The following is a 53,524-nucleotide window of genomic DNA, read 5'->3' as shown; positions in this document are numbered from 1 at the left end:
GCGAACCAGGTGAAGTTCATCCAGGCCCACCAGATCGCGAAGAAGACCATCGCGTAGTGGGTGACGCCGTCGGCGGCGTGGTGCTCGGCGACGGCGTGCACGAGCTCGGCGCCTGCCTGGGCGACCGCGACGACGAAGCAGAGGTCGAAGAACAGCTCGAGCGGGGTGGCGGCACGGTGCGCCTCGTCGCGCGAGCGCGCGGTGAGGGGCAGGAGCGGTTGCGTCATGCGCTCCAGCACACCAGAGCGGGGGGCGCGGAACGGTTCGGCGCCCTCGGGCGCCCCGGGTTTCACCCGTGGGCGGGTGAGCGGGACCCGGCCGCGGGGGCGCGTTCGACGCCTGCGGGGGCGCGGGGGCGCGGGGGCGCCCGGTCGACCGGCTCGACCCGGCCGCCTCTGGCAACGGCGTCGGCGCGGAGGGGCACGTGCGACGCCCCCGGGGGCGCCCGGCCGACCGGCTCGACCCGGCCCGCCTCCCGCAACGGCCCCCGGTGCGTCTGGGGCTTCGCGCACCCACGCTCAGGCGTCCTCGCGCACCCACGCGTCCGGGCCTTCACGCATCCACGCGCGCCGGGCATCTCCCCGCTCCCCGTCACGCCCTCGCCGAGCCCGGAGCGGAGCGCGATGATCCGTGCGGTCCTCCGCTCCTGCGGCCTGAACGCCATCCGAGCGACACGCTCACCCACCCGCCCCTCAAAACGGGCTCAGGGGGTACATACCGCCCTACCGTGACCGGGTGACCGAGCCACCGCTGGCCCCCGCGCCCGTCGTCCAGACCCCCTCGGCCGTGCGCCGCCGGGCCTCGCTGGCGGGGGCCGCCGTCTCCGTCCTGCTGATCGTCGCGATCGTCCTCGGCAGCCGGTTCCTGCGGGACTTCGACTCGGCGCTCCTGCCGTACGCCGTCGCCACCGTCTTCCTCGCCTTCGGCGTCGCCTACCGGTACACGGTCTGGGTCTCCGCGCCCGGCGCCCGCCGGCTGTTCAAGCAGGGGTGGCGCTCCTTCTTCTCGGCCGCCAACTTCCGCCGGGCCCCCACCGCCCTGCCCAAGATGATCGCCACCTACCTCGGCCTCCAGAAGTTCCTCGGCGCCCGCTCGCACGCCCGCTGGGCCGCCCACCAGCTGATCTTCTGGGGGTGCGTGCTGGCCGCCCTGATCACCTTCCCGCTGACCTGGGGCTGGTTCACGTTCACCTCGGGCAGCGGCACGGGGCCGGGCTACGAGATGCGGATCTGGGGCTTCAAGATCCTCGGCTTCGACTCGCTGAACATCGTCGGCTGGCTGATGTTCCACGGCCTGGACATCGCCGCCGTCCTCGTCATCCCGGGCGCCTCGTACTTCCTGTGGCGCCGGATGAAGGACCGCGGCGCGATCACCGGCCAGCGCTTCGCCTACGACCTGGTCCCGCTGATCGCCCTGATCGTCATCTCCGTGACCGGACTCCTCCTCACCTTCTCGTCGATCTTCCTGCACGGCGGCGGCTACGAGTTCCTCGCGATCCTGCACATGGTCTCGGTGGTCTTCACCCTCGTCTACATCCCGTTCGGCAAGTTCTTCCACATCGTCCAGAGGCCCGCCGCCGTCGGCATGCAGCTGTTCAAGTACACCTCCCGCGGCAAGGACGAAGCGGTCCTCGCCTGCCGTCGCTGCGAGGAACCCATCGACACCGCCCCGTACGTCGAGAACCTCCGGGGCACCATGCGCGACCTCGACCTCGGCTTCGACGCATGGGCCGAGTACTGCCCCCGCTGCAAACGCGTCCTGCGCGGCAACGCCTACCTCACCCACGTCAAGAAGGGTTACAAGTGACGCAGCAGCACGCGGGCAGCCGGCGCCCTCCGCTCGATCCCACCATCGCCCCGCCCGGCACCCGCGCCTTCCGCGACGCCGGCGGCATCCCCGCGGACCGCTGGCGCGCCGACCAGGACGGCGAGACGCTCGTCCCCACCCACTGCTGCTTCTGCGGCGTCCAGTGCGGGATGTACCTGCGTGTCGACCGCGCGGGCAAGGTCTTCGGCGTCGAACCCCGCAACCACGACATCAACCGGATGCGGCTGTGCCCCAAGGGCATCAACGCCTACCAGCAGGTCAACCACCCCGACCGGCTCACCGCCCCCCTCATGCGCCGCAGCCGCGACGAGCCGTTCCGCGAGGCGAGCTGGGAGGAGGCGCTCGACTTCACCGTCGCCGAGATCCGCCGCATCCAGAACGAGTACGGCAACGACGCCTTCGGCCTCCTCGGCGGGGCCAGCCTCTTCTCCGAGAAGACGTATCTCGTCGGCAAGTTCGCCCGCGTCGCCCTGAAGACCAAGCACGTCGACTACAACGGACGCCTGTGCATGGTCTCCGCCGCCGGAGCCAACAAGCTCGCCTTCGGCATCGACCGGGCCGGCAACCCCTTCTCCGACATCCTCCTCACCGACTGCCTCCTCATCGCCGGCTCCAACGTCGGCGAATGCTTCCCCGTGATGACGCAGTACCTGTGGGGCGCCCGCGACCGGGGGGCCACCCTGATCGTCGTCGACCCCCGGGAGACGGCGATCGCCCGCACCGCCGACCTCCACGTCGCCCTCAAGCCGGGCACCGACTCCGCCTTCTTCAACGCCGTCCTGCACGTCATCGTCCAGGAGGGCCTGGCGGACGAGGCCTACCTCGCCGCCCACGCCACCGGCTGGGAGGAGGTCAAGGAGACCGTCGCCGACTATCCGCCGTCCCGTTCCGCCGAGATCTGCGGAATCCCGCGGGAGCAGATCGAGCGGACCGCCCGGATGTTCGCCGGAGCCGGCCGCGCCATGGCCTGGCACGCCCGCGGCGTCGAACACCACTCCCAGGGCGTCGAGAACTGCCTCACGATCATCAACCTCTGCGCCGCCACCGGGAACATCGGCAAGCCCGGGGCCGGCTACGGCACCATCACCGGCCAGGGCAACGGACAGGGCGGCCGCGAACACGGCCAGAAGTCCGACCTCCTCCCCGGCGGCCGCTCGATCATGAACCCCGAGCACCGCCGCCAGATCTGCGAGATCTGGGGGATCGAGGAGTCCGAACTCCCGGCCGCCGGCACCTCCATGATGGAGATGGTCTGGCAGATGCAGCGCCGGGAGATCCGCGGCCTGATCGGCATCTGCAACAACCCCTTCGTCTCCCTCCCGAACTACGCGACCGTGAAACAGGGCTACGACGCCACCGAGTTCCACGCCCAGTTCGACTTCTTCCTCTCCGAGACCGCCGCCAACGCCCACGTCGTCTTCCCCGTCACCGTGTGGGCCGAGGACGAAGGGGTCATGGCCAACGCCGAGGCCCGGGTCGTCAAGCACAACAAGGCCCAGGAGCCTCCCGCCGGGGTCCGCACCGACACCTGGGTCATCTGCGAACTCGCCAGACGCCTCGGGGCCGGCGACAAGTTCGCCTTCCCCGACTCCCGCTCCGTCTTCGAGGAGCTGCGCGTCGCCTCCGCCGGCACGGTCAACGACTACTACGGCATCACCTACGAACGCCTGGAGGAGACCGGCGGCATCGCCTGGCCCTGCCCCACCACCGAGCACCCGGGCACCCCACGCCTCTTCGAGGACGGGAGGACCTACCACCCGGACGGGAAGGTCCACCTCCAGGTCGTCGAGTGGCACCCGCCCATGGACCCGTACAGCGAGGAGTACCCCCTCTCGCTCACGACCGGCCGCACCGTCGCCCACTTCCTCTCCGGCAACCAGACCCGCCGTCTGGGCGCCCTCGTCGAACAGACCCCCCGCCCCTGGGTCGAGGTCCACCCCTCCCACGGCTTCCGCTCCGGCGACCCCGTCCGCGTGGTCACCCGCCGGGGCAGCGAGGTCTTCCCCGCCCTCGTCACCGAGGCGATCCGCCCCGACACCGTCTTCGTGCCCTACCACTGGCCCGTCCCCACCGCGGCCAACGCGCTCACCATCGACGCCCTCGACCCCCGCTCCAAGATCCCCGAGTACAAGGTCTGCGCCGCCCGGATCGAGGCCGCCGAACGGATCGACGAGGTCCCCGCGCCGCCCACCGCCCCCGGGCACCTCGCCTACCCGGGGACCCAAATCTCCCGCACCGACCCCCTGCCCCCCACGTCCCCCCAGGGCCGTGGCACCTCGGAGAGGAGCTGACGGACGCTCATGATGGGCCGCACGATCTTCATCGACCCGGGGCGCTGCATCGGCTGCCAGGCGTGTGTCTCCGCCTGCCGTGAATGCGACTCGCACCGCGGCAAGTCGATGATCCATCTCGACTACCCCGACGAGGGCCACTCCGTCGCCTCCCTCCCCACCGTCTGCATGCACTGCGAGGACCCCGTCGCCCCGTGCGCCGAGGTGTGCCCCGCCGACGCGATCCTGGTCACCGCCGACGGCGTGGTGCAGCAGGCCGACACCACCCGCTGCATCGGCTGCGCCAACTGCGTCAACGCCTGCCCCTTCGGGGTCCCGAAGATCGACCTCCAGGCGAAGCTCCAGATGAAGTGCAACCTCTGCTACGACCGCACCGCCTACGGCCTCGCCCCGATGTGCGCCACCGTCTGCCCCACCGGCGCCCTCTTCTACGGAACCCTGGAGGAGCTCCAGGCGGAACGCCCCGGCGTCCAGGTCGCCGACTCCTTCACCTTCGGCACCACCACCGTCACCACCGGCGTGGCGATGGTCGTCCCGGCCGACAAGGTGCGGTGGCCGGTCCCCGGAGGGCTTCCCGTCGTCGAGATCAACGGAGTGGACGTGCGCGGAACGAACACGGGCGGGGACGGCGGCTCCCATCGGATGGACGTCCGATGAGCGTCACCACACCGCCCTCCGCCGAGGGCCCCGGGGCGACCGACGCCGCCCAGGAGGCGCTCCACGACCGCATCGCGGCCGACGCCCTCACCACCCGCCGCGACTACCTGCGGATCGTCGCCACGGTCTCCGGCGGCCTGGCCGTCGGTGGCGTCGGCGTCGCCTCCGGCATCCTGCACCGCCACGGCGACAGCGACGGCACACCTGAGCCGAAGAAGATCGCCGACCGGCTGCCGCCGGGCGAGGCGATCGCTTTCCGCTACCCCGAACAGGAGGACCGGGCGGTCGCGATCCGCCTGGAGGACGGCACCCTCGCCGGCTACTCGGCCGTCTGCACCCACCTCGCCTGCGCCGTGCTGTGGCGCAAGGACCGGGGCGGCGAGGGCGAGCTGTACTGCCCGTGCCACGAGGGAGTCTTCGACGCCCGAACGGGAGAGGTGACCGCGGGCCCGCCACCCCGGGCACTGCCGAAGGTGATCCTCGTGGAGGAGACCGACGGCAGCGTCTGGGCGGTGGGCACCACCCGGTCCGGCGAGAGTGTCGAGGAAGGGCTCTGCCGCGGTCTGGTCAAGGACCGGCCGGACCTCGCCGAGCGCTTCGGCTGCCCGGGAGCCTCGGCCGGCGGGGCACCGGAGAGGACGGCACGGACGTGAGCGACACCCCCTTCCCCCAGGACCCGGGCGGCCCCGGCGCGGCCGACGTGCCGTCCGGGCCGGCCTACACCCCGGGCAGCAGCAAGCCGCGGCTGAACCGTCCGGTCCACGAGCGCTATCCCCAAATCCGGCCCACCAGCGGCTACGGCGACCCGCGGATCCGGCACACCGGCCCGGGCCCGGGCGCCGGTACGGAACAGGAGCCGGAGCGCTCCTCCAAGCTCACGGCGCGCCTGGTGCTGGCCCTGACCGTGGTCGTCGGCCAGCTCTGGGGGCTGACGGTCGTGGTCGACGAGTGGATGTCCGGCGACACCGGCACCGCCTGGTGGGGCGCGGGCTTCCTGGTCCTGTCGTTCCTCGTCGTGCTCGGGCTGTGGGCGCTCGACCCGAAGGACCGCTGATCATCCGGGTACACGGCCGGATTACCGGCGTACCCTGGTTCCATGAGTACCGCCCCCGCCCACGGCCCGCGAGCAGCGAAGCAGTCCGACGACGATCCTCGTACGCGACCGGCGCCGGCCCTGGTCTTCGACGATCCGCTGGACCAGCAGTCCGCGGACGATACGGACCGCGGGTGGGGCGAGCGGCCTCCCGGCGGTGGTGACAGTGCCGCCGATCTCGCGCGCTTCCTCGACGAGAAGCCGCCGCACCACCTCTGAGACCGGCGCGAGCCGTCGGTCAGGGGGTGGGGTGCGTCCCCGTGCCCGTCCCCGCTCCGCCCCCGGAGCCGGAGCCGGAGCCGAAGCCGGGGCCTGAGCCGGCACCCGGACCGGCGTCGGAGCCGGGCGCGGAACCCGGACCGCGCTGGGCCACCAGCGCGTCCCTGATCTCCTTCAGGACCTCCAGCTCGCTGACCTCCAGGGTCTCCTGGACGCCTTCCTTCGCCTTGTCGTGCGCGGCCCGCCTGGCCAGGATTTTGGCCATCGGCAGGACCATCAGGAAGTACACGACCGCCGCGGTGATCAGGAAGCTCAGGATCGCGCTGAGGACCAGACCCCACTGGATCTCGATGCCCTGCATCTCCCCGTCGACCACCCTGCACGGATCCTTGAGGCAGGACTTGTAGCTCTCCAGGTCCTTGGTGCCGAAGGCGCCGACCAGCGGGTTGATGACGCCCTTCACCACCGAGTTCACGATGTTGGTGAAGGCGGCACCGATGACGACCGCCACCGCCAGGTCGATCACGTTCCCGCGCATGAGGAAGGCCTTGAAGCCCGCCAGCACGCTCTCCTTCTTCGGAGTCACCCGGATACCTTTCGTCGCATGTGCCATTGGTGAACCCATTACGCCGTGATCGGCGTGAGGGCGTCCAATCCGCAGACACGCACCGGTTACTTGACAGGCTGTCAGTACGATTCAGCACCAGGTCACCGCCAGGGGTGAGGTGATCGCCGCCCCGGCCAGTGCCGTCGCCGTCGGCCGCGGCACGGACAGGACGACCAGTGCCCCACCGTCCGGACGCGTCTCGTCGGCGGTCGGCACCTCGGCCACTCGGGCGCCCGCGGCGACCACCCGAGGCCGCCCGCCGCCGCCCGTGGGGGAGTCGGGCGCGGCGATCACGTCGACCCGGTCACCGGGGCGCAGCAGACGCACGGCCGCCGCGTCCGCGATCCGCACCGGAGCGGACACCAGCCGCACCGCGGGCGGGTGTTGTCGTTCGCGCGCCTCCCGGGGCGGCGGGTCGGCCGACACCTCCCCGGCCCCCGCCACCGCCAGCGCCGCCGCGGTCAGCGCGAGGACCGCGGCCGGGGTGCGATGCCTCCGCCGCAGTGCCCGCCGCAGCCGCTGAGGGCCGCCGCGAGGCCGCAGCGGCTCGAAGCGCGGAACCTCGCACGTCTCGGGAACGGGCGAGAAGGAGCGCGCGGGCAGTGAAGCGGCGGAGAAGGACGAAGGAGGGGAGGGGAAGGAGGAAGGAAGAGAAGGGGAGGAGGAAGGAGGAGAGGGGACGGAGGGGAGAGGAGAACCCGTCATGGTGCACACCACCGGTCACAAGCCGTTCCCCGGACCGTCCGGAGAACCGCTTCCACCCTCCCGGCTCCACCCGCCCGCCGCTCCCGCCTGTGGATCGCCCGATCCCTGTGGACAACCCGCTCACCCCTCCGGGTGACCCACCGGCGCTCCCCCCGCCCCCCGGAAGCCCGGCACCCCCGCCAGCCCCGCGGCTCAGGGCAGCGGGATCCCCAGGTCCCATCCGTCGTGCGCGTGGGTGCACAGGCAGTCCCGATCCGCCGTGTCCGGCAGTGCGCCCACCGCGTCGAACAGCACCTCCCGGAGCCGTCCCACGTTCTCGCCGAAGACGCGCAGCACCTCGGTGTGGGAGACGCCCTCGCCCGTCTCGGCGCCCGCGTCCAGGTCCGTGACCAGCGCGAGTGAGGTGTAGCAGAGGCCCAGTTCCCGGGCGAGGACCGCCTCCGGGTGCCCCGTCATGCCGACCACCGACCAGCCCGCCGCCGCGTGGTCGCGCGATTCCGCCCGGGTCGAGAACCTGGGTCCCTCGACCACGACCATCGTGCCGCCGTCCACGGCCTCCCAGCCCCGCCCGCGGGCCGCCTTGAGGGCCACCCGCCGCCCGTCGGGGCAGTACGGGTCGGCGAAGGTGGTGTGCACGACGTTCGGTACGGCGCCGCCCCAGGCGTCCGGCAGCGGCTCCCCGTCGAAGTACGTCTGCGCCCTCGTCCGCGTCCGGTCGACCAGCTGGTCCGGCACGAGGAGGGTGCCTGGCCCGTACTCCTCCCGCAGACCGCCCACCGCGCACGGCCCGAGTACCTGGCGCACGCCCACGGAGCGCAGGGCCCACAGGTTGGCGCGGTAGTTGATGCGGTGCGGCGGCACGGTGTGGCCGCGGCCGTGCCGGGGCAGGAACGCCACCCGCCGCCCGGCGACCTCGCCGAGGAAGAGGAGGTCGCTGGGGCTGCCGTACGGGGTGTCCACGGACACCTCCGTCACGTCCTCCAGGAAGGAGTAGAAACCCGATCCGCCGATCACGCCGATGTCCGCGTACGCCTTGGTCGCCATGACGATCACACTAAAGGGGGCGTCGGGTCCGCCACGGCGGAATCCGCCGAGCGACGGCGAAAGCCCCACCGCGCTCGGCGATGGGGCTTCCGTGAAAACCGTGGGGTCGTGAGAACCCGGTCAGGCGGCCGAGCTGGAGCTGCTGCCGGAGGAGCTCGTGGAACCCGAGGAGCTCGACGCGCTCGACGTGCTGGAGCTCGCGCTCGACGAGGCGGCCGGCTTGGCGTCCGAGGACGACGAACCGGAGGAGGCGGCGGCAGGCTTCGACGCCGGCGAGCTGCTGGACGACGAGCCGCGGCTGTCGTTGCGGTAGAACCCGGAGCCCTTGAACACGATGCCGACCGCCGAGAACACCTTCTTCAGGCGTCCCTTGCAGCTCGGGCATTCGGTCAGCGCGTCATCGGTGAACTTCTGCACCGCCTCGAGGCCCTCGCCGCACTCGGTGCACTGGTACTGGTAGGTCGGCACTTGTCTTCCTCCTGGCACTCACACTCATCGAGTGCTAACGACGATCCATAGTGACGTATTCCGCGGGATCAGTCCACCGTCACCGGCGCTCGGTGACCGATACCACGTGCGGCGAGTCGCCCCGACGCCCGGGGTGCCAGCCGCGAGCGCAGCGCGAGCAGGGTGGCCAGCGCGAGGGCCGTGCCGACCAGCGGCACCAGGAATCCGGTGCTCGCGCCGTGCTCGTCGGCCAGGCGTCCGGCGACGGTGACGGCGGCGGCCTGGCCGAGCGCGACCGCGCCGGTGAGCCAGGTGAACGCCTCGGTGCGGGCGGTGGCAGGGACCAGGGTCTCGACGATGGTGTAGCCGGTGATCAGGGCCGGGGCGATGCACAGGCCGACCACGAGGCCCAGGGCGGCGAGCAGCGCCACGGAGTGCACGGACCAGAGCAGCGAGGCCGCCAGGGTGAGGCCGGCGTAGCCCAGGATCAGGCGCTTGCGCGGGCCGATCTTCCAGGCGACGGCGCCGCACGCGATGCCCGCGAGCATGTTGCCGGCCGCGAAGACGCCGTACAGCAGGCCGTTGGCGCCGGGGTTGCCGATCTCCTCGGAGAACGCCGTCAGGGAGACCTGCATGCCGCCGAAGACGGAACCGATGCCCAGGAAGGCGACGGCCAGGACCCGGACGCCGGGGATCGAGAGCGCCGAGACGCGCGGTCCGGCGGCGGCTGCGGCGGCCAGTCCGTGGGCGGGCTGGGTACGGCGCTGGGCGGCGAAGAACAGGCCGCCGAAGAGGGTCAGCGAGGCTTCGGCGATCAGGCCGGCGGCGGGGTGGACGCCGGTGCAGAGCGCGGTCGCCAGGACCGGGCCGACGACGAACGTGAACTCGTCGGTGACCGACTCGAAGGCCGCTGCCGTCGGCATCAGGGGCGAGCCCTCCAGCTTCGCCGCCCACCGGGCACGGACCATCGGGCCGACCTGCGGCACGGAGGCACCGGCCGGCACGGCGGCCAGGAACAGCGCCCACAGGGGAGCGCCGGCGAGGGCCAGCACGGTCAGGGTGACGACGGAGGCGGCGTGGATCAGGACGCCGGGGAGCAGCACGGCGCGCTGGCCGAAGCGGTCGGCGAGCTTGCCGCTCTGCGGGGCGAACAGGGCCATCGAGACGCCGGTGACGGCGGCGACGGCGCCGGCGCTGCCGTACGAGCCGGTGGTGTGCTGGACGAGCAGGACGATGCCGATCGTCAGCATCGCGAACGGCTGCCGGGCGGCGAAGCCGGGCAGCAGGAAGGAGAGCGCGCCCGGGGTGCGCAGCAGCTGTCCGTAGCCGGCACGCTTGCCGGCCTTGGAGCTTCCCCCGGTCTCGGAGGTCTTCCCGGCCTCACCGGTCGTCGCGACCCGGGAGTGCTTCGCGGCCTTGTCGGCCCGTCCGGCCCGGCGGGTGTCGCCCGCCTCGGCCGCCGTACCGGCCTTGCCCGGGCCCGGGTGGTTCTCGGACGGCGCGGACGTCACCGACGTCTCAAGCGTGTCAGAAGTGACCGTGGACACCACGGTCCTTGCCTTTCTGCCGCCTGGTAGCGCGCCCCGTGCACGGTGGTGCGGGTGTCGCCGAGAGCTGTCCTCATGCGCGGAACTGCGGTAGATGCCGAGCCCCACTGCGAGGGGGTGTCTCGACCGCCATACGGTCGCGCCAGCTCTGCGTCAGGCAGAGTTGGTTCGATCTAAGTGTGCCTTCATGGTACAGGGAGTAGGCGTCTTCCCGCCTGGGAAAACGCCTACTCCCCGCAATTGATGCCTGTGATTAACCGGACGTTCGCTTGCGGATGGGCCGATGGGGGCGGTCCTCACCGTGGCCGCCGTGGCCCTCGCCCATGCCGTGGCCGAGCCGCGCCCCCGGACCGAGCCGCCGATGCGCGCTGACCGCCGTGGATCCGCCCGTGCCCAGCCATCCGGCCAGCTTGCCGCCCTGTCCCACGGCCCGCAGCCGTCGCTCGGCGGCGTCCCGTACCGGGTCGGTGGCGACGACGAGGAGTTCGTCCCCGCGCCGCAGGACCGTGGCCGGGCCCGGGACGAAGCTCTTGTCGTCCCGTACGACCAGGGTGACCGCGGCTCCGGCCGGCAGGCGCAGCTCCGCCACCTCCACGCCGTGCATCTTCGAGCCCTTCGGGATGGCGACCGACAGCAGGTGCCCGCGCAGGCGCTCCAGCGGGGCCGACTCGACCCCCAGGTCGGCGGCCTCCGCCGAGTCGCCGAGCTTCAGCGCCCGCGCCAGCCAGGGCAGGGTCGGCCCCTGCACCAGGGTGTAGACCACGACGAGGACGAAGACGATGTTGAAGACCCGCTCGCTGCCCTCGATCCCGGAGACCATCGGGATCGTGGCCAGGATGATGGGGACGGCTCCGCGCAGGCCGGCCCAGGACATCAGGGCCTGCTCCTGCCAGGGGATGCGGAACGGCAGCAGGCTGAGCAGGACCTCCATGGGCCGGGCCACCATCGTCAGGACCAGACCGATGATCACCGCGGGCCAGAAGTCGTCGATCAGCTGGGACGGGGTCACCAGCAGGCCGAGCAGGACGAACATGCCGATCTGGGCGATCCAGCCCAGCCCCTCGGCGAAGCCGCGGTTGGCCGGCGCGTGCGGCAGCTTGGCGTTGCCGAGCACCATCGAGGCCAGATAGACGGCGAGGAAGCCGGAGCCGTGGGCCATCGCGCCGGCCGCGTACGCCACGACCGCGATGGCCATGACGGCGATCGGGTAGAGACCGGAGGCGGGCAGGGCCACGTGCCGCAGTCCGAAGGAGCCGAGGAAGCCGACGGCCAGGCCGATGGCCGCGCCGATGGCCAGCTCCAGGGCGATCTCGCCGACCAGGACGTACCAGCTGTCGACCGGTCCGACCGTCGAGAAGGCGACGACGAGGATGACGACGGGGGCGTCGTTGAAGCCGGACTCGGCCTCCAGGACACCGGTGACCCGGGAGGGCAGCGGCACCTTGCGCAGGACGGAGAAGACGGCGGCCGCGTCCGTCGAGGAGACGACGGCGCCGATGATCATCGCCTGCCGCCATTCCAGGCCGACCAGGTAGTGCGCGGCGGCGGCCGTGATGCCCACGCTCACCGCGACGCCGACGGTCGACAGCACGACGGCCGCGGGCAGCGCGGGTTTGATCTCCTTCCACTTCGTGCCCAGGCCACCCTCGGCCAGGATCACGACCAGGGCGGCATAGCCGATCACCTGGGTGAGTTCGGCGTTGTCGAAGGCGACGTTGCCGATGCCGTCCTGCCCGATGGCGATCCCGATCCCGAGGTACAACAGCAGGCTGGGAAGCCCGCTCCGGGACGAGATCCGCACCGCCGCCACGGCGATGAGCAGCACGAGCGAGCAGATGAGCAGGAGTTCATTGAGCTGGTGGACAGTCAGTGGCCGATCCTTCCCCTCACATGCAGCCGGATCGTTCCTCCAGCAGCCGACACTTCGTTACCTTACCTAATCTTTAACGTTTTCTTGACGCCTTCCTGATGTCCTCTCGATCGTCAGTCCGGTAAGGGAGAGGTCTTCGGCGGGGTCGTCACGAGCGGCGGCGGGCCTCCGGAGGCCGCTCTCACGGACACCGCGTCCGGGCCGCCGCGCCCCTGCGCCTAAGGTTGCTCCCGTACTCCAGGACCACCCTGCCCCTCGAAGGACAGCGATGCCCTCCAACACGACCGCGCCCCCCGCGAAGAAGAAGAAGGGGCGACGCGCCCGCCTGATCGTGCTCGTCCTGGTCCTCGCGCTGGTCGCGGGCATCGGGTACGGCGGGTACTGGGGCGTCAGCACCGTCCGGGGCTCGTTCCCGCAGACGACGGGCACCATCCGGCTCGACGCGCTCTCCGGCCAGGTCGAGGTCAAGCGGGACGCGTACGGCGTCCCGCAGATCTACGCCGACACCGAGGCCGACCTCTTCCGCGCCCAGGGCTTCGTCCAGGCCCAGGACCGCTTCTACGAGATGGACGTCCGGCGCCACATGACGTCGGGCCGGCTCTCCGAGATGTTCGGCAAGGGCCAGGTCGACACCGACGCCTTCCTGCGCACCCTCGGCTGGCACCGGGTCGCGCAGCAGGAGTACGACAAGGTCCTGTCGCCGGAGACGAAGAAGAACCTCCAGGCGTACGCGGAGGGCGTCAACGCCTACCTCAAGGACCGCGACCCGTCCGACGTCTCCGTCGAATACGCGGCGCTCGCGTTCTCCCACGACTACGCGATCGAGCCCTGGACGCCGGTCGACTCGGTGGCCTGGCTCAAGGCGATGGCCTGGGACCTGCGCGGCAACATGCAGGACGAGATCGACCGCTCGCTGATGACGAGCCGGCTGAGCCCGGCGCAGATCAAGCAGCTGTACCCGCAGTACCCGTACGAGCTCCACCAGCCGATCGTCGACAAGGGCGCGATCAACGAGGACAAGGGCGAGTTCGAGCCGGGCGCCGAGGCGAACGGCTCGGGCGACGGCAGCGGTACCGGCGGCTCGGGCACCTCCCTCAACGGCTCCACCGACGGCTCCGCCGAGGGGTCGGCCGACGACGCCCTCCAGGGCATGCGGTCGCAGCTCGGCGAGCTGTCCGAGTCCCTCGACGGCATCCCCGCCCTGCTCGGCCCGAACGGCAACGGCATCGGCTCGAACTCCTGGGTCGTCTCCGGCCGGTACACGACCTCCGGCAAGCCGCTGCTCGCCAACGACCCGCACCTCGCGCCGCAGATGCCCTCCCTCTGGTACCAGATGGGCCTGCACTGCCGGTCGGTCTCCGCGACCTGCCGTTACGACGTCGCCGGATACACCTTCTCCGGCCTGCCGGGTGTGATCATCGGCCACAACGACTCCATCGCCTGGGGCTTCACCAACCTCGGCGCCGACGTCACCGACCTGTACCTGGAGAAGGTCAGCGGCGAGGGATACCTCGTCGACGGACGCACCAAGCCGTTCACCACCCGCGAGGAGACGATCAAGATCGCGGGCGGTGGCAGCCGGCTGATCACGGTCCGCGCCACCGAACACGGCCCACTCGTCTCCGACCGCTCCTCCGAGCTGGAGAAGGTCGGCCAGAAGGCCCCCGTCGGCAACGCCGCACCCGACCGCGGCAGCGGCTACGCCGTCTCCCTGCAGTGGACCGCCCTGCAGCCCGGGACCTCCATGGACGCCGTCTTCGAACTCAACCGCGCCAAGGACTTCAAGCAGTTCCGCGCCGCCGCGAAGAAGTTCGAGGTCCCGTCCCAGAACCTGATCTACGCCGACACCGAGGGCACCATCGGCTACCAGGCGCCCGGCAGGATCCCGGAGCGCGCGAAGGGCGACGGCACGCTTCCGGCGCCCGGCTGGGACTCCGCGTACAAGTGGAAGGGCTACCTCCCCTACGAGGAGCTGCCCTACGAGGAGAACCCCGACCGCGGCTACATCGTCACCGCGAACCAGGCCGTCGTCGACGGCTCCTACCCCCACCTGCTGACCCGGGACTGGGGCTACGGCTCGCGCAGCCAGCGGATCAACGACCTCATCGAGTCGAAGATCAAGGACGGCGGAAAGATCTCGCCGGACGACATGCGGACCATGCAGATCGACAACCGCAGCGAGATCGCGACCCTGCTCAACCCGCTCCTGCTGAAGATCGACATCTCCGACCCGTACGTCCGCGAGGCGCAGAAGCTCCTGGAGGGCTGGGACTACACCCAGGAGCCGGACTCGGCCGCCGCCGCGTACTTCAACGCGGTCTGGCGCAACGTCCTCAAGCTCGCCTTCGGCGACAAGCTGCCCAAGGAGCTGCGGGCCGAGGGCGACTGCATCAACGTCCGCCCGGCCGACTCCACCGGACCGGTCGACGAGCAGAACAGGCTGGTGCGGGAGTGCGGCCAGCGCGACGCCGAATCGGCGCAGCCGGACGGCGGCGACCGCTGGTACGAGGTGGTCCGCCCGCTCCTGAAGGACGTGGACAACGCGTGGTGGAAGACCGAGGCCAACCGCACGGACCAGGCCACCGAGAACCGTGACCAGCTGCTCGCCCGCGCCATGGAGGACGCCCGCTGGGAGCTGACCGCCAAGCTCGGCAAGGACGTCTCGACCTGGAGCTGGGGCCGGCTGCACCAGCTGACGCTGAAGAACCAGACCCTCGGCACCGCCGGTCCGGGCTTCGTCCAGGCGATGCTCAACCGCGGCCCGTGGAACCTGGGCGGCGGCGAGGCAGCCGTCAACGCGACCGGCTGGAACGCGGCCGGCGGCTACGAGGTCGTCTGGGTGCCGTCGATGCGGATGGTCGTCAACGTCGGCGACTGGGACAGGTCCCGCTGGATCAACCTGACCGGCGCCTCGGGGCACGCCTACCACTCGCACTACGCCGACCAGACCGACAAATGGGCCGAGGGCGAGCTGCTCGACTGGTCCTACGGCAAGGCGGCGGTCGAGGCCTCGACGCAGGACACGCTGGTCCTCAGGCCCTGACGGCCCGGGGGGCTACGGCGTGAAGCGCCGGGCCCCCTCCGGGGTCACCACCGCGTGCACGGGGTGGTCGTGCGGTTCCTCCGGGACCCGGGCGACCACCTCGTTCGCGTAGAGGAGCACCACGAGCGCCGGATCCGCCCCCGCCCGCGCGAGGCGGGCGAGGACCCGGTCGTACGAGCCGCCGCCCCGGCCGAGCCGCATCCCGCGCTCGTCGGCCGCGAGGCCCGGCAGCAGCACCACGTCGGCCGCGCACACGGCCTCCGGGCCGAGCCGCGGCCCCGTCGGCTCCAGCAGGCCCCGGCCGGCCTTCGCCAGACCGTCCGGACCTTCGTACTCGGCCCAGTCCAGGTCGTTGTCGGGCAGCAGCACCGGCAGCAGGACCCGTACCCCCCGGGCTCGCAGGACGTCGAGCAACGCGCGCGTGCCCGGTTCGCGGCCCACGGACACATAGGCGGCGACGGTCGACGCCCGCGCCATCGCGGGCAGTTCGAGGGCGCCACGGGCCAGCCGCTCGGCGGCGGCCTCGACAGCGGGGCCGTCAAGCAGCGCGCGGGCGGCGAGCAACCGGCGGCGCAGATCGATCTTTCCGGACATCTCGGCCTTCGCTGTGGACTCTCGCGGCTGCACGCGCTCTCACGAACCTCTCGTACCGGGTCCTATGCACAGGAACTCGATGGGAGCGATGGGAGTCCCATCTTCCTCTCATACCGAACGGCTATGGTGCTCGGCATGACTCAGTCGCTCCCCAGGATCAGCAAGGCTGTCATCCCCGCCGCGGGTCTCGGTACCCGGTTCCTTCCGGCCACGAAGGCGACGCCGAAGGAGATGCTGCCGGTCGTGGACAAGCCGGCGATCCAGTACGTGGTGGAGGAGGCCGTGAAGGCCGGCCTCGGTGACGTGCTGATGATCACCGGCCGCAACAAGCGGCCGCTGGAGGACCACTTCGACCGGAACTACGAGCTGGAGGAGGCGCTGACCCGCAAGGGGGACGAGGAGCGGCTCTCCAAGGTCCGTGAGTCGAACGATCTGGCGACGATGCACTACGTCCGGCAGGGGGACCCGCGGGGCCTGGGGCACGCGGTGCTGTGCGCGGCTCCGCACGTGGGGGAGCAGCCGTTCGCGGTGCTCCTGGGGGACGACCTGATCGATCCGCGGGACGCGCTGCTGTCGCGGATGGTGGAGGTGCGGGAGCGTGAGGGCGGCAGCGTGGTGGCGTTGATGGAGGTCGAGCCGTCGCAGATCGGGCTGTACGGATGCGCGGCGGTGGAGGCGACGGTCGACGCGGACGTGGTGAAGGTGCGGGACCTGGTGGAGAAGCCGGATCCGGGTGAGGCGCCGAGCAACTACGCGGTGATCGGGCGCTATGTGCTGGATCCGGCGGTCTTCGGGATACTGCGGGAGACCGAGCCGGGCCGTGGCGGCGAGATCCAGCTGACGGACGCGTTGCAGAAGCTGGCGCAGGACGAGCGGGTCGGCGGGCCGGTGCACGGGGTGGTGTTCAAGGGGCGCCGTTATGACACCGGTGACCGTGGTGACTATCTGCGTGCCATTGTCAGACTCGCGTGCGAACGTGAAGACCTGGGACCGGACTTCCGGACCTGGCTCCGCAGTTATGTCAGCGAGGAGATGTAGCACCTTGAGCAGCAGTACGGCACCGGCGCCCGGCGATCCGTCCGACGGCCCCTCGGGCGGCCTGTCCCACGGCGTCTCCCACGGTCCGGCCGGCGACCCCTGCGACGGCCCGTCGCCGGGCCTCTGGTCCGTGGACGCGCACCTGGCCGACATCCTCGCGGCGGTCTCCCCGCTCGAACCCATCGAGCTGCAACTGCCCGACGCCCAGGGCTGTGTCCTCGTCGAGGACGTCACGGTGCCGGTCGCGCTGCCCCCGTTCGACAACAGCTCCATGGACGGGTACGCGGTCCGGGTCGCCGACGTCGCCGGGGCCACCGAGGAGTTCCCCGCGGTACTGACCGTCATCGGCGACGTGGCCGCCGGCGCCGGCGGCCTGCCCGTCGTCGGCCCCGGACAGGCCGCGCGGATCATGACCGGCGCCCCGCTGCCGCCCGGCGCCGAGGCCGTCGTCCCGGTCGAGTGGACCGACGGCGGCACGGGCGGGGGAGCGGCGAGCGGCATGCGCGCCGCGAGCGCCGCGCCGGAGGGCGCGGGCGGCGAGGTCCGCGTGCACCGCGCCGCCGAGGCGCGGGCGCATGTGCGCGCGCGGGGCAGCGACGTCCAGGCAGGGGACCTGGCCCTGGAGGCCGGCACGGTCCTCGGGCCCCCGCAGATCGGACTGCTGGCCGCCATCGGCCGCGGCACCGTGCGGGTGCGCCCTCGCCCGCGGGTGGTCGTGATCTCCACCGGCAGCGAACTGGTCCAGCCCGGCGAGGAGTTGGGCGAGGGCCAGATCTACGACTCCAACAGCTTCGCGCTCGCGGCCGCCGCCCGCGACGCCGGGGCCATCGCCTACCGCGTCGGCGCCGTCACGGACGACGCGGACACGCTCCGGGCCGCCATCGAGGACCAGCTGATCCGGGCCGACCTCCTGGTCACCACGGGCGGGGTGAGCGTCGGGGCCTACGACGTCGTCAAGGAGGCGCTGACGGCCGACGGCGAGGTCGACTTCCGGAAGCTGGCCATGCAGCCGGGCAAGCCCCAGGGCTTCGGCACGATCGGCCCCGAGCACATCCCGCTGCTCGCCCTGCCGGGGAACCCCGTCTCCTCGTACGTCTCCTTCGAGCTGTTCGTCCGGCCGGCGATCCGGGCGCTGATGGGCCTCGGCGATCTGCACCGCCCGCGGGTGCGCGCCGTCCTCAAGGCGGACCGGGCGCTGACCTCGCCGTCGGGCCGCCGCCAGTTCCTGCGGGGGACGTACGACGCCGAGTCCGGCACCGTCACTCCCGTGGGCGGCGCCGGCTCCCACCTGATCGCCGCGCTCGCGCACGCCGACGCCCTGCTCGTCGTACCGGAGGAGCGGGAATCGGTGGAGCCGGGCAGCGAGCTGGAAGTGGTCCTGCTCGGCTGACGGGGGCACTCTGGCGGTAGCGTGTCGTTCCACACAGCGACCGGGAGCGTCACAGCCATGAGCACGCAGCAAGGACTCACCCACATCGACGAGGCGGGTGCGGCCCGCATGGTCGACGTCTCCGCGAAGGACGTGACGGCGCGGACCGCGCGCGCCAGTGGCCGCGTCCTCGTCTCGCCGCGCGTGATCGAACTGCTGCGGGGCGAGGGAGTCCCCAAGGGGGACGCCCTCGCCACCGCCCGCATCGCGGGGATCATGGGCGCCAAGAAGACCCCGGACCTCATCCCGCTCTGCCACCCCCTCGCCGTCTCGGGCGTGACGCTGGACCTGACGGTCGCGGACGACGCGGTCGAGATCCTGGCGACCGTGAAGACCACGGACCGCACGGGCGTCGAGATGGAGGCCCTGACGGCGGTCTCGGTGGCCGCCCTGACGGTCGTCGACATGATCAAGGCGGTCGACAAGGGCGCGGTCATCTCCGACGTACGGGTGGAGGAGAAGACCGGCGGCAAGTCGGGGACGTGGACCCGGACGGAGCCGGGAGCATGACGGCCGGGACGGACGCCTCCGGCGGTCCGGCGCTCCGGCCGTCCGCCGTGCCGCACGCGCGGGCGGGGCGGGTGTCCGAGGCCCACGGGCCATCGGACGGGGAGCGCGCGGGCCAGGCCCACGCGGCCGGCGAGCATGCAGGCTCCGCTCCGGCGCTCGATGCCTTCGAGCCGGGCGGCGCCCTCTCGGCCCCGTACTCCGCGCTGGTCGTGACGGCCTCCAACCGGGCCGCCGCCGGCGTGTACGAGGACAAGGGCGGACCGCTGCTCGCCGAGGGCCTGCGGCGCATGGGCTTCGCCGTCGACGGACCGCGGGTCGTCCCGGACGGCGAGCCCGTCGGGGCGGCGCTGCGGGCCGGGGTCGAGGCGGGCTACGACGTCATCCTCACCACCGGCGGCACCGGCATCTCGCCGACCGACGCGACCCCCGAGGTCACCCGCCGGATCCTCGACCACGAGATCCCCGGCATCCCGGAGGCGATCCGCGCGTACGGGCGGGAGAAGGTGCCGACCGCCGCCCTCTCGCGCGGCCTCGCGGGAGTCGCGGGCGCCACGGTGATCGTGAACCTGCCCGGTTCGACGGGCGGGGTACGCGACGGCCTCGCCGTACTCGAACCGCTGCTCGTCCACGCCGTCGACCAGCTCCGGGGCGGTGACCACCCGAGACCGGGGTCGGATCCAGGCCGGGCGTCGTGATCTCGACCTGGCCCGTGGTCCTGGCGGACGGCGACGTGGTCCTCCGTCCGATAAAGCTGCGCGACCAGCGGGAATGGCGCGAGGTGAACCGGCGCAACCGTGACTGGCTGCGCCCCTGGGAGGCCACCGTCCCCCCGGTGGGGCCCGGCGGCCCGGTCGCGCAGCGCCCCACGTACCGGCAGATGGTCCGGCACCTGCGCGCCGAGGCCAACGCGGGCCGCATGCTGCCGTTCGTGATCGAGTACCGCGGGCAGCTGGTCGGGCAGCTCACCGTCGCCGGGATCACCTGGGGTTCGATGTGCTCCGGGCACGTCGGCTACTGGGTGGACAGCGCGGTGGCGGGCCGTGGCGTCATGCCGACGGCGGTCGCTCTCGCCGTCGACCACTGCTTCCGGGTGGTCGGACTGCACCGGATGGAAGTCTGCATTCGGCCCGAGAACGGCCCTTCGCGCCGGGTCGTGGAGAAATTGGGATTCAGGGAGGAAGGGCTGCGCCCCCGATACCTCCACATCGACGGGGCGTGGCGGGACCATCTCGTCTTCGCGCTCACCGTCGAGGAAGTCCCCGAAGGGCTGCTGCGCCGCTGGCACCGGACACGGCAGCAACAGTCGGCGAACCCGGATAAATAAAAAGTATGTTCGAATTCGATCGACAGTCGACCACTGATCGAGCGTCAATCGATCCGAACAATCACAAAAAAGTTCAGTGATATCAGGCAGATCGTGCGACACACCGGGCCAATTGGCCGATGCCCTCGCGTGAACCCCTCTACCGTGTGAGGCGTGAGCAGCAGCGGCCTCATCTACGCAGTCATCGTCGGGGCCTGGGCCGCCTACCTGGTGCCGATGTGGCTCCGCCGGCAGGACGAGCTCAACGAAGCCCGTCCGACGGAACGCTTCAGCACCGCCATCCGGCTGCTGTCCGGACGGGCGGGCATGGAGCGCCGGTACGCCAAGGAGCTGAGGGACCGGGACCGTACGGCGGACGACGCGGTACCCGACGTGGACCCGGACGCGGCGACCGAGCATCTCAGCTCGGTCGACGTCCGGGCCTTCTCCGCGCCCGCGGCCAGGACGGAAGCCCGTCTCGAGCTTCCCGAACCGGCCCAGGCGGCCCGCCGGCCGTCGAAGGCGGCCGCCGAGCGCGCCCGTCGCGGCAAGGTCCTCGCCCGGCGCCGGCGGACCACGGTGGTCCTCTTCCTCGCCTTCACCCTCGGCGCGATCGTCGCCGCGGTCGGCGGCCTGGCGTTCCTGTGGGCACCCGCCGCCCCCGCGTTGCTCCTGAGCGCGTACATCGTCCATCTGCGCACGCAGGAGCGGCGGCGTTTCGTCTACGTGATGGACCGGCGCCGCGCCGAGGCGGCTGCCGCGCGGCTGCGCGAGAGCCGGCCGCAGCGCCGGCAGCCAGCGGCCGAGCCGGACGGCGACACGGCGCGGCCCGAACCGGAACCGGCCCCGGCGGTCTCCCCGCAGGAGGCCGGCCGCCGCGCGCTCGTCGAGCAGACGGACCACGCGGAGTGGGTGGACCAGCAGCGGGAGCGCGGCCCGGCCCGGGGTGACAGCTGGGACCCGGTCCCCGTGCCGCTCCCCACCTACGTCACCGCCCCGGTCGCCCCGCGCGCCACGGGTGGCGTCGACATCACGGATCCGGAGACCTGGAGCTCGGCCCGGTCCTCCACAGCGGCGGCGGAACCGCCCCCGGCCACGTCGTCCGACCCGCCGCCCCCGGCCCCCCGCCGGCGGACGGCGCCGGGGCCCCGGACCCGCGAGGGCGGCCGCACGCCGCTCTTCGACCAGTACGCGGACGAGGACCGGCCGCGCGCGGCCAACGAGTGAGGCGGATTTCCGAGTACGCCGATCGGGATGCTAATGTTTCACACGTCGCAAGGGCCTGTGGCGCAGTCTGGTAGCGCACCTCGTTCGCATCGAGGGGGTCTGGGGTTCAAATCCCCACAGGTCCACCAGCGCACAAAGGATCCCGTCCGATCGGAAACGATCGGGCGGGATCCTTTCGTTTGAGCGCGTGTCAGGAGAGGGGCTCAGGAAGCCTGGGCCCGGTCGTACAGCGCCTTCGCGTCATTGCCGAAGTACGGGCCGAACATGCGGTTGGGCAGGAAGGTGTAGCCGAAGCTGTTCACCGAGACCTGCAGGCCCGTGCCCGTGGCCTCGCTGAAGCCGGTGAACCAGGGGCCGCCGCTGGAGCCGCCGGTCATGTTGCACCCGAGGCTGTGGTCCTGGGAGAAGAGGAAGTCCTTGGAGGAGTTCCCCGAGCAGTGGATCAGCTTGCTGCCGTCGTAGGGCGAGGCGGCCGGGAAGCCGAAGGCGTACATCGGCTTGTTGTAGCCGCCGTTGAACTGGATGCCCTGGGCGCCGGTGACCGCCGTCAGCTTCCGGCCGTCGAGCGGGGCCACGACGGCCGCGCCCACGTCGTAGTTGATGTCCTCGCTCGCCTCCCACTGCGGGGTCGTGAGCGTGGTGGCCGCCGCCCACTGGCCGTACGGCGCGCTGCCGTTGTCGTACGCGGGGACGAAGACCCAGTTCGTGTGCCAGCTGCCCTGGTACTTCACGCAGTGGCCGGCCGTGATCACCGTGCTGGCGTTCTGGCTGGTGACGGCGTTGCCGGAGCAGGAGGCCGTCCTGCCCTGCAAGGTGAAGAAGACCCGTCCCGAGGTCTTCACCACCGCGCCGCCGCCGGTCCACGGGCCGCCCGCCTGCGGGAAGGCCGTGGGCGACACGGCGGCGGACGGTGAGCCGGGGGCCCCGGCGGTGGGGGCGATCGTCGTCGGGGAGGTCGCGCCGGCGACGCGCCGGAGGGCGCCCGGGGCGGCCTTCAGGTCCAGGGGGACGGCGGCGCGCATGCGGGCGGGGGTCCAGAAGGTGCCCGCCTGCCGCTGTTCCGCCGCGCCGACCGAGCGGGCGACCGGCGCCTGGGCGTCCGGGGCGGGTGCGGCCTGCGCCGTCGTCGTGGTCAGGGCGCCGGTGAGCAGGGTTCCGGCGGACAACAGGACGGCTGCGAGTGTGCGATGGCGTCTCACGCATGTCTCCTTCTGCCGAGGCAGGTGGGGAATGAGAACGGTGCGGATCGGCGTGCGTGAGGCAGCGTGCCAGAAGGCTCGTCGTTTGTCAGGACCGTGTCATGCGTCGATTCGCGCGCCCGGGGCCGTGGTGGGGCGCTTCGACGATCAGACCAGCGGCTTCGCGAAGCAGCGGCTGCTCTCGTACTCCCGGTAGTAGCCGAACTTCGCGCAGGGCTCGTAGCCGCTCGAGCGGTAGAGCGCGATCGCCTCGGGCTGCATGTCGCCGGTCTCCAGGACCATCCGCGTCCGTCCCGCCGCCCGCGCGTCCGCCTCGAGCGCGGCGAGGATTCGCCGGGCGAGGCCGAGGCCGCGTGCCTCCGGGACGACGTACATGCGCTTCAGCTCGGCGTCGCCGTCGGAGTACCCCTCCTCGTTCTCGTCCTGCGTACGCCAGCCGCCGGTGGCGACGGGGCGGCCCAGGGGGTCGTACGCGAGGAGGTAGAGGCCGGCGGGCGGGGCGAACATACGGGCGTCCAGCGGTGTGACATCGCCCTCGTCGCCGTAGCGCACGGCGTACTCCAGCTGAACGGCGTCGTTGAGTTTGACCGCGTCAGGGTGGTCATACGGAGTGGGGCGAATATCCATGCGGAGTATCGTACATGTATGCGGGCTACCCCGTCGGTATTCTCCCGGGATGCTCACTGTGACGTCGATCAACGTGTGTAAAACACGCGCGCGTGAGCTGCCCAGATAAGAGTAGCCCCGGCCGGAGGGGCCGGGGCTACGTGGCCCACTCGACCGCGATCCGCCGAGACCGCGGGCGAGTGGGTGTCTAAGGGTGGCGGAGTCGCCACTTCCGGTTTCTATCCCGAAAGTCCATGATCACACAATGTAGGGTTACCCCTACGGCTATTCGATCTTGGTCCCGTGAGCGTGGAGCACGTGCCACGCTCCACCCCGCCACCCGAGTGGGTCCTCGCCCGCCGCCGGCAGATCGGCGACCAGATCCGCGCCGCGAGGCTGCACGCGAACATGACTCAGGAGGCGGTGGCCCACGCCGTCCCGATGGACCGGGCCGGGTACGTCCGCATCGAGCAGGGCCAGGCATCAGCCACCCTCGACACCCTGCTCCTCATCGCCGACACCATCGGCGTACCGCTCGCCCAGCTCGTGAGATAGCCCCGGCCGGGGGACGATCCGGCCGGGGCTGGTCTAACGGGAGCGCTGCCACACAGGCTCCGCCTGGCGCAGATCCCGAAGCCGCTCCTCGACGTCGGCGAAGAACTTCACCGGGTCGTCGTCGAACTGGGCGAGGAGGTCCTGATAGAGCCGCCACGCGTCGGCGTGGATCTCGTACCGGCAGGCGGAGCAGCGATGCCAGTCCCCGCCGGCCGCTCGTATCGTCGCGCCGCACTGTGGGCAGCTCACGTGTCCCCTATCCCGGCTGGCTGGTCCCGCACGGGTAGCAGATGTACCAGCCGTCCTGTGTCCTTGTCATCGCGCCGCCGCACCTGCTACACGTCATGCGTGCCTCCTCCTGATGGGTGGATGGTGACACCGCTCCGGCCGGATTCCTGGCGAGGTGCTCGGCCGGAGCGGGCCATACCTGCTCGTGACCGGCCGACCCGGCCACGCGCAGGAGTCATGGGGCGATCGCGACGGCGAGCACGATGAGGACGCCGAGGACGACCACGCAGTAGAGCGCTTGCCGCTGCCACTCGGTCATGACGACTCCGGGGCGAGCGGCGGCAGACCAGGGCGGCCGACGAACGCGTCGCGGCGCGCTCGGTGGCGGTCGATCTCGGCGAGCATGTCGCGGGCGACCAGCGCAAGGTGGCGGGTGTACGACCACGGGCCGAGCGGCCCATCGGCGGGGCCGGCGTCCTTCAGCTCTTCCCACGTCCGCAGCGCGGCCGCGCCGCGTAGGGACCGTGCGGAGGCCGGGATCAGCCGGATCCCGTCGGCGGCCGTGATGCAGTGCGTGAGGAGACGGTCGGTCAGCGTCGCCAGGGCGAGCGCGTCAGGGTGGTGGCGCATCTCCAGCGCCGTTTTGATGTCCGCCTCGGCCCGCGCGGTGACGTGTTCCTCTATCGCGGTGGCGGCCTGGACGAGCGCCTGGCCGAAGTCCACCACCGTGGCGTCGGCTGGTCTGTCGTGCTCGATCTGCTCGCGCATGCCGCTCCCTACCGTCGTCGTGACCTGCGGTACTCACGACGGTAGGGGCGGTACGAAAGGTCAGAGGGTAGGAATCCACCCCCCTGTCACGCCGACAAAAGACCCACCTTCACAGCAAGTTCGGAGGCACGGCGCCGGCGGCTGGCAGCCCGGGCCTGGCTCTCCTCCAGGATGATCGCCTTGGCGTAGCCGTTGTACCGGATGGTTTCCGGCGCCGCCTCATGCGCCTTCTCCAGGGTGGCGATGGCGACGTCCGGCTGTCCGTCGAGCTGGTAGCCGCGCGCTTCCTCGATCCGATGCCGTGCCCGGCGCGGGCGGGACGGGATCGTCGTGGCGTCTGCGCGGGCGGCCTGCCGTACGGACTCGGGGCCCGCGTGCAGCTCAACCGCCACGGTCACCGCATGGGCGCCCATGATGGCCCGGGAGAAGCTGGTGACGGGGTGGAAGTAGGTCTCCGGCAGCGCCTTGGCCATCCTCCTGGCTTCCGACCAGTGCCGCCATGCGTTGCCCTTCTGGCCTCGGCGGGCTGCCGTGTACCCGGCCTCGAAGCGCAGCGCGCCTGCGACCGCCAAGACGTCGTCGTCGGCGTCCGGAAGCAGCGGCGCGAGATGGTCGAGGGCCTGCATGGTGACAGCGTCGGCCGCGTCGTAGTGGCTGGGACCGGAGTCGCGGTGCGCCTGCGCCATCAGCCAGGCCGAAACGCCGATGGCGTGCGGGTCGGCGGACTGTGCGGCGGCCACCATGCTGCGCTCGGCCACGCGCCACAGCAGCGACGGGTCCGGCTGGTACGCCACGAAGAACTGGGTGAGCGAGTAGACCTGGGCGAGCACGGACTGTGCGGCTCGCCAGTCGGGCTGGGTTTCGGCGTGCTGTACCGCCAGGTGGGCGTCGCGGATCAGGTCCGGCAGGAGGCCGCCCACGATCTCGCGGTGGTTCGGGGCCTCGTGCCGTGACGCCCAGGCGATGGCGAGCCGCGCCGCCAGGTGCTCGGCTCGGGGCGGTGCTGCGGTGGGGGCGCCGATGGGGAACGTGTCGATGGCGGCCCGTACGGCGGCCAGCCGGGGGTGGCCGGGGCCGAGGAAGAGGTCTACTGCGGGCATCTCGGTGCGTCCTGTGAGGTCGGAGAGCGTCCGGATCCGCAGCGCTTCGGCGATCCGAAGGACCATGTCCAGGCCGGGTGCCTGAATGCGGCCCGCCTCGACCTGCTTGACCCAGTCGGTCGACATACCGACAAGGCCGCCCAGGACCTCGCGGGACATCCCGCGGTGCTGACGGAGGATCTGCAACCTCTGCCCGAAAGCAACGGGGTGAGCGTATGGGTCCGGAGTAGCATCTGATGGCACGGCCTTGCCCCTCTCTGAACAGCTCGACACTGTCAGGGTATGGGGCGGGGCCGTTCTCATGTGAGCCCGAACGCACGAAAGTGCCCCCTCCCGCCCGAAGGCGAGAGGGGGCGATACCTCCGCTTGCGCGGAGAGGGGTGCGAGTACCGCGGGTCTACCAGTAGCGGCAGGCGGCTCACCTCCGCTTGCGCGGAGAATCGGCCTCCCGCCCGCTTGTGCGGGCAGGGCGGCCGGTCAACCCCGCAGCAGCGGGGAGCACGTCCAGGCAAATAGCTTGTCCGGAACATCCCCGCGGTAGCGGGGAGCAACGGGAACGACTGTAGCGTCCAGGGCGGACATCCGGCAGCAGAACGCAGAAAGCCGCCCCTGCCCGACCCGAAGGCCGGACAGGGGGCGTCCGTCAGGAGGAGCGCATGAGCCGGATCCACGACCCGTTCTTGAGGATGGTCGGGGTGCCGGATGACACGGTCTGCGCCCACCGCAGGCGGAGCGTCCCGGCGGTGCCGCTGGTGCGGAGGACGCCAGCCGGGCGGACGACGGACCCGGCGGCGACGATACCGACGCCGGACGAGGTCGCTACGTCGTACCGGCCCTGCTTCAGGCTCCCGATGTTGCCGGTGTTCCCGGCGCTGATCCCGGAGTCCGTCCACGACAGGGTCGCCCCGGCCGGGGCCGACCAGCCGAGGGTGATGTCCGCCGCGGGGTCCGCCTCCACATCGAGGTAGCTGTCCAGGGCGTAGACGGCGTTCGCGGCCACGGCGATGGCGAGGTGGTCGTCGTCCTGGAGGGTGGTCGAGGAGGTCACCGATTCGTCGGCCAGCTTGTGCGCCAGCAGGACGTCCGTCGACCGGAGTGCCGTGGTCGCCCCGGCGCCTTGCCCGCCGAGCGGCGGCTGAGGGCCGACGGGCCCGGTCGCCCCGGTCTCACCCTGCGGGCCCTGCGGCCCGGTCTCACCCGCCGGCCCCTGCGCGCCAGCCGCACCGGCAGCGCCCGTGGCTCCAGTCTCCCCCTGCGGCCCGGCGGGCCCCGTAGGCCCGGCGGGACCGGTCGCACCAGCAGGCCCGGCAGGGCCCTCCACGGGCGTATAGTCCGCCTCCGCCGGGTCCGCTGCGACCAGGTCCGTGATGTCCACCGGCGTCCCGTCGCCCAGCGGCAGAGCGAACACCCTGACGCGGTAGGGCAGGCCGTCGAGGCGCTCCTCCAGCCGCCAGTAGCGGCCCGTCGCGGGCTCCACGCCGTCCGCGTCGGTCGTTACGAGGGCCTGCGAGACCGCGCCGTCCACGAGCGTGATCGTGTCGCCGCCCGCGAGGATCTGGTCCCCCTCCGAGTCCGTCCATACGAGGGGGGTCGGGGACAGGATGACGGTCCCGGTCGCGGGCTCGCCGGTGACCGGATTGATGTACAGCCCGGTCACGGTCCGGGTCGCTGGCAGCGGCACATCGGCCTCCCTACGGGTAGATGCGGCGGGTCGGGTCGAGCGCCGCGGTCTCCGTGCGGCTCTTCAGCGGCCCCGGGTCCGCCGGGGCGGTGTCGCGCTGGCAGACGAGGACGTCCGGGTCACCCTTGTAGGGCTGGAGTGAGTAGCCGCCCGGGCAGGTCTGTCCGTTGGTGCCGTCGGCTCCGTCCCGGCCGTCGGTCCCATCGCGTCCTGCCGGTCCCGGCTCTCCCTGGGGGCCGGCGGGTCCTGCCGGGCCGGTCGGCCCGGGTTCGCCCTGTGGCCCCATGATGCCCTCGCCGTCCGTACCGGACGTGCCGGGGCTCCCCGACGGCCCGGGCGGGCCCGTAGGCCCCGGGGACCCGGGAAGGCCGTCGAGACCGGCCGGGCCCGGGGGGCCGGAAGGTCCCGGAGGGCCCTCGATGCTCTGCCCCGGCTGCCCGCGAGACCCCGGCGGGCCCGCGACGGGTTTCTCTCCGAGCTGTTCGACCTGCGTCGCCAGGGCGTCGCGGGCCTCGTTGGCCGCGCGCAAGTCGTGCGCGAGACCCTGCATCGTGACGATGACGAACGCGAACGCGGCCAGCGCGAGGCTGGCCGCGAGCCAGAACGCCAGCTCTCCGCGCCGTCGCGGGGCGGGGGTCGTGGTCTTGTGCTTCACGCGCCCGCCCCCTGTGCTTGAAGGTAGACGTTGAGCAGGAGCAGCAGGACTGGCACCACTAGGGCGCTGAGCAGGAGGCGCCGGTCGGCTGCGCGCCGTTCGATGGCGCGCTGGTCGTCCTGCCGCTTCTTCTCCTTCTCCTGCTCCCTGGCGTTCTCGACTGCGGTGACCCGTTCGGCCATCAGGCGCATGGCCTCGTCGCGGGCCAGCTGCTCCAGCTGGTACCGCTCCATCGAGACCTTGCTGTCGAGGCGCATGCCCAGCTCTCGAACGTCCTCCTTCAAGTCCTGGCGAACGTCCTCGAGGCGGCGCATCACCTCTCCGTTGGTCGGGTCACTCACGGACTACTCCGATCAGGCAGCGGGCTTGACGGGGCTGCCCTGCTCGATCGGCAGCGCGGACACCGGGGCAGTCACCTCACGGTGCAGCAGCAGCGCGACCGCGCCCTCGACGGCGCCCAGCCACAGCGCCTGCTGCTCCGCCGACATGTGCAGCCCGAAGGCCAGGAAGAGCGCCAGCACACCCTGTGCCAGGTTCACGATGGCCGCGCCGGCCGCGCCGTTGCGCAGCATGATCGCCGAGACGACCGCGACGATCAGCGAGAGGACGGCCATGATGGCGCCCTGCTGCTCGTTCGAGACGTCCAGGCCGTACGCGGCGGACAGCTTCAGCGTGATGGCGACGAAGGCCAGGATGTAGACGGGTTCGCGTCCGAAGATGCGCATGTGGTGCTCCTTCAGGGGGTGATGGTGAAGCCGCGGCGGGCGCCGAGCTTCTTGAGGGACTCGGCGCCCGGGATGCCGTTGGCGTCCGCGCCCTTGTAGCCGCACCGGCGCTGCCACGCCGCGTATGCGCGGACCGTCGCGGTGCCGAAGTGGCCGTCCGCCAGGGACGGGGCGAGGAGCCCCTCACGGACGAGGGCCTGCTCCACGGTCTTCACGCCGTAGTACGACACCGGCGTACCGCGCCGAGCAGGGTCGGACTTGGCCGCCGCGATCAGCTTCGACAGGTCCACGGTCGGCTTCGGAGCGACCGGCTGGGACGGCTTCGTCGGGGGCTTGGCCGGGGCGGGCTCGTCGACGGCCAGCCGGTCAGCGACCCGGTCCCGCATGGACGGCATCGCGACACCGCGCGGGTCGGACTTGTCGTCGGACCACTCCAGGTGCCCGATCGCCGACTTCGGGCCCCACCGGTGCAGACGGCAGATCGCGGCCGCCGCCTTCTCCATGGCCTCCAGCTGCACGGCCGGCCACGGGTCCTTGCCGTCGCCGAGGTTCTCGCACTCGAAGCCGTAGAAGTGCCGGTTGCCGTCGACGCCGTCCGTGTTGCCGACGTTCGGGCGCGGCGGGCGGACGTCGTAGTCCTCGCCGATGACTGCGGCCAGGACGTCCGCGTCGCCGCCGCCGGCGTGGTTGGTGCGGCCGTAGCCGACGACGTGGACGGTGCCGTCGCGGCGGATGACGCCGTGGCAGAGCGGGCCGGGCAGGCCCGGGTAGCCGTTGCGGCAGATCGGGACGGCGTTGATCTTGGGGCCGGTCACGGTGTGGTGGATCATCACGCCGTGTACGGGGCCCCAGGGGCGGCCGGGGCCGGTGCGGGTGTGGGTGGCCGGGCGGCCGACCTCCACCACGGTGAGGCCCTCGGCGCGCAGGGCGGTCACGAACGCGTCGTATGTGGCGGGTGTGGCCATGGCGACCTCCAGACATGAGAAAGGCCCGCGCTCAGGCGGGCGTGGGTCGGGCGGGGGAGGGTCAGGCGAGGCCCTCGATGAGGATCGTGCGGAAGTCATAGGTGGCGGTGCTAGCGGAGTTCACCCGGTGCTGGGTGGTGACCGTGAGCGTCTCGCCCGGCGACAGACCGGTGAGGATCTCCCGCAGGTCAAGGCTGACGTTGTCGGTGCCCTTCACGATCAGCGCCTCGGCGTCCGTCGGGCTGTACACCGTCCCGGACACCGAGCCGACGGCCTGCCACGAGGTGATCGAGTTGTTCGTCGTGGAGTTGCGGCCGGTGGCCCGGATCTCCACAGCCACCGACCCGGACGCCGGGACCACCACCGCAGTCGAGAAAGCACCCCCGGAGAGATTCGTGTACGTCGTCGAGGTCGTCGTACGCCCGGCGGTCGTGTCCTTGACCTGCGAGTGCGCGACGCCCAGCCGGGCGGCAGTGATCCGCATCCCGGCGAGCCAGTGAGACAAGGGGGCCTCCTACAGGGCGAGGTAGGTCGGGGTAGCCAGCTGCACGGCAGTGCCCGCGTCGTGGCTCTTGCTGACGCCGTTGACGGACCGGACGACCGTCGCGGTCTGCGTGGTGCCGGTGCCGGTGATCGCGGTCACCGTCATGACCTCGCCGCCGACGAGGACGTCGAAAGGGAAGTCCGACGGGTACGTGGCCGAGTCGACCCACCGGGGGAGAACGAACGTCGTGAACAGCACGCTGGTCTGCACGGCGTTGATGCTGGTGTCGACGACGCAGGACTCGGTGTCCGCCCGCCCGTACACCTCGTCATCGGTGATGCCGACCGTCCACGGCCCGGCGGGCGAGCAGGTCAGCAGGACGTCCCACTTGAACGTCTGCATCTCGTCGGTGATGCGCTGGACGATCAGATCCACCGGCCCGGGCGCCATCCCGTCTGGGGTGTCGGTGATCTGGATCCGGTCGCCGATCCCGAGCGCGGCCACGGCCGGGATCAGCTCCGGGTACTTGTGGAGCATGATCCGGACCGTCGGGTAGCGGGCCTCATCCCACGACACCAGATGCAGCCGCCACCCGGCCGCGTCTGGTGTCTGCTCGTCCTGATGCAGATTCAGGGTGACAGCCTCGTCGTACACGCCGATCTCGTCGGCCGTCAGCGGGCCGTCCTCCAGCACCGCGCGGTAAGACGAGCCGCCCACCCTCTGCACGGTGACGTCGTTGCGGAGGGTCAGATCGTCCTCCGTCGGCTCGAACGGCGGCGCCAGCTTCGCGTAGGGCAGCGTCAGGCGAACCGGCTGGTTCTCCAGCGACGTCCGCGACCGGTATACGAGCCCCTGCCGCATCGGGTCCTCGCAGAGGATCCCGCCGTCCGCGTCCGCAGCCTCCTGGAGCAGGTCCAGCAGCGCCGCCGGCCGCTGCGGGCCCATCAGCGCCGTGTCCCGGGTGACGTCCCCGTCCAGGACGGCCACCGCGACCGTCGCCGACTCCTCCGCCGCCAGGCGCAGCAGCCGGGCCTTCGCGGTCTCGCCGTCGAACCCGTGGTCAGCCCGGTCGTAGGCGGTCGAGGAGTCCGAGGCGTCCGCGAAGACTCCGAGGTGCCCGAGCCGCAGGTCCGCGACCGTGCCGATCCGGGTGTCGACGTGCGTGACCTGCCCGATCGCCCCGGCCACCGTGCCGCTCGCGGACGAGCTCGTCCCGCCGACCTGCGTCCACTCCACGGTGTAGGCGATGTTCCCGCCGCTCTGCGCCGCGCGGAGTTCGAGCCGGTGCCAGCCGTCGAAGATGGATGAGGTGGTCGCGATCGCCGAGTTGAGGACCAGGACGCCCGCCGCGTCGTAGCCCTGGAGCCGGGACCCGGCGGTGCTCATGGCGATCCGCCACCGCCGGATCCCGCCGGTGGTGCGCCAGGTCAGAAACTCTTGCTCCGCCACCGGCGGATCGTCGGTGTAGTACATGAGGACGATGCCCCACTCCGTGGAGGGGGTGGCCGGCGCGGGCACGATGCCGCGGAACGTCGCAGCCGCGTCCACGGTCGGCAAGGCCAGCGACCCGGCCAGGGAGGAGTCCTGCCCGAACGTGAACCCCGACACCGCGAGGGGGCCGCCCAGACCGACGGCCGCAGCCGCCCGGGTGGCGCTCTCGCCGTCCTCCATCGGCCAGTACGCCAGAGGGCTGTAGGCCGGGATCCGGCGGCGCAGCGTGGAGTCGAGCGCCTTCCGGCCCTGGCCGAGGCGCCGGAGGATCCCGGCGGTCTCGATCGGGGCGCGCTGGTCGTGCCCGGAGACGTGCCAGCGGGCCGGCCAGGTGGGGACGGCGTGGACGACCCGGTTGCGCCGGTCGGAGATGCTGGCGCCGTTGGCGACGGTCCACGTCTTGCCGGTGCTGTCTACGAAGGACGTGGCCCCGGGCGCCTGGGCGGTGAAGTCCGGGTTCGCGACGATGGTGCCGCCGATGCCGGAGCGGATCTCGGCGGCGTAGATGCGGCGCCCGTGGTTGGTGAACGCGATCCCGGCGTTGTCGCCGACCTCGACCAGTGCGGTCGAGGCGAAGATCGACGTGGTGCCGCCCGTGGTGACGGTCTCGCCGAACTCGACCCAGTCACCCGTGAGGGAGTCCGCGACGTACCAGCCGACGGTGTACCCGCCGAGGCCGTTGTTGACGTCGAGGGTGACCCGGACAGCCTGATGCCAGCGGAGCACCGGGATCACGGGGGACCGCTCCTCGATGAAGCTGGTGCCGTTCGTCGACCAGGAGAACAGCAACTCGCCCTCACCGGTGACCATCAGCCGCCACGAGCGCTGATTGCCGCTCAGCGTGTGCTTGGCGATCAGCTCGTAGCCGATGCCCGCGCCCAGCCACAGGTCCGGCTCCACCTCGATCCGGACGTCGATGTCGCCGACGATGTCCAGCGAGGCATGGTCCGGGGTGGTCGCGCGCCCGGCGACACTCTCCGGGACCAGGAGGTACGGCTGGGTGTTCCCGACCGACACCCTGCACGGCGTGTTGCGGGGCAGGCGCCCGAAGTACGGGCTGTTCGGGTTGCGGTTGGAGAACCGGCCATGGGGCGACAGGAGGGTGAGGCTGCCGGCCCCCGGGTCGACGGCCCGGCCCTCATCGGAGCGGCCCCGGGAGAGCCGGACTCCATCAGCGTGGACGACATAGTCGTCGGTGACGTCAGTCCACGTCCCTGCAATTTCCAGCTCCACGCGGGCGTCGGGAACCGGCATGCTGCCTCCTCAGTACTGCCTCTGCCCGAAAGCAACCTGAACGCTGCCTCGGCCCTGCTTCTGAACGATCTTGGTGATGACGTCCTGCAACCCCGCGCCGTGGATCTCGAACACGGTCGTCTGCGGCGCACTGGCGGCCGCGTAGCCGCCTGCCGACATCGGGCCCATCGCCATCCCCGGAACAGCGCCGGTGATACCCGCCAACTGCCGCTGAAGGGCCGGGACCTGCGAAGCGATACCGCCCATGAAGCCCCGCATCACGGAACGGCCAGCCGGGCCCAGGATCCGCGCGTCCGTCTCCGCCGGGCCCTTCCAGTCCGGCAGCGACGCCGTGATCCCTCTAAGGGTGCCGCTCAGGCTCGGGATCATCGACGTCACGCCGCTGATAAAGCCGCGCAAGAGGCTCTGCCCGGCGCCGTAGAGCATGCCGCCGAGCCCGCCCAGCGCACTGCGCGCCCGCCCAGGCAGGCCGCGGATCGCGGAGACCGCCGAGTCCAGGCCGCGGCGGACCGCGCCCAGCATCCGGGTGCCGGCCGCGGTCGCCATGCTGGTGATCGTGGCGGGCAGCGCGGCGAGCGCGCGGCCGGCCTTCGCGGGCAGCGACGCGAACCAGCGGACGATGGCGTTGACGAGGTCGGGGATGATCGAGTGGCCGACGAGAACGTCGTAGAGCCACTCGAACGCTCCGACGACTTGCTGTACGAACGAGCGGATGTTGCCGTAGACCTGGGCGGTCGTGGCGATGAAGTAGCCGAGGCCGATCAGGATCCACTCGATCAGCTTGCCGAGGTCGCGCAAGGCATCGCCCATGTTCGTGGGCTGCTTCCCGATGATCTCGAACATGCGGCCCAGGCCTGAGCCGATGTGGCCGAGCATGTCCCGCAGGCCCTCGAAGACGGGCTCGGCGTCCTTCAGGGCCGAGGTCAGCCCCGGAAGGAAGTTCGTCACCAGCCGGGTCAGGCCGTCTGTGAGCGGCTTGATCAGCGGCGCGGCGGCGGCGAACGTCTGCTGGAGCACCGGCGCGAGATCGAGGACGGCCGTCTTCACGTCCTCCAGCGCGCGGAGCATCGGTGATTTCATGGGCCAGGCGGCCTCTTTGAACACCTTCTTCGCGGTCTCCGCGAGGCTGCTCGCGGCCTTCTTCACCTCCGGCTCGTCCTTCAGGAGCGCCGCTCCCAGGCCGATCACGCCGATACCGGCGACCGAGATGACCAGGCCGCCGAGCGCGGAGACCAGCATCGGGCCCAGCGTCGCCATGATCCCGACGACGATCGCCGCGCCGATCGCGCCGACGTAGGGATTGGAGGAGACGGACTGGGTGACCCGCTGGAGCCCGGACATGCCCGTCTCCATGGCCGTGCCGATCCCGGTGCGGATGGCCGACCCGATCCGGGTCAGCATCCGCATGGCGAACCCCCGGCCGGCGCCGTCACCCGCGTTGCCCGCGTCGCCCTGGAGGCTGGAGCGCAGGCTCCGCATCTGGGTACGCGCGTTGAGGATCAGGCGGCGGAGGCCCTGGTTGGAGCCGTCGGCCAGGCCGTCGGCGACCAGGCGGGCCATGGTCCGCGTCTCGTTGACGAAGTGCCCGTTCAGGTCCCGCAAGCGCCCGTTGACGTCCCGCTGGAAGCCGGCCAGGCGCAGGTCTGCCTCTGAGATGCCGTGGCGCAGGCCGTGGTCGTCGGCGCGGATCAGGGCGACCAGCTCGCCCACATTGAGGGCCATGCCTCTCCTCTCGGTGGGTCAGCCGCGCAGCGCCGCGCGGATCAGGTCGGGGTCGTCGACGACGTTCATCTGCGGGCCGGCGACCTGCCGGAACACGGACTCGGGGGACAGGCCGTAGAGGAGGACCCAGAACCGGCGGGAGGTCAGGCGCGCGAGGTCTTCCGCGTCGAGGCGGTACTCGCGCGCGAAGTCGGCTTCGACCGCCCACCAGTACTCGCGGACTGTGCTCTGCGCGCGGCCCTGCTCGGCGGGCTCAAAGCTTTTCCCTGGCCCTCCTCAGCCGCGCAGACTGCCTCGTACGCCTCGGCGAACGTCATGGGCTTGCCCGCGGCGTGGGCGATGGACCAGCCCAGGACGGTCTGGAGTTCGCGCAGCCCCATCCCGGCGTCCACCCAGGCGTCGAGGACGTCCTCGCCGTAGAGCATCGTCAGGAGCTCGCGGATGTCGTCCTCAGCGGTCGAGGCCGACAGGTCGTTCATGCGGAGCTCGACGGCGAGGGGAATGTCGGTGGGGATCTGGACCTTGACGCCGCGGATCGTCTCGGTGCGGCGGGTGGAGACCGACGCCCAGAAAGCGTCGAACGACTGGGTGTTGGGGCTCATGCCTTGACCGCCGTGGTGGACGGGCCGGAGCGGAACACCGTCACGTTCCAGCTGGTCTTGTCGTTGTTGGCGCCGCCTTCGTCGCCCATCTCGAAACGCGCGTCGGCCCATACCTCCCACGTGGTGTCACCGGGGGCGGCGAACCGGAAGCCGACGAGGCTGTCCTCGCCGAGGCGGGCGGCCTGGAGCTCGACAAGGGACTGGCCCGGGTCCAGGGCGCCGGTCGCCGGGTCCTTCAGCCGGAAGCCCTCCAGCTGGAGGGAGCGGCCCTCCTGCATGTTCTGCGACTCGGCCCGCCCGTCGGAGCCGAAACTCGTCGTGTCGGCGTTCTCGTACTCGTAACCGCGGGTGAACGTGGTGATCCCGCCGGGGGCGATCGCCGTCCAGGTGCCCGGGTTGAGGAAGTCCTCGATCTCGAATTGGCAATCGCGGGCGTTGTACTTGATGGGGGCCATGGTGTCCTCCAGGCATGGCGAAGAGCCCGCGGCCGGTGGGCAGCGGGCTCGGAAGTGGGTGGGGTCAGACGCGGTGCGCGGTGACCGAGCGGGTCTCGACGCCGAAGTTGCAGACGTGTTCCTGGCGGCGGTTCTCGTCCATGCCGAGCGACGCGGCGTCGCCCTGGAGGCTGACCGCGAGGATCACGTGGGTGCCGTCGGGCAGTGTCGTCTGCGACAGGCCGTGCAGCGCGGAACGGATCGCGCGGCATCGGCGGCGCGAGACCCGCGGGTCGGCGGTGCCCCGCACCCGGATCTGCACCCGCACCTCGTCGTAGCCCAACTTGGAGTCGGACTCGGTGCCGTCGTCGTAGACGGCCAGGAACACGGCCTCATCGGGCGAGTCCGGGATCCGCTCGACGAAGCAGTCCCCGCCCTCGGCGTCGGGGTCGTAGGTCACCAGGCCGCGCTCCGCGAGATAGCGGGCGAGGCCGTCGAGGAGGTCGGTCTCATCGTCCACGGAACCACCTCCGCAGGTCGACCTGCATCAGCCGCAGGACCGTGTCCCGTTCCCGGTTCATCGGGATCTCCAAGTATTTCGCGGTCCGGCCCGGCAAGTGTTTCCAGGTCAGCTCTTCGTGCTGCCTGCGGGCATACACCGTGTCGAAGGCGACGGCCCCGTTGAGGCCCTCGCGGACCACCCGGCCGGAGCGCTCCAGCGTGCCCTCCTCCAGCGGCACGATCTTCCGGGCCTCGGCCAGCACGTGCTCCAGCCCCTTTTGGAGACCCTTCTCCGCCAGGCGGCGGCCCCGGGCAGTCCACAAGCGCTGGGCGTTTCCCGACTGGAAGCGGGTGTACTGAGGGGGGCTCACTGGAGCAGCACCTCCACGTGGTCCGGGGTCGGCATGCTGCCGCCCGACCGGTCCAGCACGGCGATCACGGTCGTCTGCCGGCCACTCGGCAGAGTCACCCGGGATTCGACCGGGCAGACGAGACCCGGCCGGGCGTAGAAAGTCGCGCTGGACACGATCTCCTTGCCCGACCGGTCCCGCTGGTCGCGCACGACACGGGTCTGCTCGTCGAGGAAGCAGCGCACGGTCTGCGGTGCGCCGTACAGCGGCTCATACGCGCTCGATCCGGCGTACGGCTCCACCGTGACCTCGTGGCCCAGCATCCAGCCGGGCAGCACGCTGGGCATCAGACCACCGCCCCGAGCTGGAAGAGGTCCGGGGTCAAGTCCGGGTTGCGCAGGGCGTCCCAGACCGCTGGGGCGATCTGCCGACCGGGGGACTCGTCCCCGGTCGTGACGGTGAGGGACCGGGACAGCTTGGCCGTCCCGATCTCCACCGTGCCCCAACCGACAGAGGCCGCGCCGGTCACGTCGCCGACGTCGACGCCCCACTCCACCTGCGCGCACGTGGCGTCCGCGAACGCGGTAGCCACGACAGCGTTGGTGGGCAGGCCGTCGTCGTCGACGTCGTACCAACACAGCCCGAACACCTGCGCATCGAGGAACGCAGATGCCCGCCGGAGCCGGACGTCGATGTCCGTCGGGGGCGTCTGCCCGGTGTACGCCTGGTACTGCGTACTGGTCGCGTAGATCCGGGCCACGGGCCACCTCCTAGGCGGACGCTCCGACGATGACCACGTCGTAGGTGACGGTGCTGCCGGCACCCGAGTTGGCGACCTTGAGCAGGTCGCCGGTGCCGGCGGTGACGGCCATGCCGGTGGCGTCGGCCGATCCGGACATGGCGCAGACCGTGGCGCCGGGGCGGAGCGTGAGCGTCCCGGCGGCGTTGAGCAGCCCGACCCAGTCGTTCGACGCGTTCGCCCCGACCACGACGTTGTTGCTGTTGCCGGAGGCCGCCGAGATCGCGATGAACTTGACCCTCGCGAAGGTGATCGCGGCCCCGTAGACGTCGGTCAGGACGCCCGCGAGATCGAGAGTCTCCGACGCCGACGCGGCGAGCGTCCGCTGGTCGTGGAAGACCTTGTCCGCCTTCCCCGCCGCTGTGCCGTCCTCCAGGTGCACGCCCCGGACGAAGTCCAGCACATCAGCAGCGGTGGTGAGGTCCGACGCCTTGGTGTTCCGGACACTGGCCCGGATCCCGAGGTCGGCGGTAAGCGCCATCAGCCCTCACCTCCGTACAGCTCGATCAGGTCGCCCTTCGTCGAGCCTTCGGCGTCGTCCGGGTCCGCGCCCTGAGCCACAGCCCAGCCGACCCACTCGGCCTTCGGGGCGTTCTTCGCCGGCGCTTCGGTGGGGAGGGTCGGCACGCCGTCGTCCGCCTGCTCGACGTACGGCGTGCCGTCCTCGTTCACCCGGCGGAGCAGGCCCTTGGCGAGCCGGTCCGCGATCGGTTCGGGAAGGGGCAGGTCCATCTCGTGGACTCCGCCGCCTTCCCCCAGGATGTGAATCGTCTCGGCCATGTCAGGTGTTCCTCGGGACCCGGAACGCCGTCATGGTCATCGCGACCGAGGTCTCGACGATGAGGGACCCGTCGGACTGGATGAACCGACCGGACTCGAACGGGCCGATCCACTGCGTGGCCGAGTTGGCCACGGTCACCGCGAGGTTGCCCTGACCGCCCGCAGCGGCCAGCGGCAGGGCTCCGGCGAGCACCGTCGCCGTGCCGGAGCCGCCGGACGCGTTGGACAGGCGCAGGAGCGTGAGCTCCGGCTTCGCGGCCGACACCTGGCCGCCGTTCCCGGCGCCCGAGGACACCGCGGTGCCGGCCGGGTCGGCGAGGTTGGAGTTGGGGACGAGAGAGCTGTACGCGACAGCAGTACGTGCCATGGGTCAGTCTCCGATCAGGTCTGAGAGGCCAGCGCCGTGGCGATGGCGTCGGGGCGGATGACCTTGGCGCCGTACAGCGCGAGGCCCTTGATGGCGTCCGAGAAGGACGATTCGGGGCGGTACGCCTCGGTCTTGTTGATCTGCTCGGCGAACGTGATCGCCGAGCTGACGCCGGCCTGCACGACGTAGTCGTCGCCGGTCGGGTTGGGCGCGTTGTTGGATACGGCGATGTCGAATCCGGCGGCGCGGCCCACGAGGCCGTTACGCAGGCCCTCGCTGGTACCGGCAGCGTCGAGGCGGATGAACCGGTCGTCCCTGAGGGCGCGGCCGTGGAGCCACGGCGGGATGACGCAGTAGCGGCCCTCGGTGGGGACGTTGGCCTCGTCCAGCTTGACCTTCAGCGGCACGAGGATGCTGTCGTAGAACGCGGTCGGCGTCGCGGTGGGCACGGAGATCGTGCCGAGCTGGTTCGCGGACTGCGCCTGGGTGTAGAGGGCGGCGACGTACTGGTCCACGACGTCGGCCAGCGCGTACGCGGCCTCGCTCATGGCCTGGGTCATGACGTTGCCCTTGGCCTGCCGGGCGTCGACGTCGTCCACGCGGAACGCGAAGTACTTGCACTGGTCCACGGCGAGGGTGCGCTGAGCGTCGGTCAGCTCCTCGGGCGTGATCGTGGTGCTGTTCGGGGTGTACGTGGCCACGGTCGGGCGGGAGATCGACGTGATGCGGACGATGTCGCCCGCCTCGGAGATCTCGCCCTCGTAGTCGCGGTTGATGACGCCGGGCTGTGCGTAGATGAGGCCCTTGCGCAGGGCGACCAGGAGCCTGGCGGACCAGATCTCCGGGCGGAAGCGGGTGATGGCCACGGTGGGCCCTCCTTATGTGGTGTCAGCCGCCGAGGAGGTTGCGGAGCAGGCCCTTGTCCTGGGCTGCCACGATGTCCTCCGGCGACATGCGAGAGAGGTCGTCCTCGGTCAGCTGCCGAGGGTCGTTGCCGCCTCCACCAGAGAGGTCAGCGCCACCGCGTGCCGGGCCGGCCGGGGTTGCGGAGAGGGAAGGGTTGGCGGCGATGGCCGCCTTGGCCGCGGCCACCAGGGCTGCGGAGTCTGTGGGGTCGATCTCCCGGATGGAGTCCAGGAAGCTGACGGAGTCGCGGAGCGCGCCCGGGTTGGCGCCGTGCTCGGACGCGGTCTCGTACAGCGCGGCGCGGAGCAGCGCCTCGCGGCGCTCGGACTGCGCGGCGGTGAGGCTGGCCTGGAGCTGCTCGGGGTCGGGCTTGTCGCCGAGCTTGATGCCGGCGGCCTTCAGCTGGTCGAGGAGGCCGGTGTACTTCGCTTCCTGTGCCTGCTCGGACTCGCGGAGCTTGGTGCGCCACGTGGCCGCTTCCTTGCGGAGGCTGTCGACGTATGCGGCGTCATACATTCGGGGCTGACCGGAGCCGTCCGCGGGCTGTCCGGACTGCTGTCCGCCCTGGTCACCGGCGGGCGGGGCGCTGCCGTCCGGAGCGGATCCGGAGGCGCCGCCGTCCCCTCCGTCGGCATAGAAGACCGGGGAGAAAGGGGCGCGGCCGTAGGGGTGGACCCAGCCGGAACGGTGCGCGCGGGCGAGGGTGCGGGTGTGCATGGGTGCCCTCCTGGGGCGAATCGGCCCGCACCAGGCGGGCGGTGAACTAGGTTGCGCCCATGGCAATCTCAAGCAATGAGCAGCAGCTCCGGGGCGAGGCGCGTACGGCCCTCCTGGAACAGATCAAGAAGCTGGCCGCGGAATACGACGACCCCGCTGCCCTTCTGCGACTGGCCGAGGCGTACGCCTTGGTCTCACAGGACCGCGCTCCTGGGTCAGGCAGGGCTGTAGGCCTCTAACGTGCAGAGCTGATCTGCTCTCGCACAGGCTTTCTCCGCAGGTCGGGATGCGCAGCTACGTGCTGTCGCATCTCGGCCTGCCACTTCCGGACGTACGCCCCGGCGCGGCGCCGCGCGGTCTCGTCCATCGCGGCGGCCTGGACGCGCTTCCAGCGGCGGATGTGCCGCTCGATCTCCCGCTGCCGCTGCGTGTCCTCGTACGACGTGCCCGGGGTCGGGTGGTGCGGCGGCCGGGTCGTCACACCAGGCAGGTACGCAGCCAGGGAGTGCCTGCAATTCGGATGGAACAGGCCCGCGCCGCGGGCCTCCGCGAGGCTGCCGGCCACGTGCACCGCGACCGTCTCGGGCGGCCGGAACGCGGCCCGCAGCCCGGTCGGCTGGATGGCGTGCTCCGTACGGATCGTGTGCGGCCCCGCCTGCCCGCCGAGGGTCAGCACCTCGCCCTCCCACGGCCGGCACAGCGGGCACTCCAGCGGCGCATCCGACACGATGACCAGGCCCACGTCGATCTCCGCGAGAGCGTCGATGTGACCCTCGACCGCGGCGCGCGCCGTGACCGAACGGACGGCCATCTCTGCGTAGGACGCCATGTCCCAGTTCCGGCCGGCGGAGTCAACGAAGCCGGTGATGCCCCGGGCGGCGAGCTGGTCGAGGGCGCGCTGGCTGGCCTGCCGCCGGGTGATGCCGGTGAGGAGCTGCGTGCCGGCGGCGCGGCTGGTGATCCGCCGGTAGGTGTCGACCACGGCCCGGGTGATCCGCTGGTACACGGGGCGGGTGTCGCTGGCCATGCTCGCGGCGAGCCGGTCGACCGCGGGCGCCCCCGGGAGGGTGTCGCGGGCGACGAGCTCGCGGCCGATGTCCAGCGCGCCCAGCTCGGCTACGGCGGCCTGGCGACCACGGTTGTAGGCGGTCACCAGGGCGCGCCGTACGGCTCCGTCGGTGTCCTGCTGGAGCGCGTCCGTGACGGCCTCCACGGCGGTGCGGAGGTTCCCGATGGACGCGAGCTTCAGCTCGGCCCACCGGGGCGACTCGATGTCGGCCTCCAGCGCCTTCGCGAGGAGCTCCAGGAGGGCCGTCTCGGCGTCCTGGTAGAGGAGCCCTACCTCATGGGCGAGGTCTTCCGCCATCGCTGGGGAAACCGGCATCGCTGGCCCCCTCTGCTCCGGTCAGGGTCGGGTCGGCGACCATGCGGCCGGACTCGTCGAGGATCCGGTCGACCTCGGCGGCCACCGCGCCCTCTTCCCAGTCAGGGTGCTGCATCCTCACCAGCGTCTCCTTCGACGCGGCTTCGGCCCTGCTCAGCAGCTCCACCGTCGTCGCGACGGCCTGCGGGTCCTCGGACACGCTGTCCCCGAACTCGACGTCCGGCAACCCCACGGTCACGCCCGTGCCGTACACGGCCTTGTCGATGGCGAGCAGCGCCTCGACGGCCTCGGCGAGCGCGGGCCGCCAGTACACGATCTTCCGGCCGCGGGTCGTAAACGACTGCCGCTCCCGGGCGACGACCTCCGTCGCGGTGACCGCAGCCTGCCCCTGCTCGCCGAACGACTGGGCGGAGTAGCCGGCCGTGCGGAGGATCTGCTCGACGAGATCCTGGGCGGTGTCGCGGTGCTCGGCCACCCGGATCGCGAACTGCACCGGGGTGATCATCGCCGAGTCCCCGGCGCGAGGCAGCATGTTCAGCTCCGAGTACACCTCGCGCTCGGCGTCGAACGAGGCTGCCTGCCCGGGGCCGTTGGACTGGAGGTACGAGCCGGGGACGATGATGCGGGCTTTGCCCAGGTGGACGTCCCGCATCCATGACGAGTACACCTCGTCCAGGGCGTCGAGGAGCGGCTCCGCCCCGGCGATGTCGGGCCGGCCGAGGTGCGCCGCGACCGGGTTACCGCGCCAGAGCCGGTTGGGCCGCATGTTCGGTACGTACACGGCGGTGAGCTGCTTGATGCCGGTCGGGATGGAGTCGCCGGTCAGCCCGGGCACGTTGGCGAGGGCGGCGGTGGCCGGGTGGTCGGTGAGCGGGACCTTGGTGCCGAGGGTGTCGCGGGTGCCCTCGTACAGGCCGTGGAGGATGTAGCCGGGCTCGTGGCGCTCCAGGTGGCGCACGACGCGGTCGCCGTCGGCCTCCAGGATCCGCCAGAACGTGACCGCGGCCAGGCGGCCCCACTGCCACTCGGGGACGGCGTGGCTCGCGGGGTGAGCGTCGAGCCATGGGGCGTCGTACGTCTCGCGGTCCCACACGACGCGCAGGTACACGCCTCCCAGCGCCGCGGCGAGCTCGGCGGCTTCCAGGAGGGTGCCGTGGAGGCCGTCGCTGATGAGCTGTTCCAGGCGCTTGTTCGTGGTGTCGTCCGGGCCCTTGACGGTCGGGGGTTCGGAGAACAGGAGCGCCGAGGAGGTCACGGCGATGTCGGAGGCGAGCGGGACATGGAGCTTCGATCGACGCTCGCCGGTGGTGGGCTGGGAGCCCCAGAACCAGCGCTGGAGCGTGCGGCCGACGGCGCCGCGCCACCCTCCGCGTTCGGAGGCGTAGAACCCGGTGCTGCCGGGGTCGCCGTACTGGCCGCCGTAGACGGAGGAGAGGGCGTTGGGGTCGCCGCAGTACCAGGCGTCCCAGACGGTCATCCGGTCGCGGACCTGGTCGAGCGCGGCCGGCGGCCAGGGCTGGTTGCCGGTGGGCAGGGGCATCAGGTCACCCCGTCCTCATCCTTGATCGAACTCTCCAGGTGGGCAGCGGCGGCGCGGAGGAAGACGGCCATCTCGCGGCGGAAGGCGCGCCCGTCCATGCAGCCGTCCAGTACGGGGACTTGCACGCTTCCCCAGCACGCTTCCGTTTCGCCTACGCGAACGTGCACGGGCATTTCGATCTGCGCGGACATTAGGCGGCCACCTCCATCAGGATCGGAATGTGCGGCCGCCACAGGGCCTCGGTCGTGCGCACCCCGTACCGCAGGGCGTCGCAGGAGTGGTCTTCCAGCTTGATGGGGGCGTCCTCGCCCTTCTCGGACTTCTCGTCGTCCCACGAGTAGCCGGGGATCTCCTCGATCAGGCCGGTGGCGGACTCGTGGACGAACAGGCGGTTGGCAGCCAGCAGCGAGCCGACGGTGCGGATGCCGTCGAGGACGGAGTTGTCGGCCGGGGTGACGCCGGACACTCCGTCGCGGTGCAGCTGCTCGATGTACGAAGCCGCCGACGGGTCGACGATCGTCCACTCCGGCTGCACGCCCACGACGTTGCTGCCCGGATGGGGCACGGCCTGGAGCCAGGCGCGGCGCGCGGCCGAGTACTCGGCGTCGGTCTTCTTCCTGCGCTGCGCCCGCGAGTCCCACCGGTACTCGGAGGCAACGTACAGGTTCATGTCCGTGCCGAGACCGATCAGCAGGTCCGAGTACGGGTTCGTCGTGCCGTAGTCGATGCTGTCGCACAGCCAGCGAACCATCGTCGGCAGCTTCTTGACCACATGCCGCTGGGGGTCGAACGCCTCATAGATGGCGCCTTCGGCCTGCACCCAGTGCCCGAGGATGTTCCGCCGGTAGAACACGCCCTGGTGGGTGGACTTGAGGTGGTTCTTGTACTCGTCGGTCAGCGACGGATTGTCGTCGAGGACGAAGGACCACGAGCGCAGGTTGGTCTCCTGCGGCCGCTTCAGGTACTGCTTCCTCAGCCAGTGACCAGGGTTGTCCGGGTTCGTGGTGAAGAAGATCTGCGCTCCGGGCACCGAGCAGCGGGCGTCGAGCTGGTCGAAGAAGGTCTTGGGCAATGTCGTGGCCTCATCGACATACGCGCCAGCGCAGGTCATTCCTCGGATCTTCGGCTCGGCCTGGGCGTCGTTGGCTCCGAGGACGTGCACGATCCGGCCGAGGATTGTGGCGGTCGCGGCGCCGTTGGTGTACTTCACCTGGTGAGCGAGAGCCCCGAAGATCTCGGGGTTCATCAGCGGGAGGAACGCGTTCCGGTAAATCGAGTCCCGGGTGCGGCCGACCATGACGAGCTCGCCACCGCGGGGCGCGCTCCCAACGTAGATCAGCCAGCGCAGCAGAGAAGCGATCGTCTTCCCGGACCGAACGGCGCCTTCCCAGCCGTTCAGGCGGGCTCGGGAGTCGACGACGCTGAGGATCTGCTTGCGGGAGAGAGGCAGGGCGTCAAGGAGCTGATCCACCTTCCGCCTCCTCGACGCTCGTGTCCTCCGCCCTGAGCCGTTCCGCGATCTGGGCCAGGCCGGCGCCGAGCTGGCCGACGAGGGACACGGCGTCGGCGGCGCCGGTGTCGGCGGTGGGCGGGACGAGGCGGAGAGACTGCGCGGCTGCGGCGGTCGCGGCGGCCATCAGCTGGCGCTTGTCGGCGGCCAGCGGTTCGTCCACGTCGTGGCTGTTGTACGTGTGCTCCTTGCCGCCGAAGGAGTGGATCGTCGCTGGCTCCCACATCTGGGCCGAGAGGCGCAGGGCGTCGTCCACGAGGGCTTCGGCGAGGATGGCGCGCTTCTCTGCGAGGTCGATCATCCGTGTGCGGGTGGCCTCTTCGGTGGCGGCGCGGTCGAAAGCCAGGTTCATGCGGGCGGCCTCGACGCTGATGGTCCGCTTGCTGCGCCCGATCCGGCGCGCGATTTCGTTCCGGCCGTGGCCGTCGGCGTGAAGGCGGCGGATCTCCGCCCGCTCGGCCTCGGTGACCCTCGGGTTGTAGTCGTCATCGACGTACTGGTTGGTCACCCTAGTCACCTCCTTCTGGTCCCACTGCCCGGTCGCTGGCCAACCGCGCGATGTCCCGCTTGTCCTCGGGGGCTACGGCCAGGCTCTCTACGCCCGTCGCCGGGCAGTGGGGGCATGCGAAAGGCCCGTCCGCAGGGAGGCGGACGGGCCGGGTCGGGCGAGGCTGAGCTACTTCACGGCCCACTGGCCGGTCTGGCCGGCGAAGCCGCTGTTCATCGTGAACTGGACGGACGCGATCTTCGATGCCTTCGGGACCTCGAAGACGATGTACCCCAGTGCCTTCTCGCCCTTCGGGAGCTTCACGCCGGACGCCATCGGCGGGCCGGCGGTGACTTCTCCGAAGGTGGTGGTGAAGCGTTGTCCGTCGACGTCGGCGACCTGGACGCCGTTGCCGGGGCTGTCGTCGTAGATCGCGCTGCCGGTGTTGACGATCTCGAACTGGCCGGCGACCCAGCGCTTCCCCTGCTCGGGCGTCATGAACTCGTCGCTGGACTTCGCGGGGTCGACCCACTTCTTCAGGGTGACGGCGACCTGCTCGCCGTCTCCGTTGCCCTTGAGGGTGAGGGTGTCGCCGATGGCGGCCGTCTTCTTCGCGGGTTCTTCGGTGGTGGCCTCGGGCGCTGGGGCCTCGGTGGTGGGCGCGGCAGCTGCGGGGTCGGGCTTGGTGTTGACGTCGGCTTCGGGGCCGCAGCCGGTGAGCGTGAGGGCCGCGACGGCGGCGAGGGTGGTGATGGTGGTGCGCGTGCGCATGGTCCCCCCATGGGTGCTGGTGTCGGCCCAGCATCGGGGAGTTGTGGGGGGTGTGTGGTGGGGGTGACGGAATCGTGACATGCGGAAGGCCCGGCTCCTCGTGGGGAGCGGGCCTGTTGTTTCCGGGCACGCCGGATCTGCGGCTCATCATGAGGGACGGACGCCGGTTTTGCAACTAGGCGCAAAAGCGGGGCCCCACCGCAATACCCCGTGCGGTGGGGCCCAGTCCCAAGGTGCTCCGTCCAAGCTACGCCCGCCTGGGCGGGGGGCAACACCCTTGTGCATCACTTCTTCGGGGGTGGCGGGGGAGGGGTCTTCGCGGCCTGCGCGGCGGCCTGGGACTGCTCGTTCCGGCTGCGGAGTTCGGAGATGGACATGGTGGTCTTGAACTCGCCCACGGGGCGCTCCTATCGCGTGATGGCGTGGTGACGGATGACGTCGGCGGGGTCGGTGACGACGGTCCCGCCCTGGCCGATGGCGTCTACACGGAACCCCTCTCCGGGGTCCCCTGCCGGGGCGTTGTTGGCGTTGGTGTTGGCGCCTGACCTGCACCAACAACCGTCAGAAGAGGAGTCGCAGGAACGCGGGATGTCCGCCGTGTGAACGCCAGGGCCGTTCTTCCCGCCCGCGCGTACCCCCGTCCGGATGGGGACGCCGGCCTCGTCGAGGAGGGCCCGCACGGTTTTCGTGTCGGGCAGCCCCGCGGCCTCCTGGAGCTGTGTGAGGCGGACGTTCTTCCCGCCCGCGGGGGACAGCTTGTGGAGGGTGGCGACGATGTCGACCTGCTCTTCGTCGTCGTCGTTGCGGCGGCCGGCCTTCCAGGAGCGGGCCCGGCGGACGCCGGCGGTGGTGAGCAGCCCGGCGACGTAGTAGCCGGTCTCGGGGACGGCATAGACGACTCCCCCGGCGACGGCGGCGGCGAGGACGATGACGCATCCACCGGCGACGCGGGAGGGCCTGTCCTCCGTCTCCGGGGTCTCCTCGACGGTCATCCGACCCACCCGAACAGGGCGTGCCCTGCCGCGTTGGTGGCCTGCGCGAGGGGCACCGCGGCGAATCCGGCGATGCCGCTGGAGGTGCCGAGGGACAGCCCGCACCAGGACCCGAGCTTCAGATCGGTGCCGCTACGGGTGGCCTTCACGGCGGCGATGAACGCGATCGTGAGGATGAGGACGAGACCGGCGCCGTCGGCTGTGAGCGGCAGGTACGCGCCGCGGGAGGTGACCCCGGCGGCGGCCCCGACGCCCCAGACGAGGGCGACGTCGCCGAGCCAGTTGGTGATCCAGAGGGCGGTGTCGAATGCCCAGCCGACCAGGCCGCCGACGGCGAGGACACCGAGGGCGCCGTAGGCCCATCCGGCGAGGAAGGGGAGGAGCCGGCCGAGGTGGTCGACGGGGCGGGCCTGGAGGGCTTTCAGGCCGGGCCACCACATCTTGATGAGGTACCAGCCGAGGACGGAGAGGCCGACGACGATTGCGCCGCGGGTTGCCCAGATCATGAGGTACTCCCGAGTGAGACGACCTCGGCGACGTCGAAGAGCATGCCGTTGCGCGCGTCTCGCACGACGGGACGCAGGCGGCCGCGGTCGACCCAGGTGCGGACGGTGGAAGCGGTGACGCCTTTGAGCTTGGCTACCTCGCTGGTGGCGATGAGACGGGCGTCAACGGGGTCCGGCTCGTCGTCACTGGGGGGCGTCTCGTCGTGAGACGGGGCGATGGGCAGCAGCCGCGTGCCGGGCGGGGGTCCGGCCATGGCCCAGACGAGCGCGCGCGGCGGCTGAGACGGCCTCGGGGCGGGCGGCGCAACGGGCTTGGCGCGGGGCCCGGTCGGGGTGGCGGCGAGGTGGAGCAGGTGGCCGAAGACCAGCGGCGGGACGCATGAGACGGCTGCGACGAGGACCCAGGGGGTGCGGGGTGTGGCGCTGAACCAGCCGGTGACGAAGAGGTGTGAGACGGGCTGGGCGGCCATGGCTGCGCCGAGTGAGACGCACGCGCCCACGACGGCGGAGGTCTTCCCTGGCGCGCCGGCGGGGCGGTTGCTGGCAACGGATGCGGCGATGCCGGCATAGGCGGCGAGGACGGCGGCCATACCCCAGGCGAGACGGGTGTCCCATCCGGCGAGGACAGCGAGGTGATGTTCACCGGGGGCGCACATGGCGAGGACGACGATGGCAACGATGGGGCGGCCGCCGTTGGTGAACCAGCGGACCCACCAGGGGGTGTGGGACGGGTGCGACGCGCGGGGGCGTCCCAGGAGGTTCGGGAGCTTCATCAGGCGCTCCAGGCGGCGCGGTCGAGGATGAGGCCGTACTCGCCGCGGCTGGTGGCCCAGGTGATGTGCGGCATCCGCATGAGGAGGGCGTGCTCCAGGTCGTGGTCGCCGTCGGCGGCCTCGCGGGCGGCGGTGAGCCGGTCGGCGGCGGTGAACTCGGCGTGGGGCTGGCCGCGCTTGAGTTGTCGGGCGATTCCGATGAGGCCTGCGCGGATGGGGCATCCGGCTCGGGTGCGTCGGAGGGCTTCGTCCTGCTGGGGGAGGTGGGTACGCTCGGGCATGCCTGCTCCTGGTCTGTTCAGGGGTGGGCGCGCCCCGGCCGGGCCTTCACACACCGGCCGGGGCGACTTGTTGCTGCCGTTCGACCGTAGCGAGAAGTGTGGACAATGTCCACACCTCGCGAGAGGATGTGCCCATGTCCGTGACCCCGGAGAGTGAGGAGCCGCGGGAGACCATGACCATTCCGAAGCTCGCCGAGAGGGTGGGGCGCAGCCGCACGCTGATCCACCGGCTCGCGACCAACCCGGCCGAGGGCTGGCCAGCGCCTACATTCCGCCCGGGAAGCAGCCGGCCGGAGTACTCAGTGGCCTGGTTCGACGAGTACTGGGCCGCGCGGCAGGCCGGTCTCCGGCAGGGGCGGCGCACCGACTTGGAGAAGCCGGCCGAGTAGCTGGGCACGCGTGAGCCCCGTCCGGATTCGTCCGGGCGGGGCTCTGTGCTGTCCTGCGCCGTCCGGGCCTGTCCGGATGCGTCCGGGCCCGGACGGGGCGAGGGTGGACGCCATGACCGAGCCGCGCGTGATCGTGTACCCGCCCGACGAGCAGGGTGGCCGGCGGGTCCGGGTCGACGGCGAGATCCTCGGCCGCGCGACCGGTATGCGGGACCTGGTCGAGTTCCTGCGCCGCGCGGGCTGGCCTGATGAGGACGAGTGGCCGCCGATCGAGTGGCGCGGCGGCGGCCCCGAAGCCTGGGACCACTGATCCACGCAAGGGGGCTGACCTCTGGCGTGTGAAGTGCCAGGATGAGCGCGTCGGCTCCCTCTCCAAGGACAAGGGCCGGCCTCGCGCGCTGCGCTTCGGGCTGATCACCTGGGGCCTTCCCGGCGCGCGCCCCCGGCGGGTGCGGCTGATCACCGCACCCGCCGGCCGGACTTCACGCCGCGACCACCCCGGCCTCCGTCCAGAACGCCAGGCAGCCCGTGCACTGCGCTACCGGGTCGGTCCCCCCTCCGCCGTACACCTCGATCCGCCCGCCGCACTGGCACGGCCGGTCGATGGACAGCTCCCGCCGCTGATACACGAGGTCGAGGGCCGTCTCGATGCGTTCCAGCGCGCCCGCGGCGACCTTCCGGACCTGGGCGTGCTGCGCCGTCGTGAGGGGCGTACCGGGCCAGCGGGCGCCCTGGACGCGGGCGCACAGCCACAGGGCGCTGTAGGTGGCGGTGTGGCTGGAGGTGAAGTGCCAGCGCTGCCGGTCCCGGCTGTCTTCGAGGGCGATCTTGTTGCGGCGGGCGCGGTCGTTCGCGGGCCAGTCGCGGGGGGCGGGGGTGACGAGGGTGCGCTGGTTCGCGGCGGCGATCTGGGTGCCGGTCTCATGGAGGGCGATCTCGACGGTGCGCATGGTGTCGGCGATGCGGAGGGACAGGGGGGCGGCGGTGGCGCCGAGCTGGTCGGGGGAGCGCTCCAGGGCGCGCAGGGCGGCTGCTTCGGCGGCGTCGCGTTGTTCCATGGCCTGGAGGTAGCCGCGGAGGCCGAGGCCGAAGCCGGTGCCGGCGGTGGGGATTTCGAGGGCGTCTTGGAGGTTGCGCCAGTGGCGGGCGATCTGGCGGAGGTGGCTGCTGGTGGTGGCGGTCATGGTGCGCTCCGTGGTGTGTGCTGGGGCGGTACGGTGATCGCACCGTGTGGGGCGTGCCGGCCTGGGGAGGTCGAGGGCACGCCCCATCGCTGTGTGCGGGGTCAGGCGGGCCAGCTCTCGGGCGGCTCGACGCGGAGCGGTGCCTCGCGTTCCTGTCGGATCGCGTCGCCGGTGTAGCTGGCGACCTTCCGGCCGTCTTCGGTGACGTAGGCCTCGTAGCGGATGACGTCGCCGCCTTCCCGTCGCACGACGTGAGGGGTGCTGCGGAGGGGCACGGTGTGCGGGTCGATGCCGTTGGCGGCGAGCCAGGCGCAGAGGGCGAGGCGGCGTGGTTCGCTGGGGCCGAGGACGGCCATGGTCAGTTCTCCTTCGTGGTGGGGAGCAGCTGCTCGCCGAAGGCTCGGATCGTGGGGCACGGATAGGGCTGGGGCGGGCAGTCCGTGCTGTCGTCGGCGTAGCCGGAGCAGTCCACGCAAATGAGGCGGCCGTTGTAGCCCACGGCCTTGTGGAGGGTGCGGACGCGTTCGAGGGCGGCCTCAGCCTCCTCGGCGCGGGTGCGCACGTCCGCGACGTCCTCGACGACACCTCGGATGGGGCCGTGCACTCCACCGACGGCTGCGGCGTGCATCTCGGCGATGGTCTGGCACGCGCGAAGGTAGTCGTCCTTGAAGCGGTCTCGCTCCTCCTGGAGTTCGTCGAGGGCGTCGCTGGTGATCGTGTCGACGGTGTGCCGCTGGGCGGGCTCGGGGTCGGTCATCGGGCATCTCCGTCCTCGTCGTCGGCCGGGTCCCAGGTGGCGAGCGGGTCGCGGTCGGTGGTGGCCCAGGTGTAGGTGGGGCAGGGAGATCGCTGGCCGCACTCGCCGCAGTCGCCGGACGTGAGGCCACCGGGCCCGGTGTTCTGTCGGTGGGCCTCGGCGATGCGGGCGAGACGGGCAGCGGGGCCGCCGGCCACCTTGGCGGCCCACGTGTCGTAGCGGTCGAGAGCGGCCAGTACGAGGCCTGCGGCGTGCTCGCTGACTTCGGACGGCAGGCCGGCTAGGGCGCCTTGGTTGATCTCGCGGAGGACGATTTGGCGGCGCATGTCGTCGGCGGGCTGGTTCATCGCTTCTCCGGGGGTGTGGGGCGCTTCTTGTGGTGGACGTAGCCGATGCGGGCGAGGACGGCGCCGAGGGTGAGGGATGCGGCGCAGTACCAGGCGAGGCATTCGAGGACGGCGAGGAGGACGCTCACGGGGTGCTCGCCTCGTCGGCCATGCGGCGGAGCTCGGTGACGACGTCGAGGCCACCGATCGCGTAGGAGCAGTCCGGGCCGTAGCGCTCGTCCATCAGCCGCTCAGCGATGTCGGCGGCTTCGCGGAGGATGGTGGCGCGCTGCTGGGCGGCCTGGCGCTCCTGCTCGGCTGCGAAGTGAGCGGCTCGGGCCGGGAACAGGCGGTTCATGGCGCGGGCCGACGCGGCCACGAGGGGGTCGCCCTCGGCCGGCTGTCCGGCGTCCTGCCCCCCGACGGCGGCACGCGCCTCCTCGGGGGTGGGCCCGTGTCGTCCCTCGGCGCGCCAGTCGGGCTCGATGCCGAGGATGGCGGCCGGGTCCATGGGCGGCTGCCCGGCTGCCGAGTACTGCGGGCAGTCTCGGTAGTGCCCAGCGGGGGCGAAGGCGGGTCCGGAATCGGCGCAGGTGCAGGCGGCGGCGGGACCGGCGACGCAGCGGCCGCACAGCTCGAAGGCGTCCTGGTTGTCGCCCTTGCAGCGGGGACACATGGTCGGGTCGACGGTGGCGTTCCGGCGCGGCGCCCCAGCGGCGGGGGTGTGCGGGTCGTACCACGGGGGCTTCCGGTGACCGGCGGCCTTGGTGCACGTGCTGCCGTCGGCGAACTCGACGTTGCACGCGGGTTGTCCGGCGGCCTGGCGGGCGGCGTCCCGAACCCCGGCCACCTCGTTCCGGTACGCGTCGAGCATGCGGGTGACGTGGTCGTGCACGATCGGCGGTACCCCCGTCTCCTTGAACGCGATGGTGGCGTAGGCGTACAGCTCGTCGCGGGCGGGCTGGTCGGTCACGGTCTGCTCCTGGTGGTCGTAGGGTCTGGGGACGGCCCGCCGTGCTCGATATCCGCGAGCACGGCGGGCTGCCGGGTGCTCAGGGGGACGGCTCGGCGGCGAGGCAGTAGCTGGCGTGCAGGACCACTCCTGCGTCCACCTCGGGCTCGCTGATGCAGGTGCACGTCGGCACGCAGGGGACGAGGTTGGAGTGGGCGTCCTTTCCGCATCCGCAATGGACGCCGGTCGGGCCGTAGGCGATCGGGTCGCCCCAGGGGCCAAAGGCGGTCGGCTCGATGGTCATGTGGTGCTCCTTCGTGGGTGTCGGGCGGGCCGGCATGCGGTCAGGCGAGCAGGTAGGTCACGGGTCGTGCGTGGGGCGTGTCGGAGGCGGCCCGTTCCGCGAACCAGATCCAGGTCGGGTCTTGGCCCTCCTCGGGGTCCGGGGTGCGGAAGACCATCCAGGTGCTCTTGATGGAGCTGATCCAGTCGGCCGCCGTCGCGTCGGGCTCGTCGGACAGGTTGACCAGGCCCAGGTAGTTGCGGGCGTGGCAGTTGAATGCAGCGAGGGCGCGGCGGGTGTCGTGGTGGCCGAGGGCGACCATGTCGCCGTCCTCGCCGATGCATGCGACAGAGATGCCGTAGTACGTGCCTGCCATGTCGGGGTCGGTGATGATCGAGCCGGGCTCGGGGGTGGTGTCGGGCATCGGGTCTCCTGTGTGTGTGGGTGGTGGAACCGGATCAGCGGGCGGTCAGGCGGCGGGGAGGGTGTTGTGGTCGGGGCAGGCGATGCCGCCGTTGGGGTCGTCCCAGCCGAGTTCCTTGTGGGCGTCGAGGGCCTTGTCGCGGGTGTCGTACTCGCCGTCCATGTGGCCGAAGCAGACGTCGCACTGGACGCGGTAGGTGGGCGTGATGGGCATGTGGGTCTCCTGGGTCAGGCGGCGGGGGTGCGGCGGCGGTCGGTGCCGGTCATGGCGACGACGGCGGTGTCCTCGGAGAGGCGGGAGACGATCCGCTCGCCGAGGGCGCTGGCGAGGTCGGGGACTGCCGAGGAGCGGGCGGGGAGGTTGGAGGTGTAGATGGTGGGGCGGCAGGCGTTGTACCGCTCGTTGACGAGCCGGTAGGTGGTCTCTTCGACCCACTCGGTGGCCTTGGCGGAGCCGAGGTCGTCGAGGAGGAGGAGGGGGATGTGGGCGAGGCGGCGGAGTTCTTCTTCGACGCCGCGAGGGCTGCCGTTGGGGCGGAGGAGGCCGTTCATGTCGGCGGCGGTGACGGCGCGGATTTCGTAGGGGTGGGTGCTGCCGGCGGTGGCGATGCGGCGGAGGGCGCCGT

General features: G+C 71.5%; 69 protein-coding genes and 1 tRNA gene (2 of these 70 only partly in view). 18 read left to right on the top strand and 52 right to left on the bottom strand.

Annotated features, from left to right (window positions below):
* A protein-coding gene (locus tag ACZ68P_RS24195) for a low temperature requirement protein A (protein WP_471009480.1) crosses the window boundary here: on the bottom strand, positions 1-227 show its beginning. The gene continues 943 nt to the left of window position 1, outside the view; the window shows 227 of its 1,170 coding nt (coding positions 1-227); its start codon is at positions 225-227; its stop codon lies off the left edge, out of view.
* A 508-nt stretch (positions 228-735) separates the two neighbouring features.
* Here ACZ68P_RS24195 and ACZ68P_RS24190 point away from each other — a divergent pair.
* From ACZ68P_RS24190 to ACZ68P_RS24165, 6 genes are read left to right on the top strand one after another with little or no spacing between them, the layout of a single operon-like run.
* Positions 736-1,806, top strand: coding sequence for an MFS transporter (locus ACZ68P_RS24190; RefSeq protein ID WP_471009479.1), 1,071 nt, complete (start codon positions 736-738; stop codon positions 1,804-1,806).
* Positions 1,803-4,118, top strand: coding sequence for a molybdopterin oxidoreductase family protein (locus tag ACZ68P_RS24185; RefSeq protein ID WP_471009477.1), 2,316 nt, complete (start codon positions 1,803-1,805; stop codon positions 4,116-4,118). Before ACZ68P_RS24190 ends, ACZ68P_RS24185 begins: the two co-directional genes overlap by 4 nt.
* Before the next feature lie 9 nt (positions 4,119-4,127).
* The gene (locus tag ACZ68P_RS24180) at positions 4,128-4,775 is read left to right on the top strand and encodes a 4Fe-4S dicluster domain-containing protein (protein ID WP_471009475.1); all 648 of its coding nucleotides are present in this window, start codon (positions 4,128-4,130) and stop codon (positions 4,773-4,775) included.
* The gene (locus ACZ68P_RS24175; protein WP_471009473.1) at positions 4,772-5,428 is read left to right on the top strand and encodes a QcrA and Rieske domain-containing protein; all 657 of its coding nucleotides are present in this window, start codon (positions 4,772-4,774) and stop codon (positions 5,426-5,428) included. The genes ACZ68P_RS24180 and ACZ68P_RS24175 overlap by 4 nt, the downstream gene beginning before the upstream one ends.
* Positions 5,425-5,829: a DUF6755 family protein gene (locus ACZ68P_RS24170; protein ID WP_471009470.1), complete on the top strand. Its 405-nt coding sequence runs from the start codon at positions 5,425-5,427 to the stop codon at positions 5,827-5,829. The genes ACZ68P_RS24175 and ACZ68P_RS24170 overlap by 4 nt, the downstream gene beginning before the upstream one ends.
* Before the next feature lie 42 nt (positions 5,830-5,871).
* Entirely contained in the window at positions 5,872-6,087 is a 216-nt protein-coding gene (locus ACZ68P_RS24165) for a hypothetical protein (protein WP_365715801.1), read from the top strand.
* A gap of 19 nt (positions 6,088-6,106) precedes the next feature.
* On the opposite strand, the gene mscL is transcribed toward ACZ68P_RS24165, so the two are convergent.
* The 6 genes from mscL to ACZ68P_RS24135 all read right to left on the bottom strand — a co-directional run bounded on the left by mscL (position 6,107) and on the right by ACZ68P_RS24135 (position 12,262).
* Positions 6,107-6,673, bottom strand: coding sequence for a large conductance mechanosensitive channel protein MscL (mscL, locus tag ACZ68P_RS24160; protein ID WP_471009467.1), 567 nt, complete (start codon positions 6,671-6,673; stop codon positions 6,107-6,109).
* 111 nt (positions 6,674-6,784) lie between these two features.
* On the bottom strand, positions 6,785-7,399 hold the full coding sequence (locus ACZ68P_RS24155) for a hypothetical protein (RefSeq protein WP_471009465.1): 615 nt from the start codon (positions 7,397-7,399) through the stop codon (positions 6,785-6,787).
* A gap of 192 nt (positions 7,400-7,591) precedes the next feature.
* Positions 7,592-8,443 carry an S-methyl-5'-thioadenosine phosphorylase gene (locus tag ACZ68P_RS24150; RefSeq protein WP_471009464.1) on the bottom strand — a complete coding sequence of 284 codons (852 nt, stop codon included), beginning with the start codon at positions 8,441-8,443 and terminating at the stop codon, positions 7,592-7,594.
* A gap of 120 nt (positions 8,444-8,563) precedes the next feature.
* Positions 8,564-8,911 (bottom strand): FmdB family zinc ribbon protein, encoded by a 348-nt coding sequence (locus ACZ68P_RS24145; RefSeq protein ID WP_471009463.1) that lies wholly within the window; start codon positions 8,909-8,911, stop codon positions 8,564-8,566.
* 68 nt (positions 8,912-8,979) lie between these two features.
* Entirely contained in the window at positions 8,980-10,206 is a 1,227-nt protein-coding gene (locus tag ACZ68P_RS24140; RefSeq protein ID WP_471009743.1) for an MFS transporter, read from the bottom strand.
* 484 nt (positions 10,207-10,690) lie between these two features.
* The gene (locus ACZ68P_RS24135) at positions 10,691-12,262 is read right to left on the bottom strand and encodes a potassium/proton antiporter (RefSeq protein ID WP_471009462.1); all 1,572 of its coding nucleotides are present in this window, start codon (positions 12,260-12,262) and stop codon (positions 10,691-10,693) included.
* Positions 12,263-12,575: 313 nt separating this feature from the next.
* Between ACZ68P_RS24135 and ACZ68P_RS24130 the strand changes: the two genes are divergently transcribed.
* Positions 12,576-15,350: a penicillin acylase family protein gene (locus tag ACZ68P_RS24130; protein WP_471009459.1), complete on the top strand. Its 2,775-nt coding sequence runs from the start codon at positions 12,576-12,578 to the stop codon at positions 15,348-15,350.
* Positions 15,351-15,362: 12 nt separating this feature from the next.
* On the opposite strand, the gene ACZ68P_RS24125 is transcribed toward ACZ68P_RS24130, so the two are convergent.
* Positions 15,363-15,944, bottom strand: a complete 582-nt coding sequence (locus tag ACZ68P_RS24125) for a 5-formyltetrahydrofolate cyclo-ligase (protein ID WP_471009456.1) — start codon at positions 15,942-15,944, stop codon at positions 15,363-15,365.
* A 135-nt stretch (positions 15,945-16,079) separates the two neighbouring features.
* Between ACZ68P_RS24125 and galU the strand changes: the two genes are divergently transcribed.
* The 7 genes from galU to ACZ68P_RS24090 all read left to right on the top strand — a co-directional run bounded on the left by galU (position 16,080) and on the right by ACZ68P_RS24090 (position 21,579).
* Complete coding sequence (gene galU / locus ACZ68P_RS24120) at positions 16,080-16,982, top strand: UTP--glucose-1-phosphate uridylyltransferase GalU (RefSeq protein WP_471009455.1); 903 nt, start codon at positions 16,080-16,082, stop codon at positions 16,980-16,982.
* A gap of 61 nt (positions 16,983-17,043) precedes the next feature.
* Positions 17,044-18,372, top strand: a complete 1,329-nt coding sequence (glp, locus tag ACZ68P_RS24115; protein WP_471009742.1) for a molybdotransferase-like divisome protein Glp — start codon at positions 17,044-17,046, stop codon at positions 18,370-18,372.
* Positions 18,373-18,429: 57 nt separating this feature from the next.
* A complete protein-coding gene (moaC, locus tag ACZ68P_RS24110; RefSeq protein ID WP_471009453.1) occupies positions 18,430-18,921 on the top strand; it encodes a cyclic pyranopterin monophosphate synthase MoaC in 492 nt (163 codons plus the stop codon).
* A gap of 203 nt (positions 18,922-19,124) precedes the next feature.
* A complete protein-coding gene (locus ACZ68P_RS24105) occupies positions 19,125-19,616 on the top strand; it encodes a MogA/MoaB family molybdenum cofactor biosynthesis protein (RefSeq protein ID WP_471009740.1) in 492 nt (163 codons plus the stop codon).
* Positions 19,613-20,245 carry a GNAT family N-acetyltransferase gene (locus ACZ68P_RS24100; protein ID WP_471009452.1) on the top strand — a complete coding sequence of 211 codons (633 nt, stop codon included), beginning with the start codon at positions 19,613-19,615 and terminating at the stop codon, positions 20,243-20,245. The genes ACZ68P_RS24105 and ACZ68P_RS24100 overlap by 4 nt, the downstream gene beginning before the upstream one ends.
* A gap of 153 nt (positions 20,246-20,398) precedes the next feature.
* The gene (gene sepX / locus ACZ68P_RS24095; protein ID WP_471009451.1) at positions 20,399-21,451 is read left to right on the top strand and encodes a divisome protein SepX/GlpR; all 1,053 of its coding nucleotides are present in this window, start codon (positions 20,399-20,401) and stop codon (positions 21,449-21,451) included.
* A gap of 51 nt (positions 21,452-21,502) precedes the next feature.
* Positions 21,503-21,579: transfer RNA gene (locus ACZ68P_RS24090), tRNA-Ala, on the top strand.
* A 75-nt stretch (positions 21,580-21,654) separates the two neighbouring features.
* Here the strand turns inward: ACZ68P_RS24090 and ACZ68P_RS24085 are convergent.
* Positions 21,655-22,650: a trypsin-like serine peptidase gene (locus ACZ68P_RS24085; protein WP_471009449.1), complete on the bottom strand. Its 996-nt coding sequence runs from the start codon at positions 22,648-22,650 to the stop codon at positions 21,655-21,657.
* A 147-nt stretch (positions 22,651-22,797) separates the two neighbouring features.
* A complete protein-coding gene (locus ACZ68P_RS24080; protein WP_471009448.1) occupies positions 22,798-23,277 on the bottom strand; it encodes a GNAT family N-acetyltransferase in 480 nt (159 codons plus the stop codon).
* Positions 23,278-23,559: 282 nt separating this feature from the next.
* Between ACZ68P_RS24080 and ACZ68P_RS24075 the strand changes: the two genes are divergently transcribed.
* A complete protein-coding gene (locus ACZ68P_RS24075) occupies positions 23,560-23,811 on the top strand; it encodes a helix-turn-helix domain-containing protein (protein ID WP_471009445.1) in 252 nt (83 codons plus the stop codon).
* Between the two features lie 33 nt (positions 23,812-23,844).
* Here the strand turns inward: ACZ68P_RS24075 and ACZ68P_RS24070 are convergent, their stop codons facing one another.
* From ACZ68P_RS24070 to ACZ68P_RS23965, 22 genes are all read right to left on the bottom strand, one after another.
* On the bottom strand, positions 23,845-24,060 hold the full coding sequence (locus ACZ68P_RS24070; protein ID WP_471009443.1) for an Rcat domain-containing protein: 216 nt from the start codon (positions 24,058-24,060) through the stop codon (positions 23,845-23,847).
* 294 nt (positions 24,061-24,354) lie between these two features.
* Positions 24,355-24,807, bottom strand: a complete 453-nt coding sequence (locus tag ACZ68P_RS24065) for a DUF6415 family natural product biosynthesis protein (RefSeq protein ID WP_471009441.1) — start codon at positions 24,805-24,807, stop codon at positions 24,355-24,357.
* Positions 24,808-24,893: 86 nt separating this feature from the next.
* Positions 24,894-26,150 (bottom strand): helix-turn-helix domain-containing protein, encoded by a 1,257-nt coding sequence (locus ACZ68P_RS24060; protein ID WP_471009439.1) that lies wholly within the window; start codon positions 26,148-26,150, stop codon positions 24,894-24,896.
* Between the two features lie 400 nt (positions 26,151-26,550).
* Positions 26,551-27,588: a hypothetical protein gene (locus tag ACZ68P_RS24055; protein ID WP_471009436.1), complete on the bottom strand. Its 1,038-nt coding sequence runs from the start codon at positions 27,586-27,588 to the stop codon at positions 26,551-26,553.
* Between the two features lie 10 nt (positions 27,589-27,598).
* Complete coding sequence (locus ACZ68P_RS24050) at positions 27,599-28,243, bottom strand: collagen-like protein (RefSeq protein WP_471009435.1); 645 nt, start codon at positions 28,241-28,243, stop codon at positions 27,599-27,601.
* Positions 28,240-28,584: a hypothetical protein gene (locus ACZ68P_RS24045; protein ID WP_471009434.1), complete on the bottom strand. Its 345-nt coding sequence runs from the start codon at positions 28,582-28,584 to the stop codon at positions 28,240-28,242. Before ACZ68P_RS24045 ends, ACZ68P_RS24050 begins: the two co-directional genes overlap by 4 nt.
* Before the next feature lie 12 nt (positions 28,585-28,596).
* Positions 28,597-28,968, bottom strand: coding sequence for a hypothetical protein (locus ACZ68P_RS24040; RefSeq protein WP_471009432.1), 372 nt, complete (start codon positions 28,966-28,968; stop codon positions 28,597-28,599).
* An 11-nt stretch (positions 28,969-28,979) separates the two neighbouring features.
* The gene (locus tag ACZ68P_RS24035) at positions 28,980-29,933 is read right to left on the bottom strand and encodes an N-acetylmuramoyl-L-alanine amidase (protein ID WP_471009430.1); all 954 of its coding nucleotides are present in this window, start codon (positions 29,931-29,933) and stop codon (positions 28,980-28,982) included.
* A gap of 61 nt (positions 29,934-29,994) precedes the next feature.
* On the bottom strand, positions 29,995-30,438 hold the full coding sequence (locus ACZ68P_RS24030; protein WP_471009427.1) for a hypothetical protein: 444 nt from the start codon (positions 30,436-30,438) through the stop codon (positions 29,995-29,997).
* 9 nt (positions 30,439-30,447) lie between these two features.
* Entirely contained in the window at positions 30,448-33,162 is a 2,715-nt protein-coding gene (locus ACZ68P_RS24025) for a hypothetical protein (protein WP_471009424.1), read from the bottom strand.
* A gap of 9 nt (positions 33,163-33,171) precedes the next feature.
* Complete coding sequence (locus ACZ68P_RS24020; RefSeq protein WP_471009422.1) at positions 33,172-34,884, bottom strand: phage tail family protein; 1,713 nt, start codon at positions 34,882-34,884, stop codon at positions 33,172-33,174.
* Between the two features lie 143 nt (positions 34,885-35,027).
* Positions 35,028-35,486, bottom strand: a complete 459-nt coding sequence (locus ACZ68P_RS24015; RefSeq protein WP_471009421.1) for a hypothetical protein — start codon at positions 35,484-35,486, stop codon at positions 35,028-35,030.
* Positions 35,483-35,941 (bottom strand): phage tail tube protein, encoded by a 459-nt coding sequence (locus ACZ68P_RS24010; RefSeq protein ID WP_471009420.1) that lies wholly within the window; start codon positions 35,939-35,941, stop codon positions 35,483-35,485. The genes ACZ68P_RS24015 and ACZ68P_RS24010 overlap by 4 nt, the downstream gene beginning before the upstream one ends.
* A 64-nt stretch (positions 35,942-36,005) precedes the next feature.
* Positions 36,006-36,440, bottom strand: coding sequence for a minor capsid protein (locus ACZ68P_RS24005; RefSeq protein WP_471009419.1), 435 nt, complete (start codon positions 36,438-36,440; stop codon positions 36,006-36,008).
* Complete coding sequence (locus ACZ68P_RS24000) at positions 36,430-36,792, bottom strand: hypothetical protein (protein WP_471009417.1); 363 nt, start codon at positions 36,790-36,792, stop codon at positions 36,430-36,432. The genes ACZ68P_RS24005 and ACZ68P_RS24000 overlap by 11 nt, the downstream gene beginning before the upstream one ends.
* The gene (locus tag ACZ68P_RS23995) at positions 36,789-37,118 is read right to left on the bottom strand and encodes a hypothetical protein (RefSeq protein WP_471009415.1); all 330 of its coding nucleotides are present in this window, start codon (positions 37,116-37,118) and stop codon (positions 36,789-36,791) included. Before ACZ68P_RS23995 ends, ACZ68P_RS24000 begins: the two co-directional genes overlap by 4 nt.
* Positions 37,118-37,531 (bottom strand): hypothetical protein, encoded by a 414-nt coding sequence (locus ACZ68P_RS23990; RefSeq protein ID WP_471009414.1) that lies wholly within the window; start codon positions 37,529-37,531, stop codon positions 37,118-37,120. The genes ACZ68P_RS23995 and ACZ68P_RS23990 overlap by 1 nt, the downstream gene beginning before the upstream one ends.
* 10 nt (positions 37,532-37,541) lie before the next feature.
* Entirely contained in the window at positions 37,542-38,051 is a 510-nt protein-coding gene (locus ACZ68P_RS23985; RefSeq protein ID WP_471009412.1) for a hypothetical protein, read from the bottom strand.
* A complete protein-coding gene (locus ACZ68P_RS23980) occupies positions 38,051-38,350 on the bottom strand; it encodes a hypothetical protein (protein ID WP_471009410.1) in 300 nt (99 codons plus the stop codon). Before ACZ68P_RS23980 ends, ACZ68P_RS23985 begins: the two co-directional genes overlap by 1 nt.
* Position 38,351: 1 nt before the next feature.
* Entirely contained in the window at positions 38,352-38,717 is a 366-nt protein-coding gene (locus ACZ68P_RS23975) for a hypothetical protein (protein WP_471009409.1), read from the bottom strand.
* Positions 38,718-38,731: 14 nt separating this feature from the next.
* On the bottom strand, positions 38,732-39,583 hold the full coding sequence (locus ACZ68P_RS23970; protein WP_471009408.1) for a phage major capsid protein: 852 nt from the start codon (positions 39,581-39,583) through the stop codon (positions 38,732-38,734).
* A gap of 22 nt (positions 39,584-39,605) precedes the next feature.
* Positions 39,606-40,340, bottom strand: a complete 735-nt coding sequence (locus tag ACZ68P_RS23965) for a hypothetical protein (RefSeq protein WP_471009407.1) — start codon at positions 40,338-40,340, stop codon at positions 39,606-39,608.
* 59 nt (positions 40,341-40,399) lie between these two features.
* Here ACZ68P_RS23965 and ACZ68P_RS23960 point away from each other — a divergent pair, with 59 nt between their 5' ends.
* Positions 40,400-40,579 carry a hypothetical protein gene (locus tag ACZ68P_RS23960; RefSeq protein ID WP_471009405.1) on the top strand — a complete coding sequence of 60 codons (180 nt, stop codon included), beginning with the start codon at positions 40,400-40,402 and terminating at the stop codon, positions 40,577-40,579.
* On the opposite strand, the gene ACZ68P_RS23955 is transcribed toward ACZ68P_RS23960, so the two are convergent.
* From ACZ68P_RS23955 to ACZ68P_RS23910, 10 genes are all read right to left on the bottom strand, one after another.
* A complete protein-coding gene (locus ACZ68P_RS23955) occupies positions 40,576-41,724 on the bottom strand; it encodes a phage minor capsid protein (RefSeq protein WP_471009401.1) in 1,149 nt (382 codons plus the stop codon). The two genes, ACZ68P_RS23960 and ACZ68P_RS23955, sit on opposite strands and share 4 nt — an antisense overlap.
* Positions 41,684-43,264, bottom strand: a complete 1,581-nt coding sequence (locus ACZ68P_RS23950; RefSeq protein WP_471009398.1) for a phage portal protein — start codon at positions 43,262-43,264, stop codon at positions 41,684-41,686. The genes ACZ68P_RS23955 and ACZ68P_RS23950 overlap by 41 nt, the downstream gene beginning before the upstream one ends.
* Complete coding sequence (locus tag ACZ68P_RS23945; protein ID WP_471009396.1) at positions 43,264-43,455, bottom strand: hypothetical protein; 192 nt, start codon at positions 43,453-43,455, stop codon at positions 43,264-43,266. Before ACZ68P_RS23945 ends, ACZ68P_RS23950 begins: the two co-directional genes overlap by 1 nt.
* On the bottom strand, positions 43,455-44,735 hold the full coding sequence (locus ACZ68P_RS23940; RefSeq protein WP_471009394.1) for a PBSX family phage terminase large subunit: 1,281 nt from the start codon (positions 44,733-44,735) through the stop codon (positions 43,455-43,457). The genes ACZ68P_RS23945 and ACZ68P_RS23940 overlap by 1 nt, the downstream gene beginning before the upstream one ends.
* Positions 44,719-45,282: a helix-turn-helix domain-containing protein gene (locus ACZ68P_RS23935; RefSeq protein ID WP_471009391.1), complete on the bottom strand. Its 564-nt coding sequence runs from the start codon at positions 45,280-45,282 to the stop codon at positions 44,719-44,721. The genes ACZ68P_RS23940 and ACZ68P_RS23935 overlap by 17 nt, the downstream gene beginning before the upstream one ends.
* A 168-nt stretch (positions 45,283-45,450) precedes the next feature.
* A complete protein-coding gene (locus ACZ68P_RS23930; protein ID WP_471009389.1) occupies positions 45,451-46,032 on the bottom strand; it encodes a DUF4352 domain-containing protein in 582 nt (193 codons plus the stop codon).
* A 407-nt stretch (positions 46,033-46,439) separates the two neighbouring features.
* Entirely contained in the window at positions 46,440-47,024 is a 585-nt protein-coding gene (locus ACZ68P_RS23925; protein ID WP_471009387.1) for a hypothetical protein, read from the bottom strand.
* Entirely contained in the window at positions 47,021-47,530 is a 510-nt protein-coding gene (locus tag ACZ68P_RS23920; protein ID WP_471009385.1) for a hypothetical protein, read from the bottom strand. Before ACZ68P_RS23920 ends, ACZ68P_RS23925 begins: the two co-directional genes overlap by 4 nt.
* A complete protein-coding gene (locus tag ACZ68P_RS23915) occupies positions 47,527-48,303 on the bottom strand; it encodes a MerR family transcriptional regulator (RefSeq protein ID WP_471009384.1) in 777 nt (258 codons plus the stop codon). The genes ACZ68P_RS23920 and ACZ68P_RS23915 overlap by 4 nt, the downstream gene beginning before the upstream one ends.
* Positions 48,303-48,584 (bottom strand): hypothetical protein, encoded by a 282-nt coding sequence (locus ACZ68P_RS23910; protein WP_471009381.1) that lies wholly within the window; start codon positions 48,582-48,584, stop codon positions 48,303-48,305. The genes ACZ68P_RS23915 and ACZ68P_RS23910 overlap by 1 nt, the downstream gene beginning before the upstream one ends.
* Before the next feature lie 134 nt (positions 48,585-48,718).
* On the opposite strand from ACZ68P_RS23910, the gene ACZ68P_RS23905 reads away from it, so the two are divergent.
* Together ACZ68P_RS23905 and ACZ68P_RS23900 are read left to right on the top strand one after the other, a co-directional pair.
* Positions 48,719-48,973, top strand: coding sequence for a hypothetical protein (locus tag ACZ68P_RS23905; RefSeq protein ID WP_471009379.1), 255 nt, complete (start codon positions 48,719-48,721; stop codon positions 48,971-48,973).
* Positions 48,974-49,085: 112 nt separating this feature from the next.
* Positions 49,086-49,283, top strand: a complete 198-nt coding sequence (locus ACZ68P_RS23900) for a hypothetical protein (protein ID WP_471009378.1) — start codon at positions 49,086-49,088, stop codon at positions 49,281-49,283.
* Between the two features lie 172 nt (positions 49,284-49,455).
* Here the strand turns inward: ACZ68P_RS23900 and ACZ68P_RS23895 are convergent, their stop codons facing one another.
* The 10 genes from ACZ68P_RS23895 to ACZ68P_RS23850 all read right to left on the bottom strand — a co-directional run.
* Positions 49,456-50,157: a hypothetical protein gene (locus ACZ68P_RS23895; RefSeq protein WP_471009377.1), complete on the bottom strand. Its 702-nt coding sequence runs from the start codon at positions 50,155-50,157 to the stop codon at positions 49,456-49,458.
* Positions 50,158-50,258: 101 nt separating this feature from the next.
* The gene (locus ACZ68P_RS23890) at positions 50,259-50,513 is read right to left on the bottom strand and encodes a hypothetical protein (protein WP_471009375.1); all 255 of its coding nucleotides are present in this window, start codon (positions 50,511-50,513) and stop codon (positions 50,259-50,261) included.
* A 2-nt stretch (positions 50,514-50,515) separates the two neighbouring features.
* The gene (locus tag ACZ68P_RS23885) at positions 50,516-50,914 is read right to left on the bottom strand and encodes a hypothetical protein (protein ID WP_471009374.1); all 399 of its coding nucleotides are present in this window, start codon (positions 50,912-50,914) and stop codon (positions 50,516-50,518) included.
* Positions 50,911-51,261, bottom strand: coding sequence for a hypothetical protein (locus ACZ68P_RS23880; RefSeq protein ID WP_471009373.1), 351 nt, complete (start codon positions 51,259-51,261; stop codon positions 50,911-50,913). The genes ACZ68P_RS23885 and ACZ68P_RS23880 overlap by 4 nt, the downstream gene beginning before the upstream one ends.
* Entirely contained in the window at positions 51,258-51,389 is a 132-nt protein-coding gene (locus ACZ68P_RS23875) for a hypothetical protein (protein WP_471009371.1), read from the bottom strand. Before ACZ68P_RS23875 ends, ACZ68P_RS23880 begins: the two co-directional genes overlap by 4 nt.
* Positions 51,386-52,213 carry a hypothetical protein gene (locus tag ACZ68P_RS23870; RefSeq protein ID WP_471009370.1) on the bottom strand — a complete coding sequence of 276 codons (828 nt, stop codon included), beginning with the start codon at positions 52,211-52,213 and terminating at the stop codon, positions 51,386-51,388. The genes ACZ68P_RS23875 and ACZ68P_RS23870 overlap by 4 nt, the downstream gene beginning before the upstream one ends.
* A gap of 79 nt (positions 52,214-52,292) precedes the next feature.
* Positions 52,293-52,496, bottom strand: a complete 204-nt coding sequence (locus ACZ68P_RS23865) for a hypothetical protein (RefSeq protein WP_471009368.1) — start codon at positions 52,494-52,496, stop codon at positions 52,293-52,295.
* 40 nt (positions 52,497-52,536) lie between these two features.
* Entirely contained in the window at positions 52,537-52,899 is a 363-nt protein-coding gene (locus tag ACZ68P_RS23860; protein WP_471009366.1) for a hypothetical protein, read from the bottom strand.
* 45 nt (positions 52,900-52,944) lie between these two features.
* On the bottom strand, positions 52,945-53,112 hold the full coding sequence (locus ACZ68P_RS23855) for a hypothetical protein (RefSeq protein ID WP_471009364.1): 168 nt from the start codon (positions 53,110-53,112) through the stop codon (positions 52,945-52,947).
* A 14-nt stretch (positions 53,113-53,126) separates the two neighbouring features.
* A protein-coding gene (locus ACZ68P_RS23850) for an ATP-binding protein (RefSeq protein WP_471009362.1) crosses the window boundary here: on the bottom strand, positions 53,127-53,524 show its 3' portion. It continues 331 nt past the right edge of the window; the window shows 398 of its 729 coding nt (coding positions 332-729); its start codon lies beyond the right edge, outside the window — the gene reads right to left on this strand; it ends in the stop codon at positions 53,127-53,129.

It is taken from the genome of Streptomyces sp. NPDC036822, from assembly GCF_055609145.1.
The sequence above is the reverse complement of the archived record's forward strand: the minus strand, read 5'-3'. Positions and strand labels throughout refer to the sequence as shown.

Coding starts and splice junctions, on each gene's coding strand:
- ACZ68P_RS24180 (WP_471009475.1), top strand. CDS start 4,128: ATGATGGGCCGCACGATCTTCATCGACCCGGGGCGCTGCATCGGCTGC.
- ACZ68P_RS24175 (WP_471009473.1), top strand. CDS start 4,772: ATGAGCGTCACCACACCGCCCTCCGCCGAGGGCCCCGGGGCGACCGAC.
- ACZ68P_RS24165 (WP_365715801.1), top strand. CDS start 5,872: ATGAGTACCGCCCCCGCCCACGGCCCGCGAGCAGCGAAGCAGTCCGAC.
- ACZ68P_RS24155 (WP_471009465.1), bottom strand. CDS start 7,399: ATGACGGGTTCTCCTCTCCCCTCCGTCCCCTCTCCTCCTTCCTCCTCC.
- ACZ68P_RS24150 (WP_471009464.1), bottom strand. CDS start 8,443: ATGGCGACCAAGGCGTACGCGGACATCGGCGTGATCGGCGGATCGGGT.
- ACZ68P_RS24130 (WP_471009459.1), top strand. CDS start 12,576: ATGCCCTCCAACACGACCGCGCCCCCCGCGAAGAAGAAGAAGGGGCGA.
- ACZ68P_RS24125 (WP_471009456.1), bottom strand. CDS start 15,944: ATGTCCGGAAAGATCGATCTGCGCCGCCGGTTGCTCGCCGCCCGCGCG.
- galU (WP_471009455.1), top strand. CDS start 16,080: ATGACTCAGTCGCTCCCCAGGATCAGCAAGGCTGTCATCCCCGCCGCG.
- moaC (WP_471009453.1), top strand. CDS start 18,430: ATGAGCACGCAGCAAGGACTCACCCACATCGACGAGGCGGGTGCGGCC.
- ACZ68P_RS24080 (WP_471009448.1), bottom strand. CDS start 23,277: ATGGATATTCGCCCCACTCCGTATGACCACCCTGACGCGGTCAAACTC.
- ACZ68P_RS24065 (WP_471009441.1), bottom strand. CDS start 24,807: ATGCGCGAGCAGATCGAGCACGACAGACCAGCCGACGCCACGGTGGTG.
- ACZ68P_RS24040 (WP_471009432.1), bottom strand. CDS start 28,968: ATGCGCATCTTCGGACGCGAACCCGTCTACATCCTGGCCTTCGTCGCC.
- ACZ68P_RS24035 (WP_471009430.1), bottom strand. CDS start 29,933: ATGGCCACACCCGCCACATACGACGCGTTCGTGACCGCCCTGCGCGCC.
- ACZ68P_RS24025 (WP_471009424.1), bottom strand. CDS start 33,162: ATGCCGGTTCCCGACGCCCGCGTGGAGCTGGAAATTGCAGGGACGTGG.
- ACZ68P_RS24020 (WP_471009422.1), bottom strand. CDS start 34,884: ATGGCCCTCAATGTGGGCGAGCTGGTCGCCCTGATCCGCGCCGACGAC.
- ACZ68P_RS24015 (WP_471009421.1), bottom strand. CDS start 35,486: ATGAGCCCCAACACCCAGTCGTTCGACGCTTTCTGGGCGTCGGTCTCC.
- ACZ68P_RS24010 (WP_471009420.1), bottom strand. CDS start 35,941: ATGGCCCCCATCAAGTACAACGCCCGCGATTGCCAATTCGAGATCGAG.
- ACZ68P_RS23995 (WP_471009415.1), bottom strand. CDS start 37,118: ATGCCCAGCGTGCTGCCCGGCTGGATGCTGGGCCACGAGGTCACGGTG.
- ACZ68P_RS23985 (WP_471009412.1), bottom strand. CDS start 38,051: ATGGCGCTTACCGCCGACCTCGGGATCCGGGCCAGTGTCCGGAACACC.
- ACZ68P_RS23980 (WP_471009410.1), bottom strand. CDS start 38,350: ATGGCCGAGACGATTCACATCCTGGGGGAAGGCGGCGGAGTCCACGAG.
- ACZ68P_RS23975 (WP_471009409.1), bottom strand. CDS start 38,717: ATGGCACGTACTGCTGTCGCGTACAGCTCTCTCGTCCCCAACTCCAAC.
- ACZ68P_RS23965 (WP_471009407.1), bottom strand. CDS start 40,340: ATGCACACCCGCACCCTCGCCCGCGCGCACCGTTCCGGCTGGGTCCAC.
- ACZ68P_RS23960 (WP_471009405.1), top strand. CDS start 40,400: ATGGCAATCTCAAGCAATGAGCAGCAGCTCCGGGGCGAGGCGCGTACG.
- ACZ68P_RS23955 (WP_471009401.1), bottom strand. CDS start 41,724: ATGCCGGTTTCCCCAGCGATGGCGGAAGACCTCGCCCATGAGGTAGGG.
- ACZ68P_RS23950 (WP_471009398.1), bottom strand. CDS start 43,264: ATGCCCCTGCCCACCGGCAACCAGCCCTGGCCGCCGGCCGCGCTCGAC.
- ACZ68P_RS23945 (WP_471009396.1), bottom strand. CDS start 43,455: ATGTCCGCGCAGATCGAAATGCCCGTGCACGTTCGCGTAGGCGAAACG.
- ACZ68P_RS23930 (WP_471009389.1), bottom strand. CDS start 46,032: ATGCGCACGCGCACCACCATCACCACCCTCGCCGCCGTCGCGGCCCTC.
- ACZ68P_RS23925 (WP_471009387.1), bottom strand. CDS start 47,024: ATGACCGTCGAGGAGACCCCGGAGACGGAGGACAGGCCCTCCCGCGTC.
- ACZ68P_RS23920 (WP_471009385.1), bottom strand. CDS start 47,530: ATGATCTGGGCAACCCGCGGCGCAATCGTCGTCGGCCTCTCCGTCCTC.
- ACZ68P_RS23915 (WP_471009384.1), bottom strand. CDS start 48,303: ATGAAGCTCCCGAACCTCCTGGGACGCCCCCGCGCGTCGCACCCGTCC.
- ACZ68P_RS23910 (WP_471009381.1), bottom strand. CDS start 48,584: ATGCCCGAGCGTACCCACCTCCCCCAGCAGGACGAAGCCCTCCGACGC.
- ACZ68P_RS23905 (WP_471009379.1), top strand. CDS start 48,719: ATGTCCGTGACCCCGGAGAGTGAGGAGCCGCGGGAGACCATGACCATT.
- ACZ68P_RS23900 (WP_471009378.1), top strand. CDS start 49,086: ATGACCGAGCCGCGCGTGATCGTGTACCCGCCCGACGAGCAGGGTGGC.
- ACZ68P_RS23895 (WP_471009377.1), bottom strand. CDS start 50,157: ATGACCGCCACCACCAGCAGCCACCTCCGCCAGATCGCCCGCCACTGG.
- ACZ68P_RS23890 (WP_471009375.1), bottom strand. CDS start 50,513: ATGGCCGTCCTCGGCCCCAGCGAACCACGCCGCCTCGCCCTCTGCGCC.
- ACZ68P_RS23885 (WP_471009374.1), bottom strand. CDS start 50,914: ATGACCGACCCCGAGCCCGCCCAGCGGCACACCGTCGACACGATCACC.
- ACZ68P_RS23880 (WP_471009373.1), bottom strand. CDS start 51,261: ATGAACCAGCCCGCCGACGACATGCGCCGCCAAATCGTCCTCCGCGAG.
- ACZ68P_RS23865 (WP_471009368.1), bottom strand. CDS start 52,496: ATGACCATCGAGCCGACCGCCTTTGGCCCCTGGGGCGACCCGATCGCC.
- ACZ68P_RS23860 (WP_471009366.1), bottom strand. CDS start 52,899: ATGCCCGACACCACCCCCGAGCCCGGCTCGATCATCACCGACCCCGAC.
- ACZ68P_RS23855 (WP_471009364.1), bottom strand. CDS start 53,112: ATGCCCATCACGCCCACCTACCGCGTCCAGTGCGACGTCTGCTTCGGC.